General features: G+C 69.0%; 54 protein-coding genes and 6 pseudogenes (1 of these 60 only partly in view). 27 read left to right on the top strand and 33 right to left on the bottom strand.

The window, feature by feature from the left end; translation table 11 throughout:
* Positions 1-349: 349 nt before the first annotated feature.
* The 10 genes and pseudogenes from LRS04_RS14000 to LRS04_RS13960 all read right to left on the bottom strand — a co-directional run bounded on the left by LRS04_RS14000 (position 350) and on the right by LRS04_RS13960 (position 11,272).
* A complete protein-coding gene (locus LRS04_RS14000) occupies positions 350-1,375 on the bottom strand; it encodes an IS110 family transposase (RefSeq protein WP_257814818.1) in 1,026 nt (341 codons plus the stop codon).
* A gap of 241 nt (positions 1,376-1,616) precedes the next feature.
* Positions 1,617-2,354 (bottom strand): sugar phosphate isomerase/epimerase, encoded by a 738-nt coding sequence (locus tag LRS04_RS13995; RefSeq protein WP_257816893.1) that lies wholly within the window; start codon positions 2,352-2,354, stop codon positions 1,617-1,619.
* 17 nt (positions 2,355-2,371) lie between these two features.
* Positions 2,372-3,124 (bottom strand): PQQ-binding-like beta-propeller repeat protein, encoded by a 753-nt coding sequence (locus LRS04_RS13990; RefSeq protein ID WP_257816892.1) that lies wholly within the window; start codon positions 3,122-3,124, stop codon positions 2,372-2,374.
* 58 nt (positions 3,125-3,182) lie between these two features.
* Complete coding sequence (locus LRS04_RS13985; protein ID WP_257816891.1) at positions 3,183-4,055, bottom strand: PQQ-binding-like beta-propeller repeat protein; 873 nt, start codon at positions 4,053-4,055, stop codon at positions 3,183-3,185.
* The gene (locus LRS04_RS13980; RefSeq protein ID WP_257816890.1) at positions 3,985-4,635 is read right to left on the bottom strand and encodes a cytochrome c; all 651 of its coding nucleotides are present in this window, start codon (positions 4,633-4,635) and stop codon (positions 3,985-3,987) included. The genes LRS04_RS13985 and LRS04_RS13980 overlap by 71 nt, the downstream gene beginning before the upstream one ends.
* Positions 4,636-4,799: 164 nt before the next feature.
* A pseudogene (locus LRS04_RS27960) lies at positions 4,800-5,084 on the bottom strand (hypothetical protein); the annotation flags it as partial.
* Positions 5,009-5,983, bottom strand: coding sequence for an MFS transporter (locus LRS04_RS13975; RefSeq protein ID WP_257816889.1), 975 nt, complete (start codon positions 5,981-5,983; stop codon positions 5,009-5,011). The gene LRS04_RS13975 and the pseudogene LRS04_RS27960, both read right to left, overlap by 76 nt.
* Positions 5,984-6,022: 39 nt before the next feature.
* Positions 6,023-7,309, bottom strand: coding sequence for a DUF1080 domain-containing protein (locus LRS04_RS13970; protein WP_257816888.1), 1,287 nt, complete (start codon positions 7,307-7,309; stop codon positions 6,023-6,025).
* A 73-nt stretch (positions 7,310-7,382) separates the two neighbouring features.
* A complete protein-coding gene (locus LRS04_RS13965; protein ID WP_257816887.1) occupies positions 7,383-10,310 on the bottom strand; it encodes a TonB-dependent receptor domain-containing protein in 2,928 nt (975 codons plus the stop codon).
* Positions 10,311-10,381: 71 nt separating this feature from the next.
* On the bottom strand, positions 10,382-11,272 hold the full coding sequence (locus tag LRS04_RS13960) for a sugar phosphate isomerase/epimerase (protein ID WP_257816886.1): 891 nt from the start codon (positions 11,270-11,272) through the stop codon (positions 10,382-10,384).
* Between the two features lie 289 nt (positions 11,273-11,561).
* Between LRS04_RS13960 and LRS04_RS13955 the strand changes: the two genes are divergently transcribed.
* Positions 11,562-12,203, top strand: a complete 642-nt coding sequence (locus tag LRS04_RS13955) for a TetR family transcriptional regulator (RefSeq protein WP_257816885.1) — start codon at positions 11,562-11,564, stop codon at positions 12,201-12,203.
* Positions 12,204-12,350: 147 nt separating this feature from the next.
* Here the strand turns inward: LRS04_RS13955 and prs are convergent, their stop codons facing one another.
* The 4 genes from prs to LRS04_RS13935 all read right to left on the bottom strand — a co-directional run bounded on the left by prs (position 12,351) and on the right by LRS04_RS13935 (position 15,816).
* Entirely contained in the window at positions 12,351-13,085 is a 735-nt protein-coding gene (gene prs / locus LRS04_RS13950; RefSeq protein WP_257816884.1) for a ribose-phosphate diphosphokinase, read from the bottom strand.
* Between the two features lie 144 nt (positions 13,086-13,229).
* Positions 13,230-14,795, bottom strand: a complete 1,566-nt coding sequence (locus LRS04_RS13945) for a thymidine phosphorylase family protein (RefSeq protein ID WP_257816883.1) — start codon at positions 14,793-14,795, stop codon at positions 13,230-13,232.
* Positions 14,792-15,055, bottom strand: a complete 264-nt coding sequence (locus LRS04_RS13940) for a hypothetical protein (protein WP_257816882.1) — start codon at positions 15,053-15,055, stop codon at positions 14,792-14,794. Before LRS04_RS13940 ends, LRS04_RS13945 begins: the two co-directional genes overlap by 4 nt.
* A gap of 467 nt (positions 15,056-15,522) precedes the next feature.
* Positions 15,523-15,816, bottom strand: a complete 294-nt coding sequence (locus LRS04_RS13935; protein ID WP_257816881.1) for a hypothetical protein — start codon at positions 15,814-15,816, stop codon at positions 15,523-15,525.
* A gap of 155 nt (positions 15,817-15,971) precedes the next feature.
* On the opposite strand from LRS04_RS13935, the gene LRS04_RS13930 reads away from it, so the two are divergent.
* Entirely contained in the window at positions 15,972-16,160 is a 189-nt protein-coding gene (locus LRS04_RS13930; protein ID WP_257816880.1) for a hypothetical protein, read from the top strand.
* A 196-nt stretch (positions 16,161-16,356) separates the two neighbouring features.
* Here LRS04_RS13930 and LRS04_RS13925 read toward each other — a convergent pair whose 3' ends face one another.
* Complete coding sequence (locus tag LRS04_RS13925) at positions 16,357-17,193, bottom strand: hypothetical protein (RefSeq protein ID WP_257816879.1); 837 nt, start codon at positions 17,191-17,193, stop codon at positions 16,357-16,359.
* Here LRS04_RS13925 and LRS04_RS13920 point away from each other — a divergent pair.
* The 7 genes from LRS04_RS13920 (at position 17,186) to LRS04_RS13890 (ending at position 23,300) form a co-directional block, all read left to right on the top strand.
* Entirely contained in the window at positions 17,186-17,905 is a 720-nt protein-coding gene (locus LRS04_RS13920) for a BON domain-containing protein (RefSeq protein WP_257816878.1), read from the top strand. The two genes, LRS04_RS13925 and LRS04_RS13920, sit on opposite strands and share 8 nt — an antisense overlap.
* 51 nt (positions 17,906-17,956) lie before the next feature.
* Positions 17,957-18,724: an SDR family NAD(P)-dependent oxidoreductase gene (locus tag LRS04_RS13915; protein ID WP_257816877.1), complete on the top strand. Its 768-nt coding sequence runs from the start codon at positions 17,957-17,959 to the stop codon at positions 18,722-18,724.
* Positions 18,725-19,021: 297 nt separating this feature from the next.
* Positions 19,022-19,756 (top strand): universal stress protein, encoded by a 735-nt coding sequence (locus LRS04_RS13910; protein ID WP_257816876.1) that lies wholly within the window; start codon positions 19,022-19,024, stop codon positions 19,754-19,756.
* A complete protein-coding gene (locus tag LRS04_RS13905) occupies positions 19,753-20,829 on the top strand; it encodes an AI-2E family transporter (RefSeq protein ID WP_257816875.1) in 1,077 nt (358 codons plus the stop codon). The genes LRS04_RS13910 and LRS04_RS13905 overlap by 4 nt, the downstream gene beginning before the upstream one ends.
* A complete protein-coding gene (locus tag LRS04_RS13900) occupies positions 20,826-21,650 on the top strand; it encodes a hypothetical protein (RefSeq protein WP_257816874.1) in 825 nt (274 codons plus the stop codon). The genes LRS04_RS13905 and LRS04_RS13900 overlap by 4 nt, the downstream gene beginning before the upstream one ends.
* 70 nt (positions 21,651-21,720) lie before the next feature.
* Entirely contained in the window at positions 21,721-22,371 is a 651-nt protein-coding gene (locus LRS04_RS13895; RefSeq protein ID WP_257816873.1) for a helix-turn-helix domain-containing protein, read from the top strand.
* On the top strand, positions 22,368-23,300 hold the full coding sequence (locus LRS04_RS13890; protein ID WP_257816872.1) for a universal stress protein: 933 nt from the start codon (positions 22,368-22,370) through the stop codon (positions 23,298-23,300). Before LRS04_RS13895 ends, LRS04_RS13890 begins: the two co-directional genes overlap by 4 nt.
* Here the strand turns inward: LRS04_RS13890 and LRS04_RS13885 are convergent.
* From LRS04_RS13885 to LRS04_RS13855, 7 genes are all read right to left on the bottom strand, one after another.
* Positions 23,290-23,523, bottom strand: coding sequence for a hypothetical protein (locus LRS04_RS13885; protein ID WP_257816871.1), 234 nt, complete (start codon positions 23,521-23,523; stop codon positions 23,290-23,292). The genes LRS04_RS13890 and LRS04_RS13885 overlap by 11 nt on opposite strands.
* A 17-nt stretch (positions 23,524-23,540) precedes the next feature.
* Entirely contained in the window at positions 23,541-24,287 is a 747-nt protein-coding gene (locus LRS04_RS13880) for an alcohol dehydrogenase catalytic domain-containing protein (RefSeq protein WP_257819118.1), read from the bottom strand.
* A gap of 569 nt (positions 24,288-24,856) precedes the next feature.
* The gene (locus LRS04_RS13875) at positions 24,857-25,480 is read right to left on the bottom strand and encodes a 2-dehydro-3-deoxy-6-phosphogalactonate aldolase (RefSeq protein WP_257816870.1); all 624 of its coding nucleotides are present in this window, start codon (positions 25,478-25,480) and stop codon (positions 24,857-24,859) included.
* Positions 25,477-26,385, bottom strand: a complete 909-nt coding sequence (locus tag LRS04_RS13870) for a 2-dehydro-3-deoxygalactonokinase (protein WP_257816869.1) — start codon at positions 26,383-26,385, stop codon at positions 25,477-25,479. The genes LRS04_RS13875 and LRS04_RS13870 overlap by 4 nt, the downstream gene beginning before the upstream one ends.
* Positions 26,385-27,140 (bottom strand): SDR family NAD(P)-dependent oxidoreductase, encoded by a 756-nt coding sequence (locus tag LRS04_RS13865; RefSeq protein ID WP_257816868.1) that lies wholly within the window; start codon positions 27,138-27,140, stop codon positions 26,385-26,387. Before LRS04_RS13865 ends, LRS04_RS13870 begins: the two co-directional genes overlap by 1 nt.
* Positions 27,140-28,864, bottom strand: a complete 1,725-nt coding sequence (locus LRS04_RS13860; RefSeq protein WP_257816867.1) for an IlvD/Edd family dehydratase — start codon at positions 28,862-28,864, stop codon at positions 27,140-27,142. Before LRS04_RS13860 ends, LRS04_RS13865 begins: the two co-directional genes overlap by 1 nt.
* A gap of 337 nt (positions 28,865-29,201) precedes the next feature.
* Positions 29,202-31,451: a TonB-dependent receptor gene (locus LRS04_RS13855; protein WP_257816866.1), complete on the bottom strand. Its 2,250-nt coding sequence runs from the start codon at positions 31,449-31,451 to the stop codon at positions 29,202-29,204.
* Between the two features lie 274 nt (positions 31,452-31,725).
* Here LRS04_RS13855 and LRS04_RS13850 point away from each other — a divergent pair, with 274 nt between their 5' ends.
* Genes LRS04_RS13850 through LRS04_RS13840 form a run of 3 tightly spaced genes read left to right on the top strand, consistent with a single transcriptional unit; the run spans position 31,726 to position 33,246 of the window.
* Positions 31,726-32,181 (top strand): AMP-binding protein, encoded by a 456-nt coding sequence (locus LRS04_RS13850; protein ID WP_257816865.1) that lies wholly within the window; start codon positions 31,726-31,728, stop codon positions 32,179-32,181.
* Positions 32,181-33,116, top strand: coding sequence for an AMP-binding protein (locus tag LRS04_RS13845; RefSeq protein WP_257816864.1), 936 nt, complete (start codon positions 32,181-32,183; stop codon positions 33,114-33,116). The genes LRS04_RS13850 and LRS04_RS13845 overlap by 1 nt, the downstream gene beginning before the upstream one ends.
* Positions 33,109-33,246, top strand: a complete 138-nt coding sequence (locus tag LRS04_RS13840; RefSeq protein WP_257816863.1) for a hypothetical protein — start codon at positions 33,109-33,111, stop codon at positions 33,244-33,246. Before LRS04_RS13845 ends, LRS04_RS13840 begins: the two co-directional genes overlap by 8 nt.
* Positions 33,247-33,264: 18 nt before the next feature.
* On the opposite strand, the gene LRS04_RS13835 is transcribed toward LRS04_RS13840, so the two are convergent.
* The 7 genes and pseudogenes from LRS04_RS13835 to LRS04_RS13805 form a co-directional block, all read right to left on the bottom strand.
* Positions 33,265-33,540, bottom strand: a complete 276-nt coding sequence (locus tag LRS04_RS13835) for a hypothetical protein (protein WP_257816862.1) — start codon at positions 33,538-33,540, stop codon at positions 33,265-33,267.
* Positions 33,541-33,551: 11 nt separating this feature from the next.
* Positions 33,552-33,881, bottom strand: a complete 330-nt coding sequence (locus LRS04_RS13830) for a TetR/AcrR family transcriptional regulator (protein ID WP_257819116.1) — start codon at positions 33,879-33,881, stop codon at positions 33,552-33,554.
* A gap of 362 nt (positions 33,882-34,243) precedes the next feature.
* On the bottom strand, positions 34,244-34,789 hold the full coding sequence (locus LRS04_RS13825) for a beta-galactosidase trimerization domain-containing protein (RefSeq protein WP_257816861.1): 546 nt from the start codon (positions 34,787-34,789) through the stop codon (positions 34,244-34,246).
* An 88-nt stretch (positions 34,790-34,877) separates the two neighbouring features.
* Positions 34,878-35,759, bottom strand: a pseudogene (locus tag LRS04_RS13820) (beta-galactosidase); the annotation flags it as partial.
* A gap of 65 nt (positions 35,760-35,824) precedes the next feature.
* On the bottom strand, positions 35,825-37,924 hold the full coding sequence (locus LRS04_RS13815; RefSeq protein ID WP_257816860.1) for an alpha-galactosidase: 2,100 nt from the start codon (positions 37,922-37,924) through the stop codon (positions 35,825-35,827).
* 149 nt (positions 37,925-38,073) lie between these two features.
* Positions 38,074-38,229, bottom strand: coding sequence for a hypothetical protein (locus LRS04_RS13810; RefSeq protein WP_257816859.1), 156 nt, complete (start codon positions 38,227-38,229; stop codon positions 38,074-38,076).
* A gap of 4 nt (positions 38,230-38,233) precedes the next feature.
* On the bottom strand, positions 38,234-38,914 hold the full coding sequence (locus LRS04_RS13805; protein ID WP_257816858.1) for a hypothetical protein: 681 nt from the start codon (positions 38,912-38,914) through the stop codon (positions 38,234-38,236).
* A gap of 72 nt (positions 38,915-38,986) precedes the next feature.
* Between LRS04_RS13805 and LRS04_RS13800 the strand changes: the two are divergent.
* From LRS04_RS13800 to LRS04_RS13770, 7 genes and pseudogenes are all read left to right on the top strand, one after another.
* Positions 38,987-39,841 (top strand): annotated as a pseudogene (locus LRS04_RS13800) (acyl-CoA dehydrogenase family protein); the annotation flags it as partial.
* 106 nt (positions 39,842-39,947) lie between these two features.
* On the top strand, positions 39,948-40,148 hold the full coding sequence (locus tag LRS04_RS13795) for an acyl-CoA dehydrogenase family protein (RefSeq protein WP_374576410.1): 201 nt from the start codon (positions 39,948-39,950) through the stop codon (positions 40,146-40,148).
* Positions 40,145-41,637 (top strand): annotated as a pseudogene (locus LRS04_RS13790) (MFS transporter). Before LRS04_RS13795 ends, LRS04_RS13790 begins: the two are co-directional and overlap by 4 nt.
* A gap of 37 nt (positions 41,638-41,674) precedes the next feature.
* Complete coding sequence (locus tag LRS04_RS13785; RefSeq protein ID WP_257816857.1) at positions 41,675-42,703, top strand: phytanoyl-CoA dioxygenase family protein; 1,029 nt, start codon at positions 41,675-41,677, stop codon at positions 42,701-42,703.
* On the top strand, positions 42,700-43,200 hold the full coding sequence (locus LRS04_RS13780; protein WP_257816856.1) for an aldo/keto reductase: 501 nt from the start codon (positions 42,700-42,702) through the stop codon (positions 43,198-43,200). Before LRS04_RS13785 ends, LRS04_RS13780 begins: the two co-directional genes overlap by 4 nt.
* Positions 43,119-43,604: an aldo/keto reductase gene (locus LRS04_RS13775; protein WP_257816855.1), complete on the top strand. Its 486-nt coding sequence runs from the start codon at positions 43,119-43,121 to the stop codon at positions 43,602-43,604. Before LRS04_RS13780 ends, LRS04_RS13775 begins: the two co-directional genes overlap by 82 nt.
* Positions 43,598-44,536 carry an alpha/beta fold hydrolase gene (locus LRS04_RS13770; RefSeq protein WP_257816854.1) on the top strand — a complete coding sequence of 313 codons (939 nt, stop codon included), beginning with the start codon at positions 43,598-43,600 and terminating at the stop codon, positions 44,534-44,536. Before LRS04_RS13775 ends, LRS04_RS13770 begins: the two co-directional genes overlap by 7 nt.
* Before the next feature lie 196 nt (positions 44,537-44,732).
* Here the strand turns inward: LRS04_RS13770 and LRS04_RS13765 are convergent, their stop codons facing one another.
* Complete coding sequence (locus LRS04_RS13765) at positions 44,733-45,926, bottom strand: acyl-CoA dehydrogenase family protein (protein WP_257816853.1); 1,194 nt, start codon at positions 45,924-45,926, stop codon at positions 44,733-44,735.
* A 141-nt stretch (positions 45,927-46,067) separates the two neighbouring features.
* Here LRS04_RS13765 and LRS04_RS13760 point away from each other — a divergent pair, with 141 nt between their 5' ends.
* Positions 46,068-46,955 carry a TetR/AcrR family transcriptional regulator gene (locus tag LRS04_RS13760; RefSeq protein WP_257816852.1) on the top strand — a complete coding sequence of 296 codons (888 nt, stop codon included), beginning with the start codon at positions 46,068-46,070 and terminating at the stop codon, positions 46,953-46,955.
* On the opposite strand, the gene LRS04_RS13755 is transcribed toward LRS04_RS13760, so the two are convergent.
* Genes LRS04_RS13755 through LRS04_RS13745 form a run of 3 tightly spaced genes read right to left on the bottom strand, consistent with a single transcriptional unit; the run spans position 46,845 to position 49,025 of the window.
* Positions 46,845-47,591 carry a TetR/AcrR family transcriptional regulator gene (locus LRS04_RS13755; RefSeq protein ID WP_257816851.1) on the bottom strand — a complete coding sequence of 249 codons (747 nt, stop codon included), beginning with the start codon at positions 47,589-47,591 and terminating at the stop codon, positions 46,845-46,847. The genes LRS04_RS13760 and LRS04_RS13755 overlap by 111 nt on opposite strands.
* Positions 47,566-48,786: an MFS transporter gene (locus tag LRS04_RS13750; protein WP_257816850.1), complete on the bottom strand. Its 1,221-nt coding sequence runs from the start codon at positions 48,784-48,786 to the stop codon at positions 47,566-47,568. The genes LRS04_RS13755 and LRS04_RS13750 overlap by 26 nt, the downstream gene beginning before the upstream one ends.
* Positions 48,756-49,025 (bottom strand): MFS transporter, encoded by a 270-nt coding sequence (locus LRS04_RS13745; protein ID WP_257816849.1) that lies wholly within the window; start codon positions 49,023-49,025, stop codon positions 48,756-48,758. Before LRS04_RS13745 ends, LRS04_RS13750 begins: the two co-directional genes overlap by 31 nt.
* A 277-nt stretch (positions 49,026-49,302) precedes the next feature.
* On the opposite strand from LRS04_RS13745, the gene LRS04_RS13740 reads away from it, so the two are divergent.
* The 7 genes and pseudogenes from LRS04_RS13740 to LRS04_RS26905 form a co-directional block, all read left to right on the top strand.
* The gene (locus LRS04_RS13740) at positions 49,303-52,281 is read left to right on the top strand and encodes a TonB-dependent receptor domain-containing protein (protein ID WP_257816848.1); all 2,979 of its coding nucleotides are present in this window, start codon (positions 49,303-49,305) and stop codon (positions 52,279-52,281) included.
* 124 nt (positions 52,282-52,405) lie between these two features.
* On the top strand, positions 52,406-52,567 hold the full coding sequence (locus LRS04_RS13735) for a hypothetical protein (RefSeq protein WP_257816847.1): 162 nt from the start codon (positions 52,406-52,408) through the stop codon (positions 52,565-52,567).
* The gene (locus LRS04_RS13730) at positions 52,564-53,538 is read left to right on the top strand and encodes an amidohydrolase family protein (protein ID WP_257816846.1); all 975 of its coding nucleotides are present in this window, start codon (positions 52,564-52,566) and stop codon (positions 53,536-53,538) included. Before LRS04_RS13735 ends, LRS04_RS13730 begins: the two co-directional genes overlap by 4 nt.
* A complete protein-coding gene (locus LRS04_RS13725) occupies positions 53,538-53,987 on the top strand; it encodes a hypothetical protein (RefSeq protein ID WP_257816845.1) in 450 nt (149 codons plus the stop codon). Before LRS04_RS13730 ends, LRS04_RS13725 begins: the two co-directional genes overlap by 1 nt.
* Positions 53,984-54,379: a hypothetical protein gene (locus LRS04_RS13720; protein ID WP_257816844.1), complete on the top strand. Its 396-nt coding sequence runs from the start codon at positions 53,984-53,986 to the stop codon at positions 54,377-54,379. The genes LRS04_RS13725 and LRS04_RS13720 overlap by 4 nt, the downstream gene beginning before the upstream one ends.
* A 22-nt stretch (positions 54,380-54,401) precedes the next feature.
* A pseudogene (locus LRS04_RS13715) lies at positions 54,402-55,460 on the top strand (AMP-binding protein); the annotation flags it as partial.
* A 241-nt stretch (positions 55,461-55,701) separates the two neighbouring features.
* Positions 55,702-55,795, top strand: a pseudogene (locus LRS04_RS26905) (hypothetical protein); its annotated part runs 41 nt beyond the window's last position; the annotation flags it as partial.

The following is a 55,795-nucleotide window of genomic DNA, read 5'->3' as shown; positions in this document are numbered from 1 at the left end:
CGCGTGTCTCCAAGCCGATGCCTTCATTCCCAGCGCGCCGAACGCTGGACCACGCCGCCCGAAAGTGGAGCTGCCGAACGTCAGCGATGCGCCATGTGTGGACGGCTCCCCATTGGCAAGGGTGTTCTGGACTTCCGCTGAGCTGGTCGGTGCGGCCATGTGTTCGACCTGTTGGTGCGGCTCACGTGGCCGCTGGCCATAATGCCTTCCGCGAGGACCGGTCCCGACCAAAAGCACGCGCTCGAGGCGCCCTGGCGCAACTGGGTTTTCCTGTCCTTCGGTATCGACCGGCTGGATGCGTTAGTCTGTCACCGCCCTTCCCAAGCTTGGTGCGCCGAGGCGCTGGTTTCTAGGCCGCTCGGAGTTCCGGCTCGCGGTAGCCCTGGCCGCTGGTCATGATCGCCCAGGCCATGCGGGCCATCTTGTTGGCGAGCGCCACGGTGGCCACCTTCGTCGGCCGCCTGGCGAGCAACTGAACCAGCCACGGCCGCCGTGTCCCATGCCGCTCGGCATAGCGGACGACGGCCAGCGCGCCGACCACCATCAGTTGGCGCAGGTACCGATCTCCCTGCTTGGTGATCCCGCCCAGCCGCTCCTTGCCGCCGCTGGAGTTCTGCTTCGGAACGAGTCCGATCCAGGCGGCCAGGTTGCGGCCAGACTTGAACGCCGAGGGTTCAGCAACCGTGGCGACGAGGGCGCTGGCGAGCAATGGCCCGACGCCCGGAATGCCCATCAGCCTGCGCCCGACCTCGCTCGCTCGGACGCTTGCCCGGATCTGGCGGTCAGTCTCAAGGAGTTGCTGGTTCACCAGGCTTAGCTGCGCGGCCAGCATCTCCAGACAAGCCCTCGCCTCCTCAGGGATCGACGGGTCACCCGCTTCGACCAACCTGATCAGGCTCTGCAGGCCCTCCCGCCCGATCGGCGCCACCAAGCCGAACTCGGCCATGTGGCCACGAATGGCGTTCGACAGCTGGATCCGCTGGCGCATCAGCATCGTGCGCACCCGGTGCAGGACCATGACGCTCTGCTGCTCTGGGCTCTTCACCTCGACGAAGCGCATCGTCGGCCGGGTGACGGCCTCGCAGATCGCTTCGGCGTCGGCCGCGTCGTTCTTCTGCCGCTTCACGTAGGGCTTCACGTAGCTGGGCGGCATGAGCCGCACGGTGTGGCCCAGCCGGCTCAGTTCTCGCGCCCAGTAATGGGCTGTTGCGCACGCCTCGATCCCCACCAGGCAGGCCGGTTGATCCACGAAGAACCGCAACAACTGCGCTCGCCTGATCTGCCGCCGGAAAACGACCTCGCCGCCTGCATCAACCCCGTGCACTTGGAAGACGGACTTGGCGATATCCAGACCGACCGTGACGACCGGGCCCATGGCTTGCTCCTCCTGCTCTGCAGAAGCTCACGCTCCCGCGGTGGCGGGGAGCCGTCCACAGCATCAGGAGCGGACCTTCGCCATGCGTCCGAAAGCAGACCTCCAAAGGCAGGAGGCGTCCGGTCTCTGACGCATTGGCTTAGATGTTGGCTCAAGGGCTCCTGTCAGCTAGCTGAACAGTTGGTTGAGCGATTCCCGGGCGAGCCGGGCGAGCTTCATCGGCTCCATCTGCCGATACTCGTCATTGAACACTTCGACATTGTAGAAGCCGTCGTAGCCGCGGGCCTGCAGTCGCTGCACCAGCTCCCCGTACGGGCCAGTCGCCCTCGCCGGGGAACAGGCGATGATGGCGCGCCATCTCGATGGGCGGGAGGTCCATTTTCCGTCCATCGCACAGTTGGACCAGGAAGCATTTATCGAGATCTAGGCTATCCACGAACCCAGGACCGTCGCCCGGCTGGAAGAGGTGGAAGCAGTCGAGCGTCAGGCCCAGCGCCGGGTGGTCCACGGCCTGCACGCAGGCCCAGGCATCGGCGTAGCGGTTCAACCATCGGCTCCATGCCAACGGCTCAAAGGCGATGCGCAAGCCCCGCGCCTTTGCCATGTCGCCGAGTTCACGCAAGTCGCGCACGACTGTCGTGCGATCGCTCAGGCTGTCGGGCTGGACGTTGGCGCAGGCCAGCAGGGTGTCGGCGCCGACCCTCGCCACCCGCTCCATCATTGCCTCTGCAGCCAGGCGGCGCTCGGCCCGCTTGGGCTCCGGCGCGCCTTCGAAGTCCCGCAGCACCTGGAGGGCGGACACGCCGAGCGCGGCGCTCTGGAGCAGCCGCCCGGCGGCTTCGGCGCCCCCTGGGTACGCATCCAGGTCGCGCTCCCAGATCTCGATGCCGTCGAAGCCGGCGGCCTTCACGGCCGCCACCACGGGCTCAAGCGGGCCTGAGAAAGTGGCCGTGTTCGCGGTGAGGCGCGGCGTGTGCATGGGCGTGTCGGAACGGGTCACGGCTGGGGCAACGCGAAGGCCTGGAGAGTGTCGGCGACGTGCCGTCCACCCACTGCTGCGCCCCCGGGCGAGACGATCGCCACATACTGGCGGCCGTTGCGACCTAGGTAGGTGATCGGCGCGCCGAGGCCATTGGACTCCAGGACACCTGCCCAGAGTTCCCGCCCGGTGCTGGCGTCGAAGGCCCTAAGGCGACGGTCGTTCGTGGCGCCAATGAACACCAAGCCGCCAGCGGTCTGGATATTGCCACCGAGGTTCCTCGCACCCGTCCGCAAGCCCTTCTCACCCAGCGCTTCGGTCATCCCGAGCGTGGAGCGCCAGGCGATCTCACCGCGGTTGACGTCCACGGCTACCAGCTCGCCCCAGGGCGTGGGAGTGCAGGGCAGCACGGTGTCCGCATCGACCCGGTACTGGAAGCCCGCCTGCTGGATCGGGCCCTCGGCGGCTGGCCGCGCGGCGCGGGGCGGCGAACGCCCAGGCGCCGGCAGCGGCCTGAACCCATCGCCCGCCGGGCCGGCCGCGCGGAAGGTCGCGGTGTTCTGCAGGTTGACGACGAACAGCCCGGAAGCCGGGTTGTAGGACGGGCCGCCCCAGTTCGGGCCGCCGGTGTCCGACGGGAAATTGAGCGTGCCGCGTTTCAGCAGTGGCCGGGCGTAGAGGCCGACGCTGACGATATCGTGTTCGTCCCAGAACGCTGTGCAGTAGGCGTACTGCTCGGGCGTGAGGTTCGGGATCTCATCACGGGTCATGCTCACCCGGCCGAGCGGCCCGGGCTTCACGGGAAAGGGTTGGGTCGGCCAGGCGAGGTCAGCGGGATCGTCGCTTCGGGGCGTCGGCCGCTCCTCCAGCCCCCCAGACCGGCGCGCCGGTCTTCCGATCGAAGAGGAACAGGAGGCCCTGCTTTCCGGTCTGCGCCACCGCCTTGATCGTCCGGCCGTCCCGCTTCACCTCCACCAGCACCGGCGGCGTCGGCAGGTCCCAGTCCCACAGGTCCTTGTGGGTGATCTGCTGGTGCCACCGGCGCTTGCCCGTCCGGGCGTCGAGGGCGACCAGGGAACTCGAGAAGAGCTCCGGTCCCTGGGCGCGGCCGTTGAGGTCGCCCACGGGCGCAAAGACGATGCCGAGTTCGTCGTCCACGGTCATGGTCGACCAGACGTTGGCTCCGCTCCGGTCCTTCCATTCGTCGCCCACATAGGTGTCGTGGAAGGCTTCGCCGGGCTGCGGCACCGTATGGAATGTCCAGACGAGCCGGCCCGTCCGGGCGTCCCACGCGCGGATGTCGCCCCGCGGCTGCGGGGGCCCGGCCTCGCCGGGACGGGCGCCCGTGATGATCAGGTTGCGCCAGATGGAAACCGGGTTCGGGATCGACCAGCTGTCGCGCCGGCTCTCGCCCACGGTTTCGGAGACGACGCCCACATAGGCGTCGACCAGGCCACCCTCGCCGAACCCCTTTGCCGGCAGGCCCGTGCCGACATCGAGCGCCGCCAGGTAGCCGTTCTCGGTTCCATAGATCAGCCGTGGGCCGGTCTTGCCGTCGCCGGGCCAGTAGGCGGGGCCCCGACCGTTGATGTTCAGCGGAGAGTGGTACTTCCAGATGACCTTGCCGGTTTCAGGCTCCAGGGCGGTGATCGTGGCCTTCAGGTCCGGGACGCGCGGCGACGCCGGCGTCGAGATGTACATCACGCCCCCCGACGATCAGTGGCTGCACCTGGAAGCGGTAGTCGATCCCCGCGTCGCCAAGGTCGGAGACGCCTGCGCCGTAGTGATACGTCCAGGCCGGCTGCAGCCGCGCGACGTTCTGGGGTGTGAGCTGGACCAGGGGCGAGAAGTTCTGGCTCGCATTGTTCTGGCCGTATACCGGCCACTGGTCGGCCATCGCACCGCGGACTGGGGCTGGCTTCGGCGCCCCCGCCGGTCGCTCCAGACGTCCTGGCGCGGGTCGCGGCGGCGGCGGCCGCCGCGCGTCGGCGGCGGCCTTACCGTAATTGGCGACCAGGTAGGCGTGCACGGCGCGGAGATCCTGGGCCGAGGCCTGCATGCCCTTCACCTGCATCCGGGCGATGACCTCGGTCCACTCCGAGGGCGTATGGCGCTGGGCGATCGCCATGCCGGCCGCGTGGCAGGCGGTGCAGGCGCGGATGAATTCCGCCTTGCCTGGCCCATTCGGCGGCTGGGGCGCCTGCGCCATGCCGCGGGCTGCCGGGATAGCCGCAGCGGCCAGGATCAGGCCGAGGAGGAGTACGGGAACGCGGGAAATCATGAGCACGCTTCCAGAAAGGGGTCAGGTGTGGGCGTTGCGCGGCAGCCGCACGAGAGCCGCGCAAAGGCCGCCCAACACCGCGGGGATGGCAAAGACGAGGAAGACGATCGCCAGCGGGATCTCGCGCTCGAGGAGCATGCCCCCAGCAGGGGACCCAGGACGGCGCCGATCCTGCCAACGCCGGTCGTCCAGCCAATGCCGGTGCTGCGTGCCTCCGCCGGGTAGAGCCGCGCCGCCAGGGGATAGATCCCGTTGAACCCGCCCTGCAGGAGGACCCCGATCAGGAAGGCCACGAGCAGCACCTGCGCCACCGGCATGCGCACTGCACCGAAGACGAGCATCGCGACGGCGGCCCCCACCAGGAAGACCGGGATCACCGCCTGCAAGGTGAAGCGCCGGGCCAACCATCCCAGCAGGATGGTGCCGCCGAAGGCCCCAAGGTTGAACACCGTACCGGCGTAGATCCCCCTCCTTCGGCGCAAGGCCCGACAGCATGGCGAGCTTCGGGATCCAGCTGATGACGAACCAGAGCGACATGAAGCCAAAGATCATCGCCGACCAGAGAAGCAGCGTCCCGGTCGTCCGGCCCTCGCCGAACAGGCCCCGCACCCCCCACCTGGCGAGCCGCCGCTTCCGGCACGTCCGGCAGCGCGGTCAGCGGTGGGCGACCCATCCGGCGCAGCACACGGTTCAGCCGCGCGAGCGCGTCGCGCGGCCGGCGCTTGGCGAGGAACTCGAGCGACTCCGGCAGGGTGATCAGCAGGACGGGGAACATGGCCAGGGAAACAACGCCCGCCCCGGTCAGGACCGCCCGCCAGCCGAAGGCCGGAATGGCCCAGGCCGATACGAAGCCGGTGATGATCGCGCCCAGGGGATAGCCGGCATAAAGCAGCCCCACGGCGAAGTTCCGGTCCCGGTCAGGTGCATACTCGGCGATGATCGCCGCCATGCTGGCCAGGACCGCCCCGATGCCGATGCCGACGAAGACCCTCAACACCATCAGTTGCCCGATGTCGCCGACCAGGCCGCTGGCGAGCATGGCCGCCGTCGAGGTCGCGAGCGAGGCGAGGATCAGCAGCCGTCGGCCGAAGACGTCGGCAAGCGGCGCGACGACGATGCCCCCGATCGCCATGCCGACGATGCCGGCGCTGAACACCACGCCCATGCGCTCGGGCCCGATGGCCCATTCCGTCTGCAGCGTCGGCGCGATGTACGAGAGGATCAGCACGTCCATCCCGTCCAGCATGTTGACGACGAAGCAGAGCCCGACGACCAGCAGCTGGACGGCCGTCCAGCGCTCGGGCGGCGCGAGTGCGGTTGCGCTAGAGGCGGATATCGGAGCGGTCATCGAGCGGGTCCGGTAAAGCTGGGATGCGGCAGGCCGGCGTCAGCCGACGTCCTGCCCCTTGATTTCGATGGTGCGGAACTCGACCTGCCCGGGCCCCATCTGCAGGCCGACGTAGCCGCCTTCGGGGTTGGCCACGTTGCCGCCCTCCCCGATAAGCTCTCCGTTCAGGCGCACCGTGACATTCCGGCCCTCGACGGTGACGACCGCCTCCTGCCATTCGCCGAGGCCGCGGTAGGCAGAGAGGACGGCCGAGTTGTCGATCACCGCCGGGCCATCGGTACCACCGCGCCGCAGGATGGCCCCGATCCAGCGCCGATCGCCCGCCGCCAGGGTCGGGGGCGGGTTTGCCTGGTGACGGATCTGCGCCTCGGCGGTGCCCAGCGGCCAGCCGTCGGCGTCGTTGGCGCCGCCTGGCGCGCGAAGGTAGACCCCGGTGTCGGCGTCCGGCGTGAGCGTCCGGAATTCCAGTCGCATCACATAGTTCGTGTACTTCCTTTCCGTGCGCAGCCAGCCGCCGGAGCCGGAGAACTTCAGCACGCCGTCCGCGATCTTGGCGTTGCCCGCACGCCCAGGATCGTCGGCGGCCAGGCCCGCGAGCCGCCGGCCGTCGAAGAGCTTCACCCAGGTGTCGGGCGTCACCGTCTTCGGACCGTGCTCGAGGATTTCCAGCTTGCGGTATTCGGCCTCGCCGTCCTCGGCCTGGAAGCCCAGGTGACCGTCCGGGTGGGCGACGTTGTAGGCGACCGCGAGCCACTGACCGTTCAGGCGTGTCCACATGCGGTTGCCGTGGGCGATGATCTCGACCTGGTTCCACTCCCCGGTGGGGCGGTAGGCGCGCTGCGCAGCCTCGGAATCGAAACTGAAGCGGCCGGTCGGAGCCCCCGGCTGCAGCGCCAGGATGTTGCCCTCGGGCGGCAGCATGGAGCGCGGATTGTTCATGTCCCGGTGCTCCATCTCGAAGCCCCGCCCCGGCCAGTTGCGGCCCGAGATCGAGATCTCGGGGCTGCGCAGGATCAGGCCGGTGTTACCGGTATGGTCGGGCGAGACGTACCGGACCTCGTAGCGGAGGGTGAAGTCGCCGTACTTGCGGTCCGTGCGCAGCCACCCGCCCTTGGGCGAGCCCGTAACGTGGACGACGCCGTCGCGGACCGAGAATTGCCCCTTCTGAGCCGCGGGTTCGACGACCCAACCTTTCAGGGTCTTGCCGTCGAACAGGCTCACCCACTGCGGGTCGGCGGCGGCGGGAGCCGGGGGCGGCGTGGGCTGGGCCAGGGCGACAGCCGGAAAACCGATGACGAGGGCGGCAAGGCAGGTGCGCAACAGCATGGGATTCTCGCGGTCGGAGCGAAAAAGCCGGAGGCGCGCCTTAGGGGGCGGCGCACCTCCGGCAAGGGAAGCTCTAGAACTTGGCCTGGAGGCTGAGGAGGTAGGTGCGACCCAGGACGTCGTAGAGCCCGCGCTGGGTGTTGCCTGGAGATTCGGCGACAACCGGCGGCTTCTCGTTGGTGATGTTGGACAGCGTGACGTTCAGCTTGATGTCGTCGGTGATCCGCCAGCCGCCCAGAAGATCGAACATGTCGTAAGACGGCACGCCACGCGCCGGCGACGCGGGACGGGTCACCGCGGTCACGTCATCCATGGCTGCGATGTGACGCCACCGGACCCCGGCTTCGAACGGCCCGTTGGTGTAGCGGACACTGGAGAGGGCCCGCCACTCCGGCACAGTCGGAATGGCCGCCAGCGGCAACGAGACCGTGCCCGAGTAGTCCAGGAAGGGGTCGCCCGGCAGCTGCTGGATCGCGAACTCCGACACATAGGTAATGGCGGTGCTCAACTGCAGCTGACCGGCCCGGTCGCCGAGGCCCATCTCCGGCAGGTCGAAGGTCCAGTCCACCTGGGTGTCGACGCCCGAGGTCTTGTAGCCGCCGAGGTTGAGGAAGGGCTGGATGATCCGCAGGCTGCCTGGTCCGTTGAAGGTTCGATCGATCAGCTGGCAGTAGATGTTGTTCGCGTCGTAGCCGGGATTACTGCCATCGAGATTGTAGCACTTGCTGATCGCGGTCTGGGCGCCGGTGGTCGAAATCGCGTCGGCCAGTTTGATGCTGTAGTAGTCCACCGACATCATCAGGCGGCCCAGCCACGGATTGTCGAACTGCGGGGTGAACACCACGCCCAATGTCCAGGTGTCGGCCTTTTCCGGATCGAGCTCCGTCGAACCGCTGACCTGGGTGCCCACCGAACCTGCCGTGTAGACGTAGCTGTCGACGAGATCGAGCGGGATGCCCTGGGCGATACACAGCGCCCGCACCTGGGCGGCGTTCGCGCCACGCCGAACGTTCCCGCGCGTGTCGCAGGGGTCGCCGGCGCTCGGCACCGAGCCGATTAGGGTCGTGACCTGGGTCGGCGCGCTGTAGAGCTCGGTGATGTTCGGCGCGCGGACCGCGCGATCGTAGCCGCCGCGGATCAGGATCGACGGCGTCACCCGCCAGTCGCCCTCGGCCTTGTAGGTCCAGACCCCGCCGCTGACGTCGTAGTCGGAGTAGCGCAGGCCGAAGGTCGCGTTGACGGACTGCGCGAACGGCAGGTCCTTGAGGAGCGGTACGAGCAGCTCGCCGCCGATCTCCCAGACGTCGATCGAGCCGCGACTCGGCCGCGTGTTTCCGACACCGCCGAGATCGCCCAGCACGAGCACCGTGTCTGGCGAGTAGTTGAAGGTGTTGCGTCGGGAGTTGGCCACCGCCGAGAAGCGCACCTCGCCGGCCGGCAGGTCGAACAGACCGCCCTGCACCGAACCCTCGACGATGTCGGACGTGACCTTGGTCGTTGAGTGGAGGTCCATCGACACATAGTCGATGCAGGCCTGGGAGAATTCCCCTTCGAGCCCCTGGAACGGGTTGAAGCCGCCCGCGCAGAGCGCATTGCCGCCGTCTGGCGCGTCCAGCAGCTGCTGGATTCGCGTCCGTGAGATGTAGTCCTCCTGGGTTTCTACCAGGCTGGTGGCGTCGTGCAGGCCGTAGAGGTCCCAGGTCCAGTCCTTGACCGGCAGAGCGCCCCCGGCCCCAAGGACGATCTGGTAGGTGTTGAAGTCCTCCTCCCAACGCCGCGGCGAGAACATGTAGCGCTTGTTGAACGTGAAGCGCGCGTTCGGGTCCGGCCGGCTGGCCAGCAACGACCGGAGGTCGGCCGGGATGAAGGGGTTGGTAACCGGGACGGTGTTGATGTTCGCGCCCACCGGCGTGAAGCCGATCTGGGTGTCCACGATCGAGTTGGTGTAGATCCCCTGGGCATAGACCTTCAGGTTCTCGGACACCTCGTAGTCGAACTTGGAGAAGAACGAATACCGCTGCTGCGGCACCGTCAGCAAGGCGTCGCGCGTGGTGTTGTAGATGATCTGGCCGGTATCGGTTGTGAAGCCGCCGTCGACGCCGGGACCCCGGTAGTTGGTGATCGGGGCCACCTGCGAGAACAAGGTGCCGTCGTCGTTGAAGCCCAGGGCAAAGGTGTTGCGCACCACGCCTGCGGCCGCGCCATAACGGGCGAAGTAAGCGTTCACCGCCGCTTGGCTGGGAAGGTTGCCGGAGGTCGGCGCGAAAGCGCCCTGAGGCAGGGTCCCTGAAGGCCCGCCGAACCGGAAGAACTCGCGGTTGCTGCTCTTCACCTCTCCACGGTCGGTGTAGCCCACCGAGACGAGCGCATTGCCGCGCCCGTCAGCGAAGTCCGAACCGCCGGTGACCGCGATGTCCTTGCGGACCCCGTCGCCCTTGAAGGCGGCGCCGTAGTTGGCGTTCACCTGGATGCCGTCGAAGTGGCGCTTGGTCTTGACGTTGACCACCCCGGCGATCGCGTCGGAACCGTAGACCGCCGAGGCGCCGCCGGTGATCACCTCCACCGAGTCGATGATCGCCATCGGCACCGTGTTGAGGTCCACGACCATCTGGCCGTTGGACGGCGGCAGCCGTCGGCCGTCCATCAGGACGAGCGTGCGGGTCTCGCCTAGGCCGCGGAGGCTGACCGTGGCCCGTCCGCCGCCGCCGTTGGCTTCGGCGTTGTTGTTCTCGTCCTGCGCAGGCGTGAACTGCGGCAGCTGCTGGAGCGCCGTTTCCACGTTCACTCGCCCGGTGTCGCGCAAGGCGGCGTCAGTGGCGGTGATGATCGGCGTCGTGGCCACGAAGTCCCGACGCACGATGCGGGTCCCGGTGACCACGACCTCCTCGACGTCCGCCTCATCGGCGCCGGCCGGCGCAGGCGAGGTCTGAGCCTGTGCGGCCTGGGCGGCCAGAAGCAGTACGAACACCGAGGCGGTGGAGCAGAGATGGCTGAGGCGCAACGCTTCCTCCCTATTGTCTTGCGCGGGCGGCTTGTCTGCCGGGCGCTGGTTGTTTCTGGTTTTGAAGGCTGTCAGACGATGTCGAACCCAGCCTCGCGAAGGCTGCGCTTGTAAAAATCGACGTCTCGCTTGAGGTAGGCGAGGAACTGGGAGCGCGGGATTTCGAGCTTCCACTTCCCGTAGTCGGTCCCCAGCATGTCCATCTGGGCGCCGTTAGGCAGGGGAACTTTGTATTCGTAGTAGGTCTCGATCGGCCCCCTGAAGTCGATCGAGCGGAAGTAGCGGAACACGTCGGGGAAGTTCACCATCCCCTCCCCGGGGGGCACGAACTCCGTCCGCCAGGGCCATTGGCCCTCTTGGGCGTCCGGCGTCCGGCGCCACAGGAAGTCCTTCACGGACAAGGCGTGGATATGCCGGTTCGCGGCGCGCGCGCTCTCCATCCAGCCGGCGCCGCCCTTCGCCATCACGTGGCCGATGTCGTAGTTGAGGCCGATGTGGCGCGGATCGAGGTCGCGCAGCAGCATCCAGAGGTCCCACGCGCTGCCGCCGATGGTGTTGGCGTAGGAGTGGGTGTGGATCATGGCCGTGGCGCCGTAACGGGCGCTGAGGGCCGTCAGGCCTTCCAACTTGGCGCGATAGGCGTCGAACTGCGGGCCGAGCTCCCTCGTGTAATCGTACCGGACGGACCCGGCCCGGTACCGCCTCAGACCGAGGCCCTGCATGGTGGCGAGGATCGCTTCGGCGCGCGGCGATGCCGCATCGCTGATCCCGGTGATGACCATGGGCGTCTCGAGCCCCGCCTTGCGGCTCAGCTCAACGACCCTCGGCAGCTCCTTCTCGACGTTGGCCGGCTCGATGTGCGCCCCGGGGCGCACCGTCCAGGCGATGCCGGGAAATCCAGCCGCGCGGGCGACCTCGATCCCTGTTTCGACATCCGTCCACTGAAGGTGACGTGAAACCAAGCTGAGGACCGGCCCCGGGCCCGCACCCGCCGCTTCGGCGGGGCCGCCGGAGCCTGCGGCGACAGCCGTGGCCCCTATAAGGGCGAGCGTCTCCCGGCGAGAGCGCATGTCCGACTTCCCCCTTGGTCCGCGCTCTGTGGCGCGTCGATGAGGACAATGTGATACTAACCAGTCCGTGTCAACTTTGTACGGACCGGTACGTGTCACTATTTGGTTGACCCGAACCGTGACGGGCGCCACGCCTCAACTTCAGGACGAGGCTCGCCGCAGGGCCGCAGGGTGAATGCAGATGACCGCTCGAACGAAGACCGCCGAGGCCCAGGTTGAGGCCCTTGGCACGCGGGAGCGGATCATGGAGGTCGCGCTAAAGGAATTCGCCGACAAGGGTCTCAGCGGCGCGCGCGTCGACGACATCGCCGACCAGGTGAAGACCAGCAAGCGGATGATCTACTACCACTTCGGGAGCAAGGAGGGCCTCTACCAAGCCGTGCTGGCGCGCGCTTATGAGGGAATCCGCCAATCCGAGGCGACGGTCCGCACAGAACTGCTGTCGCCGCGGGAGGCATTGCGCACAATCGTCGGCGTCAGTTTCGACTACCACAACAGCCATCCGATGTTCGTCCGTCTCGTGATGAACGAGAACATCCACTACGCCGAACACCTGGACGTCGCGACGCGGGAGGCAAACCGCGGGATCATCGAGCGCCTACGGGAGATCCTCGAACGCGGCGAGCAGTCCGGCGACTTTCGGGCGGGCCTAGACGCCCGACAACTCCACCTCACGATCAGCGCCCTTGGCTTCCACTTCGTGTCCAACCAGCACACCTTCTCGAAGGTGTTCGACTGGGACATGACCTCGCATGAAGCCGTCGCCGCCCGCCGCGAGATCGCTATCGACACCGTGCTCCGCTGGGTCAGCGCCGCCGATTGAGCGGTGGGTCTGCTCTGCGCCATAAGCAGACGTTCGCGCGCGGCCCCTGAAGTCGACCTTCGGCGCAAAACCAACCCAGAGCTGACGTTCCGCAGGTCAACTAAGGGTCAGGAGCGGAGTTTAGACCACGCCTGAAACCGGTCAGACTTATAGCGGGTTTGCCCGGTCGAGCGCCGCCGCCAGGGTCGCGGCGAGTGGCGCGGGCCTGCACACGCCGGCGCAGGAGTCGGTCGCCACCACTTGCGCCGCGCCGGCCTTCGTCAGCCGCGCGAGCGCGCCTCTCACGAAAAGCCCGTGAGTCACGGCCACCTCCACGGTCTTCGCGCCAGCGGCGTAGAGGCTGACCGTGGCGGCCGCCAAGGTGCCTCCCGTCGAGCACATATCGTCCACCAGCACGGCGCGGGCGTGTCGGAAGAGCGTCGCCGGCGGCGGTGCGATCTCCACCGCCTCGTCACCCTGCCGTTGCTTACGGAGCGTCAGATGCGGGGCGCGCAGCGCGGCGCCCAGCGCCGCTGCGACGCGTCCGGCTTCCTCGTCCGGGCCGACCACCACCGTATCGCTGCTCGGACCAAGACGGGCCGCGAGGACGCCGCCCGCGGACGCCGTCATGACCGGCCGCCCGAAGACTTCGCCGAGCGTTCCGGTGCGATGCAGATGCGGGTCGACGGTCAGGATCTCATCGAAGGCGTCGGCCAGGAGACGGGCGACCACGTCCCGGCTGAGCGCCTCGCCGGGCCGGAAGACGGTGTCCTGGCGCAGGTAGCAGAGGTAGGGGGCGACCAGAACCAACCGGGAGGCCCCGGCGCGGCGTAGGGCGTCCGCCGTCAGCAGGAGCGGCACAAGCTTGGCGTTCGGTCGGTCCAGTGAGCGGTAGACCAGCACCTCCCCCTGTCGCCGGCGGGACACGAGGCAAGGTCTCGCCATCCGGGAAGGCGTGAAGATCCACGAACCTCAGGGTCGCGCCCAAGGCGCGCGCCAGCCTTCGCGCCGGCGCCGCCTCGTCCCTGAAGGCGACCAGATGCCCTGTCACGCCACCTTCACTCCGCAATCCTCGTCGGAGGCCTCCACCGCGAAGCCGAACTCCGCCGGCTCGGAGCCGTAGATCCGGTAGATCGGCTCGCCACGCCGGACGGGGTCGTTCTCGTCGCGAAGCAGCTCGACGCCGGCCCCGGGGTCCATGGGGGCGCCCGCGAGGCGCGCCACCCGGGCCAGCCGCAGACAGTCGAGGGCCGCGATCCGGCCGTCGCGGCAGGCGGTCACCTCGTGCACCAGCCCGCCGGGCGCGTTGCTCACCGGCGACGCTCCCTGGGCCTCGCAGATCCTGCGCATGTGGGCTTCCGCCTCGCCGCTGTCGAGCAGCTCGCGTGCGCGGCGCGCGCCGGAGCCGCCCGGCAGGTCGGGATCGGCCTCCAGCACGCGGCCAGCCAGGGCTATCGCTTTCTCCCGCAGATCGCGCGGCGCGTCCGGCCGGCGCGCGAGCACAGCGGAGACGTCGCGCGCCTCCAGCACCGGACCCACGCCGCGTCCAACCGGCGCCCGCCCGTCGGTCAGCACGACCTCGATCGAGAGGCCGACACCCGCGGCCACATACTCGAACAGCTTCTTCAGGCGCAGTGCGGCCGCCCGGCTACGCACCTTGGCGGTTGGGCCGACGGGCACATCCAGAACGAGGTGCTGCGATCCCGCGGCCACCTTCTTGGATAGGATCGAGGCCACCATCTGCTCGGGCGTGTCGATCGCCAGCGGGCGCTCGACGGAGACGAGCACGTCGTCGGCCGGCGACAGCCGCAGTCGCCCGCCCCAGGCGATGCACGCGCCGCAGGACTCCACGGTCGCGCGAAGCTCATCCTCGGTGAGATCGACCCGCGCGAACACCTCCATGGTGTCCGCGGTGCCGGCGGGAGAGGTAATGGCGCGGGACGAGGTCTTGGGCATCAGCAGCCCGTGGGCGGCGACGATCGGCGTGACGATCAGGGAGGTCCGGTTGCCCGGGATTCCGCCGATGCAGTGCTTGTCCACCACCGGGCCGCGCGGCCAGGATAGCTGGTTCCCCGCCGCGATCATCCCTCGTGTGAGCGACAGCACCTCCTCGGGCGTCATGAAGGCCGCGCAGGCCATGAGAAAGGCCGCGACCTCCATGTCCGACCATCGGTGCTCGGACAGGTCCACGGCGATCTGGCGATAGGCGGCAGCTGGAAGGGTTTCGCCGGCGACCTTCGCCCGCACGAAATCCATGCTGTGAGGAGGCCGCGCCGGCGAAACCGACACGGCGTCGCCGGACGCCGCGCGAAGGCGCCGCAACACCGGCTGCGGCAGCCCCACCTCCGCAGGACCGACCATAGCGTCATCGTCACAGATGATGGGCGTGGCGAGAACCGTCGCAGCCGCCGAACGCACCTCCACCTTCCGCAGTCCCGAGAGGCGCTCGGCCCGGAGGCTCGCACAATGGCGGGAGAGGAGGATGACGTTCTCACGGTAGGTGTCGAGCGCGATGGGCCGGGCGCGAAGGGGCGCGGCCGGGCCGGCGACGGGCGCGGCGTGTTCCACACGCGCCTGCCCGGCCGGCGGCGCACGCTCGGCGACGCCGGTCATGCGTGGATATCGCGAGCGGCGTCCCAACCGGGCTCCGCCTGCGAGCACCTGCCGTGGTTTAGCAGGGTCCGCCGAGCGGACTCCGGCGTCTGGGCAAATTCGAACAGGTCAAGCTCATGGCGATCCGCCACGCACTCGTCGACCAAGGCGTCGAAGTTCACGATCCGGCGCCAGGCGCCGAGGGCAGCGAGGCGATAGGCGGCGGGCAGGAGCTGCGTCGCGTCGGCGGACGTGTCGGCGGGGCTCAGGGGACGATTCAAACAGGGACCTCCTCAACCGGTCGGCAGCGACGCCGCGACCGGAACGGCCATGCTCCAGCGCGATCGAGGGGCGCACCCCGCTGCCCCGGCGCGTCCCTCAACCGGCCTGGCGGCCACGGATCACCAGCGGCCTGTCGCCTGTGCAACCTCCCGCGATCCGGATCTCGCTCGCACGTGCGAGACCCGGATCTGATTGCTCACTCCGCAGTCGCGTCCGTGCGTCGCGGCATTGGATGCGGTGGCGCAGCCGGTCCAGCTACGTCCGGGCCGTGCAGCCCATTCGCCGCGCGGCGCCCGAACATAGGTCTTTGAAGTTGCGGCGCGTTTGACCTCGATCAATCGCCGCAGCGACCGTCACCGAGCCGACCTCATGCGGCCAGCGGCCGCAAGCCTGCCCTCCGTGGGCATCCTCAAGGTTGGCGATGGACGGCGGCGGAGGCGGCGAGCGCTGCGATCGCGCCGGCGAGCTACAGATACGGGGCGGCGGCCGCCGGATCGCTGGAGCCGAACGCCTTCAGGAGCCGGATCTTCTCACGCTCGGTCTCCACCAGCCGCGAGACGACCAGGTCCAAAGCGCCGCCGCGATCGTCTGGAACACCGGCGGCAGGATCGACGCCGAGGTGGGGAGCGCGTGCACTTCGCCGCCGCCGGTCTGGTAGACCTTGGCCAGCCCGCGCGCCTGAAGCGCGATCTTTGCAGGTATCGACGACATCGACTGCAGTAGCGACCACCCGGCCGCCCTTGACCGCGATGCCGATCAAATCTTCGCCTGCCCCGGCAACGCTCGCCGGCCCGCAAGTCAGACCGTGGCTTAACGACAAGAGGGCGGAGCACGATACAGCGCCTACGAGACTCCAGACCGCGATGGCGTTATCATTTGATTACCCATCCTTCTCCAACGGTCCTGGAGACGGCGATGAAGACCTTCGTCATCCGCGAGAACATCCGGCACTATCAACATGTGCTGCAGGGGCAGCTCGATCCCGAGCAGAGACGAACGGCGGAGGCTCTGCTCGCCGAGGAGGAGGCCGCGCTCCTTGCCGCAATGCGGTCCGAAGCGCCCCTGCCGCCGCGCGATACCCCGCCGACACGCTCCGCGTCGTGAGGCCTATCCCGGCTGGAGCGCGCCTTGAGCGCCGATGTACGGGGGGACGGACATCCCACCGCGTCTGGCAGGCGAACAACAATCCGAGCAGGCCCAGCGCCAGGGCGGCGACGACTATGAGACGGCGCGGCTTCATGAGTTCCTCCAGACACGCCCCGACTTCACAGCCTCGGCCGGCGGATCGCCTTGACGTGGGTCAACGCCCCGGCGGCGCCTCGGGCGGATTGTCACTGAGCAAGCTGACCCTGGCTTCCGCCAGGCGGCGGTAGAGGCGTCGTCGTTCCGCAAGCGGCCACCAATCGTACAGCAGAATTTCGATCGGCCGCCAGTTGGCCACCCAGCCCACGATGATCAGCCCTTCCTGGAAGTAGCGGCCGACATAGCCGGCGGCGGGCCAGCGCCCGGCGATCTGGCCCGCCACGATGCAGACCGCGAGCACGGCGAGGCCGATCGCCAGGGCGGTCCGGCCCTGGCGCAGCAGCGCCCGCAGTTCCCACCCCGCCACCTGCGACCGGTAGGCGAAGTAGTTGCGGAACGCCGCCGAGACGTGCCCCGCCGCCTCGCGCGCCCGCTCCCGGGCGGGCAGGCGGATCAGGATGTCGATGGGCGCGCGTTGCGGCAGCTCGCCTGCCCAGGCCGTGACGTAATCTTCGACGTCGCGGTCCAGGTCGCGCTCCCGGTACGGCAGAGGATCCAGCGTATGGAACAACTGGCCGATCTCACGGACCCGCAACTCGATCGGCCGAGTCCCCGGTCTTCTCTCGTCAGCGGACACCATGCTCAAGTGTCGGCAGGCAGGCCGCCGGGCGCGTTGACGACCGTCAAGATTCCGTCTGCCGACCGTCCGAAACGACCTGGGCGGGCACCAACGGCCACGCCTTTTCTCACCGCTGATCGTGAGCACGTCGTCTTCCGGACTGAACTTCACCTGCTCGCAGGATGGCCCCGCTCCAGGTCCCGCTTCGCGTTCGATCAAACCGGCCTTCGCCCAGGCGAACCACAACGCCGTGAAGCTGGGATGTTTGATGCGCATCAACACCGAGGTGCATGTGGAGGAGCAGCCTTTCCTTCGCCGCGAGATCGGCAAGGAGGCGAACATGGACGACAAGACGGTGAAGAAGCTCGTCGAGCAGGAGCTGGGCTGGGAGCCGAGCATCGACGCATCGAACGTCGCCGTGACCGTGGAGCACGGGATCGTGCACCTGCTCGGCCACGTCCCCACCTACCTGCAAAAGGTGTCGGCGGAGAACGTGGTCAAGCGCTTGAAGGGCGTACGGGGCTACGTGGAGGACCTGCAGATCCGCCCGCAACAGCAGGCCTTCACGGACCGGGCGATTGCCGAGCGGGTGGCCAACCTCATCGACTGGGACGTGACCATTCCGAAGGGCGCCATCAAGGTAAAGGTGGAAGGCGGCTTTGTCTCGCTCACGGGCGAGGTGGACTGGCATCATCAGCGGATGGCGGCTGAGCACAACATCCGCCGTCTCGCCGGTGTCCTTGGCCTTAGCAATGCGGTCACCGTGAAGTCGCGTCCCGCCGCCGGCGATATCAAGAAGCGCATCGAAGACGCCCTGCAGCGTCAGGCGGAGGTCGAGGCCGGAGAGATCCGCGTGTCGGTGGACGGCGACCGTGTGCGCCTCGATGGAAAGGTGCGTGCCTGGTTCGAGCGCGAGGTGATCGAACGCGCCGCCTGGGCCGCGCCCGGCGTGAAGGTGGTCGAGGACCACGTCAGCGTCGGCAGCTGACCGGCGCGCGGACGTCTCGCCGACGCCGCGCGCCGAAGGCAGGAGGCCCCGATGAGCAGGCTTCGAGGCAAGGTGGCCGTGGTCACGGGCGGCGCGCTCGGCATCGGACGGGCGATCGCAAGCCGGATGGCCGAGACCGGCGCCGCCGTCGCCATCTTGGACTCCTCGGACCGTCCGGCAGCCGTGGTGGCGGACGCTCTGGTCGACCGCGGCCTGGTCAGCTGTTTTTGGACCTGCGACGTGGCCCGGGAGGACGACGTCGCTCGCGTGATGGCCGGCGTGACAGCGCGGTTCGGCCGGCTGGACGTCTTGGTCAACAACGCCGGCGTCGAAGGCGCGAACGAGCCGACGCACAAGCTCACCGAGGCCGAGTGGGATCAGGTCCAGGCGGTCAATGTGAAGGGCGTTTTCCTCTGCACCAAGCACGCGGTCCCGCACCTGAAGGCGGCCGGCGGGGGATCGATCATCAACCTGTCGTCGGTCCGTGGCATGGTGGGCGCGGGCGTCGTCCCATCCTACCATGCGTCGAAGGGCGCGGTGCGCCTGATGAGCAAGAACGACGCCGTGAGCTATGCGCCGGACCGCATCCGCGTGAACGTCATCCATCCCGGCTTCATCCGGACGCCCATGACCGAAGGCCGCTTGCAGGAATCGGGCGCCCCCGGGGCCGGACGCGCCGCCCTCGCCGCTCTCACGCCCCTCGGCCGCATGGGCGAACCCGACGATGTCGCCTGGGGCTGCGTCTACCTGGCCTCCGAAGAGGCCCGGCTCGTCACCGGGGCCGAGCTGGTGATCGACGGCGGCTACACGGCCCGCTGACCGCAGCGAGCGCCGCCGCGCTCCTTACCGAACAAAGCTGCCCCCTGCGAACCACGCCCCCGCGGGCGCCGCCGTACGCGCACCGGGCTTTGATCGCTTGACCGCGATCAAGGCCGTCCTTCCCGAAAGGGCGCCTGCTGCGCACGAAGCGAACGCCGCGGCGCCCCCGCAGGAGGTTACGACATGGCTTTCCGGGACATCATAACCCCGCTGCTCACCTACCCGGACGTGACGCCCGATCTGGCGATCGCAAGCGCCGCCGCGCTGGCCCGACGCTTCGGAGGCGCGCTGACCGCGGTGGCGCTGGAGGCCGACATCAAGGTCCCGCGCAACCGCCTTGCGAACGCGCTGATTGGCCTCGACGCCATGGCCCGGGAGGCGGAGGAACGGAGCGCTCAGGACGCCGGCCACGCCGTCCAGGCCTTCGTCTCGGCTTCGGCCCGCGCCGGCCTCCTGGCCAATGCGATCTTCGAAAAAGTCCCGACATACCTGCAGGCCGACGACCTCGTCGCTCATGCGCGCACGCGTGACCTGTCGCTCATTCCGATCGGGCCACAGATGCTTGCCGATGTGGGCGTCGCCGAGGCCCTGCTGTTCGGTTCGGGCCGACCGGTCTGCATCTTCCCGGAGGGCCGGGCGTTCGAGCCGGCGGCGCAGTTCGACAAGGCGGCGATCGCCTGGGACGGCAGCCGCGTCGCCGCCCGCGCCGTCGCCGACGCCCTGCCCGTGCTGCAGGCCGCGCGTGCGGTGCGCATCCTTGTGGTGCGCGGCGAGAAAGCCCTGCCGGCCGCGCTCGGGACTGGCGAGCTCCAGAGGCACTTGAGGCTGCACGATATCGAGACCTGGGTGAACGAGATCGACGCCGGGGGCGAGCCCATCGGACGGGCCATCGCATCCTATGTGCAAGACCGCGACGTCGACCTGCTCGTGATGGGCGGTTTCGGTCATTCAAGGGCGCGCGAGTTCGTGCTCGGCGGCGCGACCGCGGCCATGTTCGAGGCGCCGCCGTGCCCCGCCTTCCTGTCGCATTGAGCGCCGCCACAACAAATGCCGGAGGCCTCCCCCGGCCCCGACTCGACGACTTCGCGTTCGTCCACCGCGCGGCGATCTTCGTCGCCATGCTTTTCCTCGTCGCGCTCGTCATCCGGCTGTCGGACGTGCTGCTGCTCGGGTTCGGCGCGATCCTCGCAGCCGTCGTGCTGCACGCCCTGGCTGAGCCAATCGCCCGGTTCGGGCGGCTGAACCAGGCGATCGCGCTCACCTTGGCGATGCTGCTGACGACCGGTCTTATCGTCCTCTCCGCCTGGTTGTTCGGATGGGAGGCCATGCGTCAGCTCCAGACGCTCTCGGATCTCGTCCCTGCGGCGTGGCGAGGCCTGCAGGCCGACCTCGGTCGCTCGCCGCTGGGAGCGCTGCTGCTGGCCGACCTCCACCGGCTCGAGGACGGCGGAGGCCTGATCGCCTGGCTCGGACCCCTCGCCCGAAGCGCGGTGTCGGGCGTCGCCGGTGCGATCATCGCGCTCTTCGCAGGGCTCTACCTGGCGTTCCATCCCGCCACCTATCAGCAGGGCTTCCTGAGCCTGCTACCGCGGCCGGCCCGGGCGGAGGCCGCGCGGGTCCTTGACGCCTGCGGCCTGGCGCTGCGCAGATGGCTGGCCGGACAGGTGATCTCCATGGTGCTCGTGGGGCTGACGACCGGCCTCGGGCTCTGGATCATTGGAGCGCCGGCGCCCCTGGGTCTCGGACTGCTGGCCGGCGCCGGACAGTTTGTTCCGGTCGTCGGACCCGCGGCGGCCATGGCCGTCGGTCTGCTGGTCTCCCTCTCGGAGGGGCCGACAACCTTCGCCTGGGCGGCGGTGATCTATGTCTGCGCCATGCAGGTCGAAGCCAATGTGATCACGCCCTTGGTGCTGAGACAGATGGTCGAGCTGCCGATGGCGGTCACGCTCTTCGCGGTGCTGGCGATGGGCGTGCTCCTGGGTCCGATGGGCGTGCTGTTCGCCACCCCGCTGGCAGTGATCGCGCATGTGCTCGTGCGCATTCTCTACGTGGAACGGCTGCTCGGGGATGCCCTGGCGTCGCCGGCGACCGAGGTCAGGCCGTGACGCCCGCCCGCGCCCTGCCCCCGCCCCTGTTCGCCGCCACACCAAGCCGGGCTCCGACGCTGCTCCTGGCCGGCCTGGCGATGGTCGGCGTCGGCCTGGCGGCCGCAGCCCACCCGGCGCCGGTCGTGATCCTCGGCTTCGCCGCCGGATGGACGCTCTGGCTGGCGGGCGCGGTGATGCTGCCCGTCGCCCTGCTGGTCTCGCCGCCGGCTTTGCGTCTGGCCGCCCTGCTGAGCGCTCTGCTGGTGACCGCAAGCGGGGTGCTGCTGACGCTGCGGCCGACTGTCGGCGCGCTCACGGTGGTCATCGTGCTGGTCGCCGCTCTGGTGACGGACGGCGGCGTCCAGTTGGCCATGGCGCTGCGCCTCAGACCGTTGTGGGCCTGGCGCTGGGTGCTCGGCTCGGCGCTCGCGAGCCTCCGTGGCGGCGGCCCTGATTGGCCTGCAGGTCGCAGGCGGAAACGCCGGAGAAGCGGGCCTCCTGCTCGGACTGGCGTTCGTGACCACCGGGATGGGCCTGGTCGCCCTGGCCACAACGGCGCGTCGCGCGTAACGGGCGCTGCGTCACAGACTGCGGAGGCTTCGCTATCCGCCCGCCCGTCAAGGCGCCTCCAGCCGTCGGTCATCGCGGTCCCGCGGGCCGCCGCCGACCCCGCCGAGCAGGATCCGCGGCCGAATGCGCCGTCCGCTGATCCAGAAGATTCCACGGTCAAGCGCCCTCACTCCGTAGGCTCCGAAGATCCAGCGGAGAACCGGCGCCGCCACGCCCGTGGTTACGACCAGAAGCACGGCCAAGCCGGCGCCTTCCGGGGAACTACGTAAGTAGCCGCCACGAATGTCGAACGGCGCCCGTTGGGCCCACAGTGAAGCCGATCGAGCAAGGATCTGCCACATGTCCCAGGCGTACGCTTCCCGCACACCAGCGTCCGAAGAGGCCATGGGCATCGTCGAGGTGATGGACCGGCTGGGCACGCCGATGCGCTTCGCCCGCAATGCCGAGGTCTATGCCCAGGACGACGAGGCGGAGTTCCTCTATCGCGTGGTGTCGGGGACCGTCCGGACCGTACGCTTCGCAAGCGACGGGCGCCGGCTCCTCGGCGACTTCTACTACGCTGGCGATCTCTTCGGCCTCGAGGCCGGCCCCAGGCACCGCTTCTCCGCGGAAGTCCTGACAGACGGCGTCGTCCAGGTCCTGAAGCGGACCGCGGTGCGCGCCTTCGCGGGCGAGGCTGCGATGCAGGCCGCGATCCTCGCCGAGACGCACAAGGAGCTCGGACGCACCCAGAGCCATCTGATGCTGCTGAGCTGCAGGTCCGCCCGCGAGCGGGTGGCCGCCTTTCTCTTGAACCAGGCGGACAGGTGCCCTCATCCAGCTGTCGAGCTCCCCATGGGACGTCAGGACATGGCCGACTATCTCGGTCTCACCATCGAAACCGTCTCGAGAACCCTGACGCAGCTGCAAGACGCCGCGATCGTCGAATTCGCCGCGGCCCGCCGGTTCTCCGTGAAGCAGAGGGACGCCCTCGAGCGGCTCGCCGAATGATCCAGGCCCGTGCGGCCGCGGGCCTTGCGCCGGCCGCATTCGAAGGGAGGCTCGCCATGACGCAAGCCCGAGACCAGACCACCCTTAACCGCCCGGCCCGTACCGGTTGCTACGATTGCGTGCTCGTCCACGTGGAACCTGGCCTCGCCTCTTCCCGGCGCACGGAGGTCGCAGCCGGCCTTGCGAAGCGCTTTGGCGCGAGGCTCATCGGCCTGGAAGCGGAAACGGTGGAGCCGATTCCCGTCGCGGATCCCTACGGCGCAGAGATGACCGCGCAGGTGTTCGACCAATTGGCCCATGAGGTCGACGCCAACCTCGAGCGCGCGGAAGAGTCGTTCCGCCGTGACGGCGCCGAAGCAGACGGCGAATGGCGCGCCGCCCGGATGGCGCCGGCCGACGCTCTGGTCCTTCTCTCGCGTGCGGCCGACCTGATCGTCATGGGTGCGGGCTCGCCGCCCATCAACGCCTTTCGCGTCGCCGATCCGGCGGAGGTCGTCCTGCGGGCGGGCAAGCCTGTTCTGGTGGCGCCGGCCGATCCGCCGGCGCCGCACCCCCGCGCCGTGGTGATCGCCTGGAAAGATACGCGGGAATCCCGCCGCGCCGTGGCCGACGCGCTTCCCCTGCTGGCCGACGCGGACGACGTCGTGGTGATGAGCGTGTGCACGGAAGCTCAGGTCGACGACAGCCGCACCTCCACCCAGGATGTGGTGGACGCCCTTCGGCGGCGCGGCGTTCCGGCCCGCGCCCACGTGGTCACCGCGCCCGATGGCAGCGTCGCCGACGAGCTGAACGCCGAGGCCGCCGCGATCGGCGCGAACCTGATCGTCGCTGGCGCCTATGGTCACAGTCGGCTGGCGGAATGGGTGTTCGGCGGGGTAACGCGCGCCCTGCTCTCCCACCCGACGCGCTACCTTCTCCTCAGCCACTGAGCCGGGGCACGAGGACGGCGGCGCCGGCGAACGCGCCGGCGCGCAGGTCCGTCAGCGCCTGGTTGGCGGACCTCAGGTCGTAGGCCGTGACGTGCGGCCGGACGCCGGCGCGCGCCGCCAGGGGCAGGTAGGCCTGGGCGTCCCGACGCGTGAGGTTGGCGACCGAGACGAGCCGTCGCTCCTCCCAGAGAAGGCTGTAGGGAAAGCTCGGCAGATCACTCATGTGAATGCCGCCACACACTACCGCGCCGCCCTTGCGTACCGCCCGCAGGGCCAAAGGGCACCAGTTCGCCCACCGGTGCGAAGATGATCGCCGCATCGAGCGGCTCCGGCGGAGCGTCGCCCGAGGCCCCCGCCCAGGCGCATCCCACCTCCCGCGCCAGGTCCTGAGCGGCGGCGTCGCCCTCGCGAGTGAAGGCATAGACGCTCTGGCCGACGTGAGCCGCGAGCTGCGCGAGCAGGTGGGCCGCCGCGCCGAACCCGTAGAGACCGAGGGCGCCGAACCGGGCGCGCCGCCTCCGCCTTGCGCCAGCACCGGTAGCCGATAAGGCCCGCGCACATGAGCGGCGCCGCCTCAAGATCAGACAGGTCCTCCGGCACAGGAAACACGAATTCCGCGCGAGCGATCGCGGTGTCGGCATAGCCGCCATCGCGGGTCCAGCCGGTGAAGCTTGGCCGGTCACAGAGGTTCTCCTCGCCGGTCGCGCAATAGCTGCACCGGCCGCAGGTCTCGCCCAGCCAAGGCACGCCGACCCGGCGCCCGAGGAGGCCGCCCTCCACCCCGTCGCCGAGGGCGTCCACCACGCCAACGATCTCATGCCCCGGGACAACGCTCGACCGGCGCGGCGCGAGATCACCGTCCACGACGTGCAGATCCGTGCGGCACACGCCGCAGGCGCGGACCCGGATTCGCACCTCGCCGGAAGACGGTTCAGGGTCGGGGCGGACTTCCAGCCGCAGCGGCGTTCGCGGCTCGTGCAGCACCATCGCAAGCATGACGGCCTCCGGAGGACGGACGCCGTAGTCTGCGCCGCCGCCGATCGAGGGCCATGACCGTCATCAAGTCCGCCTCTCCCGGACAGCGCGGCCGGAGACGGTCAGGAGCGAGAAACTTTCCCCTGTGTTGACCGACCTCAGGGTCGCGCCTCGCGCGAGAGCGCCTGCTTGCACCAGACAAGGCAGCGGAACCAACGGCGGCGTAGAGCCGGCCGTGGACGAGTGTCATTGCTACTTCGAGGATTCAGCGGAGCTCGTGGAGGTCGATGGCTCCCGTGGAAGTGCGGCAGTCTCGGCCGAAGGCATTGCCCCAGAAAGCGCACCGCTCAAAGCCGACCTTTCGAAGGTCCGAGAAGGGTAGCACCCAGGAGCGGAGGGTGATCGAGGTGTGCAGCGCCGCGGGTAACGTTGCTGTATTTCCGGCGGATTGACCCTGCTTCCCGCGGCCAAGAGGCGATTGGGCGACACGGCAACGCGCGTGCCGCCCCTAGAAGCGCCTGTCGCGTCTGAGCCTCGATCCTGAAGGGAATTCGATCGTTGCAAGGCTGCCGGTCAGATTCTCAGGCTAATCCGCTTATGGCCGCCATGACCCGAAGGGCCTTCTCGCGGGTTTCAGCAACCGACTGCCCGGCGCGGTAGAGTTCGCCGCCAAGACCGAAGGCGCGGCAGCCGGCGGCCCACCAGTCGGCCATGCTATCGGGGCCGACCCCGCCAACCGCCCAGACCACCGCCTGGGCCGGCAGCACAGCCTTCAGCTGCTTCACGTGGGCCGGGCCATAGGTGACGGCGGGGAACAGCTTCAGATGCCGCGCGCCCGCCTCGATGGCGGTGAAGGCCTCGCCGGCGGTGGCGAAGCCAGGCGCGGGATCCAGGCCCCGCGCCACCGCGCGGGCAATCACCTCAGGGCGGATGTTCGGTGCGACGATGATCCGACCGCCGGCCTCCGCTACAGCGTCCACCTGCCCGGGCGCGAGCACGGTTCCGGCGCCGACCACCATCCGGTCGCCGAACTCGGCGGCGAGGCTGCGGATGCTGTCGAACGGGTCGGGGGAATTGAGTGGAACCTCCATGCCGACCACGCCGGCCTCCAGCAGGGCGGCGGCGTGGTCCAACACCTCGTCCGGCCGGACGCCGCGGACGATCGCCACCACGGGGCATCGCTTCAGGGCTTCGTCGAGGGTCATGACGCCCTTCCCAATTGATGCAGGGCGTAGAGGCCGGCCACCGCCGCCGCCTCCCCATCGAAGGTCTCATGGGGGATCCCGCGCCGGGTGAGCGCGGTCTCGTACAGCGCACAGAGCGCCGCGTCGCCGAGCAGGGTCACCGGCTCGTCGCCGACCAGCCCGAGCAACCGGGGCGTGGCGGCGACCTCGGCCCCGATCAGCAGGCCGGAGAGGTAGCTCGGCGTGCTCTCCGCCGGCTTGCGGCCGCCGACCACCCGCGAGCGGGCGGTGAACAGCCGGGCCGCCAGGGCGTCGCCGTCGCCGGCGGCCGCGAGCCCCTCGGCGAAGGCGGCCTCGTCGCCAGCGGGCGCGTCGCTCTTCAGCACGCTGTGGCGGCCGAGCACGGCGAATAGCTCGCCGGTCATGGCCGTGACGAAACGGACCAGCCGGCCGTTCTCCAGTAGCATCCACTTGGCGTGGGTGCCCGGATGGCAGATTACCCGCCGGCCCCGACGGCGGGCGGGGTCGGCGGCCAGCCACCCCATCAGCTGGGTCTCCTCGCCGCGCATGACGTCCGGCGCGCCGGCCAGGCCCACGCTGCGCATGCCCGGGATGATCCGGACGCCGGGCTCCACGGCCATCAGGCAGCGGGCCAGGTCGTCGAGGCCGGCGGGGCAGTCGGCGTAGGGCGCGACCGTCCAGCCGAGGTTCGAGCCGATCATGCCGCAGAGGATAGCCGGCAGGGTCTCTGCGCCGAACGCCGGGCGCACGGTGTCGCGGAATCGCTCGGCGGCCTCGCCGGGCGCGAGACGGGAGACGCCGACGTCGAACTCGCGGTGGTCGATCACGCCGCCGTCGGCGTCCAGCGTCCAGGCGCGAAGGGTGGTGGTGCCCCAGTCGCAGGCGAGCAGCGCGGCCTCCGCCATCAGAGCCGTCCCGCGTCCACGATCATATTCTGACCGGTCATCATGGCGCTGTCGTCGGACGCCAGGAACAGGGCGGCGCGGGCGATGTCCGCGGGCATCAGCCGGTCCTTCAGGGCCACCAGCGTCGACCAGTCGGCCTCCGCCTCCGGCGTCAGCCAGAGTTCGAGCTGCCGCTCGGTGATCACCCAGCCCGGCGACAGCGCGTTCACCCGGATCCTGTCGGGGCCCCACTCGCGGGCCAAGCCCTTGGACAGGGAATTGATAGCGCCCTTGGCCGCCACATAGGTCGACATGTCCGCCGGGCCCCAGATGGCGTTGATCGAGCTGACGTTGACGATCGAGCCGCCGCCGGCGGCCTTCATCATCGGATAGACTGTCGTCGCCGCCACGAAGGTCGGATCAAGGTTCACCGCGAGACCCCGATGCCAGGCGGCGATGTCCGTCTCGACGGCCTTGTGGCGGGTGTCGTTCGCGACGTTGTTGATCAGGACGGTGACCGCGCCCAGGGCCTCGGTCGCATCGCGGATCGCCGCCTGCAGGGCGGCCGCGTCGGTGACGTCGCAGCGCCGGAACCAGACACCGTCCAGGAGCCGGTTGGCGCGCGTCCGGCCGTCGTCCTCCTGCAGGTCGATGAAGGCGACCTTCGACCCTTGCGCATGGAACTGGGCGACGAACTCGGCGCCGATGCCCGACGCGCCGCCCGTGATGAACACCGTGCGGCCGCGCAGGCTGGGATAGCTGGCGTAGGGGGCCATCAGTGGCTTTCCCGAGTGACTTCGCTCGACGAGTTGCCCACCAGGAAGCTGAGGTCGGCACCCTGGTCGGCCTGCATGACCGTGTCGATGTAGAGCTTGTACCAGCCTCGGGTAAACGGCGAGGGCTGGCGGACGGCCTCCCAGGCGCGCCGGCGGTTGGTGAGCTCCGCCTCGCTGACCAGCAAGTTGAGGGTGCGGTTGGGCCCGTCGAATTCGATCTCGTCGCCGTTGCGCACCAGGGCGAGCGGTCCGCCGGCCTCGGCCTCTGGCGAGACGTGCAGGATCACCGTGCCGTAGGCCGTGCCGCTCATCCGCGCGTCGGAGATGCGGACCATGTCGCGGACGCCCTTCTGTAGCAGCTTGGGCGGCAGGGCCATGTTGCCGACCTCCGGCATGCCCGGATAGCCCTTGGGCCCGCAGCCCTTGAGCACCAGGATCGAGGTCTCGTCGACCTCAAGATTCGGGTCGTCAATGCGGGCGTGGTAGTCCTCGATGTCCTCGAAGACCACGGCGCGACCGCGGTGGGTGAGCAGTTCGCGCGTGGCGGCGCTGGGCTTCAGGATGGCCCCGTCCGGACAGAGGTTGCCGCTCAGCACCCAGACGCCGGAGGACGGTCCGATCGGCTGGTCGACCGAGCCGATCACGTCGCGGTTCCAGACCTCGGCGGCGTCGGCGATCTCGCCCTGGGTCATGCCACTGACCGTCAAGGCGTCGCGGCGGAAGCGGTCTCCCAGCTCCTTCATCACTGCCGGACAGCCGCCGGCGTAGCAGAAGTCCTCCATGAGGAAGCGGCCGGACGGCATCAGGTTAACCAGGAGCGGGCTCTCGCGGCCGATGCGGTCGAAGTCCTCGAGGGTGAGCTCCACGCCAACCCGGCCGGCGAGTGCCAGGAGGTGGACCACGGCGTTGGTCGAGCCGCCGATAGCGGCGTGCATGACGATGGCGTTCTCGAAGGCCTGGCGGGTGAGGATCTGCGACACCCGCACGTCCTGCTTCACCAGCTCGACGATCCGGTTGCCGGTCAGGTGGGACATCGTCTTGCGCCGTGCGTCGACGCCCGGCAGGGCGGCGTTCATCGGCAGGCTCATGCCCAGCGCCTCGATGAGGCTGGCCATGGTCGAGGCCGTGCCCATGGTGTTGCAGGTCCCGTGGCTGCGGCTCATGGCGCTCTCGGCCGAAAGGAAGTCCTTCAGGCTCATCTCGCCGGCGCGGACCATCTCGGAGAAGCGCCAGACGTCGGTGCCGGAGCCGATATCCTGGCCCTGCCACTTGCCGTTCAGCATCGGGCCGGAAGAGACCACCATGGTCGGCAGGTCCACGCTCGCCGCCCCCATCAGCTGGCCGGGCGTGGTCTTGTCGCAGCCGCCCAGTAGGACCACCCCGTCGATCGGGTTGGCGCGGATGCTCTCCTCCACCTCCATGGCCAGGAGGTTGCGGAACAGCATGGCCGTCGGCCGCATCTGGGTCTCGGGCAAGCTCATGGCCGGGAATTCGATCGGCACGCCGCCGGCTTCCCAGACGCCGCGCTTCACATGCTCGGCGAGGTCGCGCAGGTGGAACTGGCAGGTGACCAGCTCGGACCAGGTGTTGCAGATGCCGATGATCGGCCGCCCGTCGAGGACGTGGTCGGGCAGGCCTGTGCCCTTGATCCAGCTGCGGTGGATGAAGCCGTCACGGTCGAGCTTCCCATAGCTCCTCTGGCTGCGCAGCGGCTTTTTCGCCATCACATCACTCCACTCTGAAAACCGGGGCTCGCATCGCGCAGGCGCGATGCAGGCCGAGCCGGCGGGCGTCCGCCACACGGGATCCGCCAGGGTTTTCCTGACCCAAGGCGGCGGTTGCGCAGCGCCCGGCGCAGCCACGCGGGGGCCGCGCGCAAGGAATCCAGGCGGCTGCCCGTAAGCTTCCACTCGACGGGGCCCGGCCACGCCTGCGGTCAAGGCAAACGAAGCACTACCTCTCGTAAACCATCCCGGACCTAGCGGGACGGGCGACGAAACTACCTGCGATCGCCGCGGCCAGGGCGGAGGCCGCGGCGATCGCTCGACGTCCGCGGTACGGCTAGTAGCGGACCAGGATGGAGGCTCCGAAGGTGCGTGGCTCAAGCAGCCGCACGTTGCGGTAGCTGCCGATCAGGGCGTCTTCGATGATCGACGAAACGATGTTGTCCTCAGCGGTCACGTTCTTCACAAAGGCCTGCAGTTCGAGCCGCCCATCGTCGCGGACGAGGCGCGCCTGCAGATCGGCCAGCGCCCAGCCGTCGATCCGGTCGTTCGGCGTGTTGAACTCACGCGCGTAGAACTCATCCTGCCAGGTCAGGTCCGCCCGAAGCGTCCCCGTCCAGTCGCCGACCCCAAAGCTGTACTGGCCGCCAATCTTGACCTTGAACGCTGGCGCGTACGGCAGCTCGTTGCCTGCGAGGTTCACCGGAACGGCCGGAGTCCGGGTGGTCAGGCTCTGCGCCGGATTGGCCGCGTCGATCGTCAGGAACTCGCCGATCTCGGTGTTGAGGTAGGAGAGGTTGCTGTCGAACAGCCAGTTCTCGGTCGGACGCCAGAGGAACTCACCCTCCAGGCCCCAGATCTTCGCGTCGGCGTTGGCCGTCACCGCGTTGGCGCCGATCCGCTGCCCGAGCTGCAGGTCGGTGTAGTCATAGTAGAAGGCGGCAAGGTTCGCCTGCAGCGCCCGGCCGAGCAGTTGGTTCTTCGCGCCCACCTCGTAGGCCATGACCGTCTCCGGCTCGAAGTCCGGATCCACCGCGTTGCCCGGGTTCAGCCCGCCGCCCTTGTAGCCGCGAGCCACCGATGCATAGAGCAGCGTCTCGTCGGTGAAGCTCAGATCGAGTCGATGATCGAGGGAGACCTTCCCCGTCCACTCCTGCCAGTCGCGTTCCGCGACGACGTAGGGCGTCGGCGCCGCCAGCACGATACTGCGCGTGCGGATCGCCTTCTCCTCGTCCGTATAGCGCAGCCCCACCGTCAACTTGGTGGCGTCGGTGACCTGGAAGTAGCTCTCGCCGAACAAGGCCCAAGCCTTCGTTCGCGAATAGGGCGTGTCGTTGTCCACATGCTGGCTCGCCGCCGGCAGGCCAATGGCTCGGGTAAAGAACTCGATGGCAGGATGCCAGATCTCGAAGCGCGAGCGGCCCTTGCTGTCGAAGAAGAAGGCGCCGGCCGTGTAGTTGAAGAGGCCATCGTTGTCCGACACCAGGCGAAGCTCCTGCGACCAGGTGCGGCTGCGCGAGGTGAACTGGTCGATGGTTAGCAGCCGATCGGTGGTCACCTGCCGGTCCGGACCGAGCTGATAGGTGATGGGCCGCAGGAAGCGGAACGGCAGGTCGGCGTTGTCCCAGTCGGTGCTCGCCTTCGACTTTCCTTCCGAATAGCTTGTCAGCGACGTGAACGTCAGGCTTCCGAGGGTCTTCGAGAGGTCCAGGACGCCGATGAAGTTCTCGCCCTCGGTCTTCGGGTCGTAGTCCGCCGCGATCTTCCGGAGGTCCTGCGGGTTCGGTGCGCCGGCGTAGATATCGCCACCAGGCGGGAATATGCCGGTGAAGATCGGGCTCCGCAGCAGGGTCTGCATAATCACGGCCGAGGTGTTCGGGGAGTCGAATCCCAACTCGTTCGGCGAGCAGCCCAGCACCGCGATCGCCTTGCAGAGCCGCTTGGTCTCCCGCGCACGGCTGGAATCTTCTTCGAAATACTGCAGCGTCAGGCGGCCGGTGACCGCCCAAGGCAGGTCGACTTCGGTCGTCGAGCGCACGCCGAACTGTTCACGGCCGTCGATGCCGTTCCCCGTCGCGAGGTTCTCCGTGTAGCCGTCGCGCTTCAGCCAATAGCCAGCGAAGCGCTGGCGCACCCGCTCGCCCATCGGCAGGTTGATCGCGCCCTGCAGCTTCACCGAATCGAAGTTGCCGGCCTGGCCGAAGGCGAACCCCTCCAACTGGCTCGTGGGCCGCTTGGTGATGACGTTGACGGCGCCGCCGGTCGTGTTCCGGCCATAGAGCGTGCCCTGCGGCCCGCGCAGCACTTCGACCCGCTCGAGGTCGTAGAACTCGTCCTGCGGTGACAGGGCCACTGTAGCGCCGTTGAAGAAGGTCTGCGTCCCGTTGTCAGCTGTGGACGAGATGGCGTTGTTGCCGATGCCGCGCAGGGTGAAGCGGTCGTTGCCGACCAGCACCGCGTTAGGGATCGAGAACTGGATGTCCTGCGGGTTTTCGATCTGTGCTCGCTCGAGCGCCGCGCCGGAGAACGCGCTCACCGCGATCGGCACGTCCTGCAGGCTCTCCTCTCGCTTCTGTGCGGTGATCACTAGCTCATCGAGCTCCCGCGCTTCCTGAGCCGAGGCGGCGGTGCCAACGGCGATAGCAAGGACGGAGGCGGCGGCGAATGCGCCAAGGCGGCTCTTCATCAGCATTTCCCCTGACCAGCCTCGAGGGCGGACAACGCCCTTTCCCTGCGGGCCTGTTTTATTATACTAACCGTCAATAGCTAAGGCGGCGACGCCGACTGCGTCAAGTGCAATTGAACATCCCGTCAATAGGGGAGCTCCGATGGATCAGGCCGCGTCTCTCGCTGAAATGGGGATGGCCAGCGCCGCCTGGGCCGCAGCCAAACCGCACGACGCGGCCATCGTGGCGGCGGGCGGCACGCGCAGCTTCGCTGAGCTTCACGAACGCGCGAACCGGCTGGCCGACATTCTGCGCCGCGCTGGCCTAGAGCCCGGCGATGGGCTGGCCATCATCTGCGGCAACGGCCCGACCTTCGTCGAAGCCTATCTCGCCGCCATGCGGATCGGCCTGCGCCTGACGCCGGTGAACTGGCGCCTCGCCCCTGCAGAGGCTGCCTACATCGTCGAGAACTGCGACGCTCGGGCGCTGATCGCCGAAGCCAGTTCCGCCGAAGCCGGCCTCGCCTGTGCGCCCGGGCCTCTACGCGTGCGGCTGATGGCCGGCGGCGCCGCGGAGGGCTTCGCCGACTACGATCCGTCCTTGCGAGCGCCTCGCCGAACGATCCGCCGGCCCCGCAGCACGGAACCTTGATGCTCTACACCTCGGGCACAACGGGGCGGCCCAAAGGGGTTTACAAGCGCTCACCCGAGCCCGTGCTGCCTCAGGGCCCGGGCACCTACGCCGCCTACGACCCCGGCGTCGACGTGGCGCTATGCTGCGGTCCGGCTTACCACGCCGCGCCCCTCCTGATGGACGTGCGCTGGCCGCTCGCCTCGGGCGTGCCCATCGTGATGATGGAGAAGTTCGATCCGGAAGAGGCGCTGCGGCTCATCGAGCGACACCGGGTCACGCACACCCATATGGTGCCGACCATGTTCCAGCGGCTGCTGCAGCTCCCGGCGGATATCCGGGATCGCTACGATGTGTCGTCGCTCAAGATGGTGATCCACGGCGCGGCGCCCTGCCCGGTGGCGACCAAGCGCGCCATGATCGCTTGGCTCGGACCTGTGCTGACCGAATACTACGCCGCCACTGAAGGCGGCGGCGGGTTCGTCATCACCTCGCAGGAGTGGCTGAACAAGCCCGGAAGCGTCGGGCGCCTGGACCCGAACCAAGGCGCCCGTGTCCTGAACGAGGACGGCCATCCCTGCCCGCCCGGCCAGGTCGGCAAGGTATACCTGCGCGCGGATCCCGGTTCGCGCTTCAGCTACTACAAAGACGCCGCCAAGACCGACGCCCTGTTCGAGGGCGATCACTTCACACTTGGCGACATGGGCTACCTGGATGGGGACGGCTATCTCTTCCTGACCGGCCGGACGGCCGAGCTGATCATCTCCGGCGGTGTCAACATCTACCCGCAGGAGATCGACAATGTGGTCAGCCTGCACCCGGCGGTCGCGGACGTCTGCACCATCGGCGCGCCCAATGAGGAGTGGGGCGAGGAGGTCCGCTCGGTGGTCGAACTGCGGGCGGGGTACAGCCCCTCCCCCGGAGCTCGCCGAGGACATCCTCACGTTCGTGCGTGAGCGCCTCTCCGGCTACAAGCGGCCGCGGGCCATCGATTTCGCCGATACGCTGCCACGCCTGGCGAGCGGCAAGATCCAGCGGGGAGCCGTGCGCGCGCCTTATTGGGCCGGCCGCGCGGTCAGCATCTGACGCGCAAGGTGCAGATGCTCAGGGGAAGAGGTCGCTGCGGCGCGCCAGCCGCGCCAGGCCGCCGGTGATCAGTTCGACGCACATCTCGGTGGCGGCTTCGACGTCCAGTTGCCCCTGCCCCACGAGCTTTCCGGCCTGGTCGGTGACAGCCATGAGCATGTCCACGGCGGCGATCGCCAGGGGCAGCGGCAGGTCGAACTCGCGACGGGTCGCCCGCACGAAATAGCGGACCGTGCGGTCGCGGTCGGCGCGGTTCTCCTCTTCCATCAGCCGCGCCACGGAGGGATCGGCCAACAGCGCGCCGATCAGGGCGCCCGGTCCCGGGTCTGCTGGAGGTAGAGCCGCGTGGTCTGACGGATCAGCTCAGCGTAGCTGCGCGCCTGCAGCGCCGAGAGCATGCCCCGGTCGCGGAGCTCGGTCTGCTCGCGGTGCAGGAGCGCCGCCAGCAATCCGTCGCGGTCGGCGAAGTAGTTGTAGACCAGGCCCTTACTGATCCCCACGGCTCGCGCCAGCCGCTCCATGCTGACGGCGGTCAGCCCTTCCTCCAGGATCAGCCGCGCGGCTTCGTCGAGGATCTGCTCCCGGCGGGCTTCCGGCGAAAGGCGCGTCCGCCGCTTCCCGCTGTGCTCCGTCATCAGGCCTGCTCCGTCCACGCGGCGACGCCGCCGGGCTCCAGGTCCGCCTCGCCGAGCAGGAAGCGTGCGCCGGGCGGCCTGGCGCCCGCCGAGCGTCCGCCGCATAGTTGACCGCGAAATGCACTCCGTCGCGCGTTCTGACCCGCACGGCCTCCTCCAGCGCGATCGCCTCGATCCCCGCTTCACGAGCCACCGTAGTGACCACGCGCTCCAGGAGTTCTTCGTCAGGCCACGTCGCCAGATAGTGCCAGCCCTGCTCCGCGATCCAGGCCGGTCCGCCCTCCGCGAATCTCGCCAGCGCCGGCAGTGCGGTTTCGATCTCTTCCCGCCACAGCCGACCGGAGAGGCGCGCCCCGCCCAGTTCAATAAGGGGCGGCGCTCGTGGCGCCCAGACTTTCCACGCGCGTCACCTTGAATGGCAGGCGCCGCGCGAGGGGACCCGGCGGCAGAGTGGACGGAATGTGGCCTTCCGGCGTGCGGGAGCCGGTTCTTGGCCCGAACATAACGACGGCGCCGGATCTTTCCAGGGCCGAGACCAGCTCGTCGGACAGGATCGGCAGAGAGGGTGCGACCACGAGGCTGTAGCCCGTGAAGTCGGCGTCGGGCGGCACGATGTCGATGTCCACACCTAGCCGGCGCAGCGCCGAGTAGACCTCGAACGCCAGCCTGAGCCAGCGGAAGTCCGCAGCATGCGGCTGGATCCCGAACTGCCAGTCCGCCTCGTAACTGAACACCAGCGCCACGGCGCCACGCCGGCAGGGCGCGAGCGGGCCCAGCACGCGCAGTTCCTCGCCCACCTGCCGCGCCTCCCGACCGCCCTGGTCCATTACCCGGTCGGGGCGGTTCAGCCCGGCGTGCATCTGCTCCTGCGCGAACGGCGCCTGCCGCCAGCGGAAGTACGAGACCACCTCGGCTCCATGCGCGAAGGCCTCCCAGGGTCCAGGCCCGCACCATGCCCGGCAGTGGCGCGGGGTTGTACCTCGCCCAATTCACGGGACCCGGCTGCTGCTCCATCACCCACCAGCGCCCGCGGCCGACACCCCTGTAGAGATCGTGGTGGAAGGCGGCGATGTCCGGATGCCCCTGACGGAGATAGCAACGCTTCTCGTCGTCCGAGAACCAGAACTGCTCGAGGAAGCCCAGCGGATAGGAATCCCAGCTGGCGAAGTCGAGGCCCTCGCCGACTTGGAAGTGATCGAACTCGGTGTAGAACCCCATGAAGTTGTGGGTCACGTCTCGCCCGGGAGAGCGCCGACGAATGATCTCGACCTGCAGGCGGTTGAAGCTCGCCACCTCGTCGGACGCGAAGCGGTTGTAGTCTAGCCGATGGCTCGGGTTCGCCTCGGTCACGGTCAGGTTCGGCGGCTCCACCTCGTCGAAGCTGCGGTACTCCTGGGACCAGAAGACAGCGCCCCAGGCTCGATTGAGCGCATCCACCGACTGGTAGCGCTGGGCCAGCCATCCCCGGAACCGTTCCGCGGCGTTGGCGGAATAGCTGATCGTCGTGTCATGGCAACCGAACTCATTGTCCGTTTGCCAGGCGCCCACCGAGGGGTGCCGCCCGTACCGCTCCGCAACCGCGTCGGTGATCCGCGCGCACTCGGAGCGGTAGGCTTCACTGGAGAAGCAGTAGTGCCTGCGGGACCCGAAACCGCGCGGGCGCCCGTCTGCGTCCACGGCGAGCATCTCGGGGTGCGCGTCCACCAACCACTTGGGCGGGGTCGCGGTCGGCGTGCACATGACGATCTTCAGGCCCGCCGCGCCGAGCGTCTCGACGGCGCGGTCCAGCCAGCCCCAGTCGTACCGACCGGGTTCCGGCTCGATCCGGCTCCAGGCGAACTCGGCGATCCGCACCCAGCTGATGCCCAGCGCCGCCATCTCTGCCGCATCCTGGACCCAGAGCTCCTCAGGCCAATGTTCCGGGTAATAGCAAACGCCCAGCTTCATCCCCGCTTCGCCTCCAGATGATAGACCGCGATTTCACCCGCTCGCAGGATCGGCGCCGGCAGGCCGAGTTCGGCGATCAACCGACCGGCGGCGCGGATCGCTTCGCCGCGCACCAGCGCCGGGGCGTGCTTCATCGCCGCCTCAGGCCGGCCCGGCGGGTTGAGCAGGCGCACCGTGTAGATCATTTCATGGTCCAGCCCCTTGAGCCTGAGCGGCGCTGCGGCCGCCGTCTCCGGCGTCGCCAGCTGCGCCAAGCTGGCGAGCGCCTCGCCTTCGCCGAGCACCGCGAACGAAACCGCCCCCGGATCCGGCGGCGTCTGACGCACCAGGCGCCCGCCATGAAGCAGCGGGCGGAAACGCTTGTGCAGCGCGATGGCCGTCCGCAGCACCTCGAGCTCCGCGGGCGCGAAACGCCGCACATCGGCCTCGATCCCCATGTGACCGAACAGCGCGGTGAGCGTGCGCAGCTCGATGCTGGCGCGCCGCGCCGTCGTGTGGCTATCCGCCGGGCCGACGTGGGCTCCCATCACCTCCGGAGGAAAGAAGATCGAGAACGCCTGCTGGATGGACTGCCGCTCCAGGGGGTCGTTGCAGTCGGACGTCCAGATCCGGTCTGTGCGCTTCAGTACCTCGTAGTCCGCTCGCCCGCCACCGGAGGCGCAGGATTCGATCTCTACGCCCGGATGCGCGGCCCGGACCCGATCCATCAGCGCATAGACCGCGAGCACCTGGTTTCGGCTGGCCGCAAAGCCGCCGCTCACCGGGTGGGTGAGGTCTCGGTTCATGTCCCACTTCAGATAGGCGATGGGGTGCTCACGCAGGAGCCGGTCAAGCGCGGAGAATATCGCCGCCGACACCTCCGGTCGGGTCAGGTCGAGGACGTACTGGCCGCGCCCGAGCGGCTGGTCGCGCCCGGGCTCGCCGAGGATCCAGTCGGGATGGTTGTGCAACAGGTCCGAGCAGGCGTTGGCCATTTCCGGTTCGACCCATAGTCCGAACTCCAGGCCGAGGCCGCGCACATGGGCCACGAGCGGACCCAAGCCTTGCGGGTACTTGCCGGGATCCGGCGTCCAGTCGCCGAGAGAGGTGGTGTCGTCGTCTCGGCCCTTGAACCAACCGTCGTCGAGGACGAACCGCTCTGCGCCGACTGAAGCCGCCGCCTCCGCGAGCCGCTTCAGCTCATCCTCGTCGTGGCGGAAGTAGACGGCCTCCCAGGTGTTGAAGTGGACGGGCCGCGGCCGCCCGGTAAGCCGCCCGCCGAGCACCGTTCCGCGCACGAAGGCATGCAGGCGCGCGCTCAGGCCATTCAGCCCGACGTCCGACTTGGCGGCATAGACGATGGGCGAGCGGTACGCCTCCCCAGGCGCGAGCACCACCTCTCCCGGCCAGAAGAGCTCGCCCGCCTGAACCTGGATACGCCCGTCCCGCAGGCGTTCGGCGAAGAGCCGGTGGTCTCCACTCCAGGCGAGATGCACCGCAAGCACCTGCCCGTGATGCTCCCCAAACCCGGGCTCGCCGATTACCAAGAACGGTGGCGAATGATGCGAGGTCCGGCCGGTGCGTGCTTCGCTCGCCCACAGGCCGGACGGCAGCCGAAGGCGCCGTCCGGCGAACTCCCGGGCCCATCGGCCACCGAAGGCGAGGATTTCGTCGCCCAGCGACGGGAACGCCACGGGGCTCGCCCAGTCGACCCGCAGCGCGTCCAGGCCGGCGTTGCGCAACTCCAGTTGGAAACTCGCGACCCCCGTGGCCGGATCGAGCCGGATCTCACACAGCACCTCGACACCGGCGGCGGCGTCGGCGAGGCGGATCTGGCAGGCGTCGTCCGCCACATGCGCGGCCTGAACGGCCATCTGAGTGACAAAGCCGCCGTGCGCCCGCGACACCTTCAGCGCGGGTGTCGCCATAAAGCCGTGGCCGCTCTCCGGCAGAAGATCCAGTCGCTCGCCACCGTCCAGCATGCCATGCGGGATGGCGCGCTCCAGCAGCCGCGCGTCGAGCGTCTCTCGCGCGCCTGCCGGCAAGGCGGCGCCCCAATAGTCGAAGTGAGGCCGTCCGTTCCTGAGACCGACCAGGAGGGTCTGGCCGCCCCCCATCAAGTCTTAGCATGCGATCCATCTAGACCGCCGAGCGCTCGGGCGGCGCGGCCGCGGGCCCTGAGGGGCCGGCCTGCAGGCTGTACCGAGTCATCGCCGCTCCCCTCGACGCATCCTAGTGCCGGCGCTGGCGCACGCCACTGCGCGGCTCATGCCCAGAGCGGCGACGACGCCTTGAGCAGCCGGCTCATCATCAGGAGCCGCGCCACGGCGCGTCCGTCGGCCGCGTCGCGCAGGTTGCTCTCGTACCAGGCGACCTCGGTCTTCGGGCTCTCGGACAGCGCGACCACGCGGCCGTCGGCCAAGTAGTCATGATCCAGCAAGACCGGACCATCGAGAAACTGGAGTTCGATGGCTCCGAACATGCCCACGAACTCGCCTCCGGAGCGGAAGAGCGGCCCCTCGACGGCGCGTAGCGCGTCGATCGCCACCGCCGGCGCCCGCCACGCTGCGCGTCCGGTAGAGGTCCAGCGGCTCGGTGACGCGTTCGAGCCGGCGCAGCGCCTCCGCCCCATCGATCCGGCTGGTGACCCCGGTCACGACATCGCCCACCTGCGAGCCTTTCAGCAGCCGGAGGTCCGTGGCCGGCCGGCTCCGAGCCAGTCTTTCCCGAAGCGCCGAGTTGGGGTCTTCGCCGCCGATCCAGCCGTTGCCCTCGCAGACTCGAACCCCTTCGGCGGTTTCCATCCAGGCTGCGGCGCGGAGCGGGGGTCCGGCGTCCAACGGCCCCGCGAACGCCCGCACGGGTTCACCGTCGGTGGTCGCGTGGAGGAAGTGCAGCGAAAGCCCTCCGGTCCGCCACCACGGATCGCCGAAGCGCTGCAGCATCAGCGGCGGGAACTGCTCGAAATGGATGTTCGCCGCCACCGTGCCACCGCGGAAGCCAAGGGCCTGCGCGGTGTCGTCGTCGTGGATGGAGCCCTGCGCGTCGCGCGAGACGTTTACCGGGCGTCGCACGGGTCCGACCAGCACCTCATCGTCTGGCGTCATGCTCAGCCTCCCTTGACCGCAGCGCCCAACCGCTCATATTGACGGTTTATACAATAACAAGAACCGCTGTCCATGGACCTCACTCTATCCGCCGACGATCTCGCGTTTCGAGACGAGGTACGACGGCTGATCGCCGATACGCTCGGTGGCGACGGGAGCCGTGACGAGAGCCGCTGGCACGCCGCCCTGCTCGCCAAGGGCTGGGCCGCCAACAAGTGGCCGGTCGAGTTCGGCGGTCCCGGCTGGACCGCGACCCAGCATTTCATCTGGGAGCGGGAGACAACCGCCGCTGGCCTGCCGGCGCAAGTGGGCGGCATGGGCATGGGGATGCTCGCGCCAATCCTGTTCGCGTACGGCACGAAGGCGCAGCAGGACCGCTTCCTGCCCGACATCCTCCACAACCGCGTGCGTTGGTGCCAGGGCTACTCCGAGCCCGGCGCCGGCTCAGATCTGGCGTCGCTCCGCACCCGCGCTGTCCTTGACGGTGACCACTACGTTGTTTCCGGTGAAAAAATCTGGACGAGCAACGCCCACGAGGCGGACTGGATGTTCTGCCTGACGCGGACGTCGGACGAACCGAAGCGTCAGGCTGGCATCACCTTCCTGTTGCTCCATATGCATGCCCCCGGTGTCGCCGTGCACCCGCTCATCTCCATCGACGGCCGCCACATGTTCAACCGTGTGACCCTCGACGAGGTGCGCACGCCGGTCGAAAACCGCATCGGACGCGAGGGTGAAGGCTGGACAGTCGCCAAGGGCCTTCTGACCCACGAGCGCACGGGCCAGGCTTTCGTCTCGCTCTCGCTCGACCTGCTGCGCCGGATCAAGGACGCCGCCGCCGCCATGCCCGGCTCGGAGGGCGGCTCTCTGCTTCAGGACCCTGGCTTCGCGCGCCGTCTCGCCCTCGCCGAGGTCGAGTTGGAGGCGCTGGCCATGACCGAGCTGCGCACGCTTTCCGAGGTCGCCGCGGGCGGGCGCGCGGGGGGCCCAGTCCTCGCTGCTGAAGCTGAAGGGAACCGACATCGTCCAGCGGATGACGGAGTTTTTCGTGGAATGCGCGGGCCCCTACGCCGCCCCTTGGTTTCCGGAGATCGTAGGCGTGCACGACACCGTCGGACCCGACTGGGCCCAGCCGGAGGTCGTCCGCTACCTTGAAGGCCGCGCCGCCAGCATCGCCGGCGGCACCGACGAGGTTCAGCGCAACATCATCGCCAAGCACGTGCTGCGGCTGTGACGCCCGCGGACGGATCGAAGCTCGCCACGGAGGCGCAGGGCGCGGCAACGCCGGCCGGCGGGTCGACGCTCCGTCCACGGGTCACGCACAAGATCTTCTACAGCCTGGGGCAGGCGGCGCAGACCGGCGGGTTCGACACTGCGGTGGGCTTCCTGTTCTTCTACTATTCGGTCGCGCTGGGCCTGCCGGGATCGCTCGTGGGGGTGGCGCTTTCGCTGGGCCTGGCCTTCGACGCCCTCGTCGATCCGGCGATTGGGTCCTGGTCGGACAACATCAGGTCGCGCTGGGGCCGGCGTCTGCCGTTGATGATCGCGGCCATCCCGTTCACCACAGCCTGCCTTGGGTTGCTGTTCTCGCCCCCCGCTGGCCTTACTCAGCCGCTGCTGTTCGCTTGGCTGGCGGTGTTCGCGGTGGCGGCCCGGGTCGCGATCTCGCTGTTTCACGTTCCCTACACCGCCCTCGGCGCGGAACTTGCGGACGACTACGCCGGCCGCACCAGCGTCGTCGTCTACCGGTCCGCGGCGGGCATCCTGGCCGGCGTGGCGATCACCGCGCTGGGCTACTCGATGTTCTTCAAGGATGGGGGCTTCAGCGGGCGGCGAGCTATCCAGGCTTCGGCTGGTCGGCGGCCGCGCTGGTCGGAGCCTGTATGACCGCCTGCTGCCTGGGGCTTCGGCGCTACGCGCCCTCCCTCCCCCAGCCCCAGAAGGTGGCGCGGCCGATGCTGCGGCGGTTCCCCGGCGAAGTGGCGGAGATCTTCGCCAACCGCTCGTTCCGCCTGCTGTTCATGGCAGCCGTCGTCACCTACGTGGCTCAAGGCCTGAACGCGACGCTCAACGCCCACGCCTTCGTCTTCGTCTGGATGCTGAAGAGCGAGAGCATCCAGTTCATCACCTACGTCTTCGTGGTCGGCTTGCTGATCGGGGTGGCGCTGGCGCCACGCCTGCAGATGCGGCTCGAGAAGAAGGCCGTCCTCGTCATCGGCCTGTCGCTGCTGATCGCCAATTGGCTCGTGATTCAGGGATCATGGCTGCTCGGCGCATATACCCCGACCGGCGTCGCGGCGCTTGCGCCCATGCAGTTCAACTCGTTCGTCGCGGGCATCGGCCTTGGGCTGACGGGTGTCGCCTACCCGTCGATGATGGCGGACGCCGCCGACGAGCACGAGCATCTGTTCGGCCACCGCCGGGAAGGGCTCTACTTCGCCGGTCTGGCCTTCGCCAACAAGGCGGCCGTGGGCGTGGGCGTGCTCCTGGCCGGTGTCGCCCTCGACCTCATCCGTTTCCCGAAGGACGCGGGACAGGCGGCGGTCGTGGTCCTGCCACAAGACGTGAAGGTGGGGCTGGTCTGGGTCTGGGGGCCGCTCCCGGCCATCGTGGCGGTGATCGCTATGCTGATGCTCTGGTCATACGGCATCAGCCGCGCCCGCCACGCCGAAATCGCCGCGGCCCTTCGCGGGACGCGCGCCGCACCGGTGGAGCCGTCGTGACGGGGCGCACAACATCAGAACAAGGCACGGTGAGATGATGGATCGAGCACAAAATAGCCCTGCGAGCGCGACGGCTCCGGCGGACGACTCCGATATCCAGGCGCTGCGAGCCTATCTTGAGGCCAACAACGGGATTCGTGGGCTGGAGGTCCTCAAGCCTGGCGACGCGCACCATGCGGTGGAGCTCTTTCGGCGCGACGGCTTCGTTGTCATCGCCGACGTCCTCGACAGCTCCGGGGTCGAGATCCTGGCCAAGGGCTGCGCCGAAGTCGCGGGCGAGATCCTGGAGCTCGACCAAGGACGCCGCGGAAATCGCGGCTCGCACCGCTATTCGTTCGGTGGCTCAAGTCTCACCCGTAGCCAGTTGCACCGACCCGAGTGGCAGATGCTGCTCGAGATCCCGCTCGTTACCGAGGTGGTGGGCGCGATCTTCGGCTCGCCGGACTTTGTCCTGCGGGCCGCGAGTGGTGATTTCTGCCTGCCGGGCGCCGTTGAGTACCAGCCCCTGCACTCGGACGTGCGCGACTGGGCCGATGCGCCGACGACCCCGTTCAGCAGCTTCCATGATCCGCGCGGCCAGCTGACTATCCGCGACCTCCCTTGCCCGTACGTCTGCGTGAATTTCTTGCCGCAGGACGTGACGCCTCTGAACGGCCCGACTCGGCAGATCCCCGGGACCCAGCACTCCCGGACTCGCATCCCGACCCTGGCCGAGGAGCCCGAGTGGATGCGGCTCAGCACCGTCTGTCCGGCGCCCGCCGGCGCGATCATGGTGCGTGACGTACGGGCCTGGCACGGCGGCACTCCGAACGTCTCGGACGCCATCCGCTCAATCCCGAATCTCGAATTCTACGCCCCCTGGTTCCGCGAGCCGATCGTTCCGGGGATCACCTACGCGGACTACCAGAAGCTCTCCGAGCGCGCCCAGCGCATGGTGCGCGACTGCGTCGCCGATTCCAGCGAGACGCTGGCCACCGGCCCGACCCTGCGGGCGCCCCTGACATGCGCTACCGCCGGCTTGGCCGTTCCGCCCTGCAGGTCAGCGAGCTCTGCCTCGGGACCATGAACTTCGGCCCGCAGACCTCGCAGCAGGACAGTTTCGCGATCCTGGACGCCGCCGTGGACGCTGGCGTCAACTTCGTGGACACCGCCAACCAGTACGGCGGCCGCCTCGGCGTCGGCGCGACCGAGACGCTGCTTGGGGCATGGCTGGCGCAGGACCGCGCCCGCCGCGACCGCATCGTTCTGGCCAGCAAGGTCTACGAGCCGATGTCGGACGACGTGAACGACCGTGGGCTCTCTGCGCGGCACATCCAGATGGCCTGTGACGCCAGCCTGCGCCGCCTGCGCGTTGACCACATCGACCTCTACCAGATGCACCACATCGACCGCGCCGCGCCGATCGAGGAAATCTGGCAGGCGATGGATCGGCTGATCTCGCAGGGCAAGATCACCTATGTGGGCGGCAGCAACTTCCCCGGATGGTCTATAGCTCGCGCCAGCGAGAAGGCCATTTCGGCGCAGCGGCTGGGGCTAGTCTCGAGCAGCACCTCTACAACCTGATCGAACGGCGTGCGGAACTGGAGGTGATCCCCGCCTGCCGCGCCTACGGCGTCGGCGTCATCACCTGGAGCCCGCTCGCCGGCGGCCTGCTGGCCGGCGGCGCGGCCGAGCCGGGCGGGCGACGCGGCTCCGAAGAAGCGAAACAAGCGGCGTCCGCCCGCGCCGAACAGCTCGCGCGGTTCGGCACGCTCTGCGAGGCGCTCGGCCACTCGCCCAGCGCCGTCGCCCTGGCCTGGCTGCTGCACCAGCCGGGGATCACCTCGACCATCATCGGTCCCCGCAACCTGCACCAGCTCAGCTCGGTTCTGCACGTCCCGGACCTCCGGCTCGACGCGGATACTCTGGCGCGCATCGACGACATCTTTCCGTCGTGCGGCGAGGCCCCCGAGGCTTACTCTTGGTAGTTCTGCCGAACCCGGCCGGCTGGCGCAGTTGGACCGTTCCGGTCTCCGGCGGCGTCCTGGCCTATCACCGCACAGGCGGCGGCAGGCCCGCCTTGGTGCTGTCCCATGGGCTGACCGACAACGGCCTCTGCTGGAGCCGCCTCGCGTTGGCCCTGGCCGCGGAGTTCGACGTCGTGATGCTGGACGCCCGCGGACACGGGGCGAGTAGCAGGATCGACCCGGTGCAGCCCTTCGATGCCGCGGAGGACATCGCCAAGGCGATTGGCGCGCTCGGCCTGTGCGCGCCGGTCGTCATGGGCCACTCCGTTGGGGCGCGGGCCACCGCCGCCTATGCCAGCGCCCATCCGGGCGGCGCGTCGAAAGTCGTGCTGGAGGACCCACCCTTCCTGCCGCTGGCCAGCCCGGCAGTGGCCGACGCGCGCAGGCGCAGGTTCCGAGAACAGGTGGCCCGCTTTCAGCGCATGAGCGAAGCGGAGATCATCGCGGAGGGTCGGGCGACCTCCCCCACCTGGCACGACGACGACTTTCCCCCTGGGCGGCTGCCAAGCGGCAGGTCGATCCCGCTGCCCTGCCTACCTACAGTGCGCCCTGGCAGGCGCAGGTTACGGGCATTCGCGTCCCGACGCTGCTCGTCCGCGGCGACCCTGCGCTCGGCTCCCTCGTCGCGCCAGACATCGCCGCCGAGGCGGCATCCATCAACGGGAATATCTGCGATGTCCGGATCGACGGCGCAGGACACAACGTCCGCCGCGAGAACTTTGAAGCCTATCTCGCCGCGGTGCGCGCATTCCTGGCCGACTGAGCTCAGAAGTTCTGCTGACGGGCTGGCTGCGGCGCCGCCGTCTGGCTGGTCGAAGACCGATTCAGAAGCGCAGGCGCGGCCAAGCCGCTCAAGCTGGGCCCCAGATCGCGGCCAATCATCGACCGCATGATCGCGGGCCCCCGCATACCATAGTGCGGACATTCCCAAGGTCAGCCAAGAGTCAGGAAGAGACCTCGCGAGAGATTGTCTCCAAACCCCGGGATAGTCCCGGAGCACGAATACGGCGGCGGCGAATTCCCTGTTTAGTTCAAAACGATGGCCGTCTCCTCAACGGCACGAACGCCCGCATGACCGCTTGAGGATCTTCAGGACGCCGCCGGCAACCCCAGTATCCGCTTGGCGATGATGTTGTTCTGGATCTCGTAGGAGCCGGCGAAGATGGTGTTCGCCTTTCCGGACAGCCATTCGCGCACGCAGGCCAGTTCCTCGGCGGTGAAGCCCTCGCCGTCCCAACCCAGCCCCCGAAGGCCGATCGCCTCGACGATGAGCTCGGCCCGTTCCTGAACCAGCAGCGAGGAGACGTTCTTCAGGATCGAGGTCGCCGCCGTGGGCCCGCCGCCGGAGGCCTCCGCCGTGGTTCGCTGCATGGTGAGGTTGAAGGCCTGGCGCTCCATGGCGTGCCGCGTGAGCCGCATGCGCAGATCTGCGTCGGCCAGCCGGCCCTCGGCGTCCCGCCCGACATACTCGGCGACCACCGCCTCGATCGGCCGCTGCTCGGTCGCCCGACGCGGGGCGTCCTCGTTGCGCTGGCGCTCGTACTGCAGCAGTCGCTTGCCGATGGTCCAGCCGCCGTTCAGCTCGCCGACCAGGTTCTCCTTGGGCACCTTCACATCGGTGAAGAAGGTCTCGCAGAACGGCGAGCGGCCGGCGATCAGCCGTATCGGCCGGACCTCCACGCCTGGCGAGCGCATGTCGATCAGCAGGAAGGAGATGCCGTCGTGCTTCCGCGTCGGGTCGGTCCGCACCAGGCAGAAGCACCAGTCGGCGTACTGGGCGCCCGAGGTCCAGGTCTTCTGGCCGCTGACCAGGAAGTGGTCGCCCCGGTCCTCCGCGCGGGTCTGCAGGCTGGCCAGATCGGAACCCGCGTTGGGCTCGGAATAGCCCTGGCACCAGCGCGTCTCGCCCCGGGCGATCGGCGGGATGTGCCGCTGCTTCTGGGCCTCGGTCCCGTACTCCAGCAAGGTCGGGCCGAGCATGCGCACGCCCATGCTCCAGCCGATCGGATTCCAGGCGCCGACCTTGCGCATCTCCTCGCGCAAGGCCCGCGCCTCCTGGGGCGAAAGCCCGCCGCCGCCGTACGCCTTGGGCCAGGTCGGCGTCCCCCAACCCTGGGCGCACAGGCGTGCGCGCCACAGGCCGAACTCCGGCTCGTCCGGCTCGGCCTCGCCCGACTGCGGCCCGCGCCCGGCCAGGGCGCTGGGGAAATTCTCATCCAGCCATGCCCTTGCCTCGAGCCGGAAGGCCTCGAGCGCGTCGCGGGTCGATAGGGGCGCCTGCATCTCATGCATCCTGTTCCGCCAGGGCAGCCTTCCGTATAGTAATTAGTGCGAATGTCATCAAGTCGCTGGGGCTAATGTCGCCGAAGGCATCCGTTGAGCCTTGCCGCGACACGGCTATGCTGGCCGGGAAAGGAGGGCTCCATGCGCGCCTCGCCGTCGACGGCACTCACCCGCGCCGAGCTCTTCGAGCGTGTCTGGCGTGAACCTCTGTCCAAGGTCGCGGGCGAGCTCGGCGTCAGCGCGAGCGGCCTGGCAAAGATCTGCGATCGGACCGACATCCCCTACCCCACGCGCGGTCACTGGGCGAAGGTGAAAGCCGGGCGGGCCCCGCCCGCGCCGGTCCTGCCGCCGGCGCCCGCGGGCGTGGACGAGACGGTTCCGATTCTCCCGGGGCGCTCGGTCACCCGCCGCCCCCGCGCCCGCCTCGCCTTCGAGGACCGGCGCGCCCACCTGCTGGACGTCGCCGCGGACATCATCGTGCGCGAGGGCCTGCACGCGCTCAGCATCAAGCGCCTGGCCCGGGAAGCCGGGCTGACGGCGCCGCGCGCCTACCACTTCTTCCCGACAGTGGACGACCTGCTCGTGGAATTGGCCCGGCGCGAGCTGCAGGCTGTGCGCGCGGCGCAGGTCGCCGAGGTCGAGACCGCCACCCGGCCCGCCGACCGGTTGCGCCTGTCTACCGTCACCTACCTGCGCCAGGTGGCCGACCGCGGCGTGCTGCTGCAGACCCTGCAGGGCGCGCCCGCCGTCCGGCGTGGCCTGCGACGGGAACAGCGGGCCCTGCGGGCCGCCAACACCGAGATCGTCGCCGAACGCTTCACCCGCAGCCAGCGCGTGCCCGACGATGTCGCCCGCGCGGCGACCACGGTGCTGACCAGCCTGGTGTTGCGCGCCGGCCGGCTGCTGGCGCGCGGGCGGCTAGACCTGCCGGCCGCCGAAGCGCTTACCGCCGACATCGTCGAGACCGGCAACCGGCGCCTCGCGGCGCGCTTCCGCCCCGCGCCGCCGGGCGACGTCGATGACGCCTAGCACGAGTTCGCGGCAGACCTCGGCCCCGCGCTCCTCGTCCAGCTCGCCCTGGTAGACCAGCCGTCCGCACTCCTCCGGCAGCGTCATGCCCAGGCTCACGCAGGCGACGCACTCGCGCAGCGGAAGCCCGAGTTCGCGTCGCAGTCCCTTTGCGAAGCGGCGGGCCACACGGCCCTGCACCGCCGCGGCCCGCGGCGAGAGCCGCCGGGCCATGAACCGGTCGCGCAGGATGATGTGGATCACCGGTCCCGTCTGCACGACGCGCCGGAAGTAGAGCTCGGCCGCCGCCGCGGCCGCGTCCGCAAGGCCGGCCCGCCGGGCCGCCGCCTCGAGGCCGGCGGCGGTCAGCTCGTCGAAGCCGCGCTCGACCAGGGCGTTGTAGAGGTCCTGCGGCCCCGGGAAGTAGCGGTAGACCAGGGCCTTGCTGACCTTGGCCGCGTCCGCCAGGTCCTGAACGCCGATCGGCAGGAAGCCCTGCCCCAGCACGAGCTCGGCCGCCACCTCCAGGAGGGTCTCCCGCCGGGTCTCCGGCGCGAGGCGGCGGCCCCGGCGCAGCCGCTTGCGGACCGCGCTCACAGGCGCGCCGGCCTCTGGGCGGTCCGGCTGATGCTCATCGGCGTCCCGGGTGTCCGTCATGGTTCGAACCACAACCTAGACCGCGCCCGGACCTGAGGCGAGCTTGCGGAGGTTCTCCTCGTGGGCGCTCTTGTCGAGCCGGAAGGCGAACAACGTCCCGATGGCCGCCAGGTAGAGGCCGACGACGATCGGCAGGTAGACCGCCGCCATGTTGCGGATCACCTCCGGGTCCACCTGGCCCGGCTTGGCGCCCCTGGGGGAATCCCACCGACGTCAGCAGAAGGCCGGAGGTGAAGACGCCGAGCCCGGAGACCATCTTCTTCAGCAGGCTGTCGGCCGAGAACAGCAGCCCCTCCGAGCGACGGCCGGTGCGCACTTCGCTGTCCTCCACGACGTCGGCGAGCATCGAGGAGAGCAGGATGCCGGTGGTCAGCGCCGCCGTCCCCTGGAACACGCTTTCGCCGATCATGATGTAGAGCAGCGCGTCCGAACCGTTCGGGGGCATGAGCCCGGCCAGCCGCAGGGCGATCGGAGCGGAGGCCAGCGTCAGCGAGATCGTCCAGACGATCAGCGCGCCGCGCTTCTTACCCAGCGTCCGCGAGACGATGGGCGCCAGGGTGACCCCCAGCGCCGAGGCGACGATCCCCCCGCCGGTGATCAGCGCCAACTGGTCGGGGGTGAACTCCCAGAAGTAGGCCTCGAAGTAGAGCTCCAGCGCTCCCTTCAGGCCGGTGGCGATGGCGAGCAGGGTCCCCGAGGCCAGCAGGATGGCGAACGAGCGGTTCTGGAGGGTGTGCGCCACCTCCCGCGCCATCTCGCCCAGCTTGGCGGTGCGCTTGGCCGGCCGGTGCAGGTGCGGGATGAAGCGGTGGGTCCCGGCGCTCGACACCAGGATGGTGAACATCACCAGCAGCGCGGCGCACAGTCCGTAGAGGGCGTAGCCGTCGCGGTTCAGGATGCCGACCGGGTACTCGGCCGTCGGCTGCAGGAAGAACTTGTAGGTGATCAGGGTCATCAGGTGGCCCCCCGCGATCCGGAAGAAGGCGCGGAAGGCGACGAGCGTCGTGCGCTGGTCATAGTCGCGGGTGAGCTCGGCCAGCAGCGCGGTGTGGGGCAGCTCGAAGAAGGTGTCGAGGAAGCGCACCGCCAGGGCGACGACGAGCATGTAGGCGAACACCGCCTCCTTCGACCACATGTCCGGCGGCGTCCAGAGCAGGAACAGCGTCAGCGCCAGCGGAATCGCCGAGGCGTACATGAACGGATGGCGCCGCCCCCCCACGGCGTGCGCAGGTTGTCCGAGATCTGGCCGACGAGCGGGTCGACGATCGCGTCGAACACCAGGGCGACCATGATCGCCGCCCCGACCCAGGCGGCCGGCAGGCCGATCACCTGGTTGTAGAACAGCATCATGAACGCGCTCAGCCCCCGCGCCTTCACGCCGCTGGCCGTGGCGCCCAGGCCGTAGAGCAGCTTGTCCGAAGTCCTCAGCCGCAATCCGGCCGCCCCGCCCCCCGCGGCCGCCCTCCGCTGTCGCTTCCGCCATCGTCTTCCCTCCCACTGCGCCGAACCGGCCGCAGCTCACAACTAGAGCGTTTGTCAGCAACCGCTGCATCGCACGACGCTTCGGCTTTGCGTTTCGGCATAAACAGCGTACTAGTCGTTTTATCAATTACAACGCCAGCGTCGTTTGAGACGCGGCGAACCGGCGGTCCGCTCAAGGCCGCCGGCTTGGGAGAATCCGCGCCGAGAGGCGCTCGGGAGGGTGAAACAGATGGGATGCTCACACCTTGCTGCCGGCGCTTCCGCGCTGGCGCTGACCGCCGCACTGTCCGCCGGGCCCGCCTGGGCGCAGGACGGCGAAGTCGAAGAGATCGTGGTCACCGGGACTCTCATCGGCGGCGCGCCCACCGGGGCCATTCCCGTGCAGGTCTTCTCCAGCGCCGAGTTGCAGAAGCGGGGCGATCCGACGCCGCTCGAGTTCGTGAAGAACCTGCCGGCGGTCTCCAACACGGTGGGCGAGTCCAACCGCATCAACGGCCAGAACTCCGGCGCGGTGACGGTCAACCTGCGCGGCCTGGGCGCGTCGCGCACCCTGGTGCTGCTCAACGGCCACCGGCTGCCGATCGTCCAGTCCGCCGGCAGCGGCGTCGACGTGGCGATGATCCCCACTGCGGCCATCGGACGGGTGGAGGTGCTGACCGACGGGGCGGCGGCGACCTACGGCTCCGACGCCATCGCCGGCGTCGTGAACTACATCACCAAGTCCAACTTCGAGGGCCTTGAGGTCGACGCCACCTACAACGCCATCCGGAAGTCGGCCGGCGACTGGAGCGCCAACGTCGCCTGGGGCACGGTGGGCGACTGGGGCAATGTGCTGCTGACGGCCGGATACAAGCACCGCTCGGTGCTGCAGCAGGACGAGCGCGACTGGGGCCTCTACCCCCAGACCGTCAATCCGCAGTCCGGCTGGTCCGCCAACGGCAGCCCGGGCGCCTACCTGACGGGGGCGACACGGAGCGTTTCGGGCTTCAACCAGGGCTTCGTCGATCCCGGCTGCCTGGCCCTCGGCGGCGTGCTGACGGGAACGGGCAACGCCGCCCGCTGCCAGTTCTACCAGGGGCCGTTCAACAATCTCGTCGACGAGATCGACGGCTACCAGGTCTATGGCGAGGTCAACTTCCAGGTCGCCGACGAGCATCGCCTGCACCTGGAGGCGCTGGCCTCGGGCCACGTGGTCCCGCGGGAGGTCCAGAACCCGAGTTACGCCCCCAGCAACTACCCCCTGGCCACCACGGCCGGCGGCAACAACCCCTTCCCCGCCCCGGCCGGCACGGAAGGCGCGCGCGGCTACTACATCCCCGGCAACCACCCCGGCCTGCAGACGCTCATCGCCCTCAACCCCGGCGCCTTCTCGGCGGCGCAGCTGACCAACATCGCCACCAACGGGGTGCTCACCTCCAACGCCGGCTGGCGGCCCTACGGCTACAGCGGCAATCCCCTGACCGGAGAGGGTTTCCACTCCCGGCGCGAGATGCACCTGAAGCGCTTTTCCGGCGGCCTGTCGGGACCTCTCGGGCGTGGCGTGAACTATCAGGTCAACGCCACCTGGGCCGAGCAGACCAACGAGCGGATCACGTCGGAGATCACGGTCCCCAACCTGCAGTACGCCCTGCTGGGTCTGGGCGGCTTCGGCTGCACGCCGGGCGGTTCGAACCCGGCCACCAGCACGCCCGGCCAGGGCCCCTGCCTGTGGTTCAACCCCTTCTCCACCGGCATGCCGGGCAACGCCCATACGCTTGTGCAGAACCCGCAGTACGCCCAGGCCCTGGCGCTGAACCCGCAGGTCGCCAACAGCGAGGAGGTCATCCGCTACCTCGAAGCCAACCCCTACGCCTTCTACGAGTGGTCGCGGATCTTCGAGGCGAACGTGGTGCTGGACGGCGAGCTGCCGTGGCGGCTGTGGTCGGACGAGCCGATCTCCTGGGCGGCGGGCGCGCAGTACCGCTGGCAGCAGGACAAGAAGGACCTGCCGGACGCCACCAACATCCTGGAGAACCCCTGCCCCATGTTCGGGGTGACCAGCTGCACCACACCCACCGGCGTGCTCACCTTCTTCGGCGCGCAGAAGCCGTGGGACCTGGAGGGCGAGGTCTTCGCCTTCTTCGGTGAGCTCAAGATCCCTGTCACCGACCGGCTGGAGGCGCAGGTGGCGATCCGCCACGAAGACTTGGGCGACATCGGCACGACCACCAATCCCAAGCTGGCGGTCCGCTGGGACGCCACCGACGCCCTAACCCTGCGCGGCTCGATCGGCACCACCTTCAAGTCGCCCGACCTGACCAACCTGGGCGACGACTTCCTGACCAGCGGCGGGGTGGTGACCCAGCTGGGCGCGTTCCGTCCGATCGACATCTACAACAACCCCGACCTGAAGCCGGAGACGGCGACGACCTACAACGTGGGCGCGATCGTCGACATCGGCGCGTTCCGCGCGACGCTCGACTACTACGCCATCGACTTCGAGGGCGCGATCGAGCGCGACACGGCGGCCTCGATGATCACCGCCTTCTTCGGCCCGTCGCTGTCGAGCCCGAACCGCTGCACGTCCAACCCGCAGGACCCCTGGTGGAACCTGCAGCAGCGGTTCACCTTCACCGGCGGCGTCGGCGACCCGGCGACCTGCGGCCTGGCCAACCTGCTCAGGACCAAGAACCTCTTCACCAACGCCCGCGACTACAAGGTCCGCGGGGTCGATGCGACCTGGAACCTCGACCTGCCGGAGATCCTGGACGGCCAGGTGCAGGTCGGCGGCGACCTCAACTACATCATTAAGTACGAGGCTTCGGCCTTCTTCTCGGAGGGCATCGAGCTGGAGCCGGCGGAAGACGTGGCGGGCACGATGAACGCCGGCCCCGCCATCCCCCGCTGGAAGGCCAACGCCTACGTCCAGTACACGCGCGGTGCGCACAACCTGCGGCTCACCGTGCGCTATCTCGACGGCATGATCGACAACCGCCCGGCGATCTTCCCGCCGACCTCCACGAACCGCTTCGCCGAGAAGATCGACGCCTATGTGCCGGTCGACCTGATCTATCGGGTCGAGCTGCCCTGGGAGACGACCGCGACGCTCGGCGTGATCAACCTGTTCGACCGCGACCCGCCGGCCGCCCGGCTCGACTTCGCCTACAATACCTACACCGCCGACCCTCTGGGCCGCGTCTACCGGCTCACCCTGCGCAAGCGGTTCTGAGCCGGCCGAGGGCTGGGGGCGCACGCTCGCCCCCGCCCTTCTGTGCGCGTCGCCGCGCGAGTTTCCGTTGAGTCGCCGTCCAGGCGCTGTAATAGTGTTAACGTCAATAAAAGGAGGAGCCGAGATGCCGTACGCTGCAGGGCGCGTGTTCCACGATGCGGACAGCCACGTGATGGAGCCGGCCGACTGGCTCGTGCCGTTCGCCGACGACGCCTGGAAGGACCGGCTGCTGCGGAAGGATCCGCCCTCCACCCGTCCGCCGGCGGAGCCCCCAAGGAAAAGGTGATCGAGGGCCTGATCGGCGGGCCCAAGGGCAGGCTGGCTTACGGCGCGTATGACCCGGCCGAGCGCGTCCACGCCCTCGACGAGCTGGGGTTCGCGAGCCAGCTGGTCTTCCCGACCTCGGCGCTTCGGCCGTTCCGCACCAGCAAGGACCAGGACGTCCTCTACGCCGGGGCCCGGGCGGCCAACCGCGCCATGGCCGCCTTCTGCGGCGACCCGCGGCTGCTGGGCGTGGCCTACGTTCCGCTCGACGATCCGGCTCGCGCGGTCGAGGAAGCCCAGGAAGCCATCCGTCTTGGCTGCAAGGCGATCTGGGTCCCATCGGCGCCGGCCGGAGACAAGTCGCCGGGCCACCCGGACCTGGATCCGTTCTGGGCCTTGCTGGCGGCAAAGCGCATCCCCTTCGTCCTGCACATCGGCGCCGGCTCGCGGACCCTGCCGCAGGAGTACGTCAACAACGGCAAGCCCAAGTCGCCCGACCTGCACGGCGGCGGCGAGAACCTGCGGTTCAAGGACTATGTCGCGCTGCCCCATTCGGCCGAGATGTTCCTCAGCGCCCTGATCTACGACGGGCTGCTCGACCGCCAGCCGGAGCTGCGCGGCGGGATCATCGAATACGGCGCCTACTGGGTGCCGGGCTTCCTTCGCCAGATGGACATGGGCGCGCGCTCGTTCGGCCGCACCGATCCCTATCTGCAGCAGCTCTCGGCCAAGCCGTCCGAGATCATCCGACGGCAGGTGAAGTTCACTCCGTTCCCCGGCGAGGACGCGGGCTACCTGATCCGCGACAGCGGCGCGGACCTCTACATGTTCTCCAGCGATTACCCGCACCCGGAGGGCACGAACGATCCCATCGCGCGGTTCGAGCGCACCTTCGAGGGCCTCACCGACGACGACCGGGACCGCTTCTACCGCGCCAACTTCGAGGAGATGATGGGCGGCGCCCTGGAGGCCCGCGCCCGGGAAGACGCCTGATGACCGAAGCCCTCGCCCCGCAACGCCTCACGGGCCCGTTCCGCGCCCCGCACAACGGGTTCCAACAGGCTCCCGGCTCGATCCACAACGACGAGGTCGCCGCCAAGCTCGGCTTCAAGGGGGGAACCGTCCCGGGCTCGGTGCACATGGACCAGTTCGTGCCCATGCTGCTCCAGCTCTACGGCCCGACCTGGTTCGAGACCGGAGACATCTCGCTGCACTTCACCCAGGCGACCGTCGACAGGGAGGAGGTGCGGGCCGTCGTCGAGCCCGGCGAGCCGCGGGCCCGCCTGCAGATGTTCAACCAGGCCGGCCAGCAGGTGTGCGTCGGCACCGCATCGCCGCGCGCGCGGGACGAGGGGTCGGAGGTGGCCAGGCGCATGGCCGAGCAGGCCGAGGCCGACCCTGGGGCCTGCGGATCTACGCTGACATCAAGGCCGGCGACGTGACCTCCGACATCCCGATGAAGGTCAGCCGCGAGAGCTACGACGCGTCCCTCGGACGCATCACCGAGCGCCTGCCGCTCTACGACGAGACGGGCGCCCTCTCGCCCGCCCACGTGGTTCGCCTGGCGCACATGAGCCGGCCGTTCGTGCTGGCGAAGTCGAAGCAGCCCTACGTCGGCCTGTTCGGCGCTCTGGAGGTGCGGCACCTGGCCGGGCCGCTCTTCGCCGACCGCGACTACGTGGGTCGCACCACCATGCGCAAGCTCACCGAGAGCCCGAAGACCGAGAACGCCTGGTACGACGTCGACATCGCCGACGCCGCGACCGGGAAGGACGTGGCCAGCGTCACCTTCATGATCCGCGCCATGAAGCCCTCATCGCCGCTCTGGAACTGACGGGCGGCGCGCCACCGGGAGGATGCGAATGATCGATGCGGCCACGCTGGACCACACCGACATCAAGGCGCGGGTCGACGCCGCCGTGGACTCCGGCATGTGCACCGCAGTCTGGGCGGAGATTTGGCCACAGAAGACGGCGGTGCTGGAAGCCGCCACCGGCCGCACCCGCACCTTCGGCGAGCTGAACGCCAACGCCAACCGGCTGGTCCGGCTGATGCGCGATCACGGCCTCACGGCCGGCGACGCGGTGGCCATCGTCTGCTCCAACCGAGTGGAGTTCCCGGACGTGCTGTTCGCCTGCCTGCGCGGCGGCTTCCGCCTGACACCGGTGAACTGGCACCTCAAGCCCGACGAGATCGCCTACGTCGTCGACAACTGCGAGGCCCGGGCGGTGTTCGCCGACACCCGGGTCGAGGGCGTCGCCGAGGCCGCCGGACAGTGCCCGCAACTCGTCCTGAAGGTGTCCATCGGCGGCGATCTGCCCGGCTTCGTTCCCTTCGAGACGATCGACGACTATCCCGCGGACGACATCGAAGACCCCGTGCGCGGCACGACGATGCTCTACAGCTCCGGGACCACCGGCCGCCCCAAGGGGGTCTACAAGCCCAACGCCCAGGCCGTCGGCGGCTTCGATCCCATCTACGACCGGGCGGTCGACAAGCACATCTGCACCGGCCCGGCCTATCATGCCTCGCCGATGGCCGGCGACATCCGCCGCGCGCTCAACAACGGCGTCCCGACCGTGCTGATGGACCGGTGGGACACCGAGTTCGTGCTCAAGACCATCCAGGACCAGAAGATCACCCGCGGCCACTTCGTGCCGATCATGTTCCAGCGCATGCTCGCGCTGCCTGAGGAGGTGCGGGCGAAGTACGACCTGAGTTCGCTCAAGCGCATCACCCACGGCGCGGCGCCCTGCCCGCCCGAGGTGAAGCGGGCGATCATCGATTGGCTGGGCCCGATCCTCTACGAATATTACGCCGGCTCGGAAGGCGGCGTCGGCTTCACCGTCACCTCCGAACAGTGGCTGGCGCGGCCCGGAACGGTCGGGCGACGGCCGCACAAGGACGCCGCCAAGATCCTCGACGACGAGGGCAACGAATGCCCGCCCGGCGCGCCCGGCCACATCTATCTGAGCCTGAAGGATCAGGGCGGCTTCAACTACTACAAGGACGACACCAAGACCTACGCCAACCGGCGCGGCGACTACTTCACGATGGGCGACATCGGCTATCTGGACGAGGACGACTGGCTGTTTCTCACCGGCCGCAGCGCCGAGACCATCATCGCCGGCGGGGTGAACATTTACCCCCCAGGAGATCGACAACGAGCTGATCAAGCACGCCGCCGTCGAGGACAGCTGCACCGTCGGCATCCCGCACGACGAATGGGGCGAGGAGGTCCGCGCCGTCA

This window comes from Phenylobacterium sp. J367, assembly GCF_024699985.1.
GTDB lineage: Bacteria > Pseudomonadota > Alphaproteobacteria > Caulobacterales > Caulobacteraceae > Phenylobacterium.
The sequence above is the reverse complement of the archived record's forward strand: the minus strand, read 5'-3'. Positions and strand labels throughout refer to the sequence as shown.

Coding starts and splice junctions, on each gene's coding strand:
- LRS04_RS13850 (WP_257816865.1), top strand. CDS start 31,726: ATGGCCAGCGCCGCCTGGGCCGCAGCCAAACCGCACGACGCGGCCATC.
- LRS04_RS13795 (WP_374576410.1), top strand. CDS start 39,948: ATGACGGAGTTTTTCGTGGAATGCGCGGGCCCCTACGCCGCCCCTTGG.
- LRS04_RS13860 (WP_257816867.1), bottom strand. CDS start 28,864: ATGGCGAAAAAGCCGCTGCGCAGCCAGAGGAGCTATGGGAAGCTCGAC.
- LRS04_RS13885 (WP_257816871.1), bottom strand. CDS start 23,523: ATGAGTGATCTGCCGAGCTTTCCCTACAGCCTTCTCTGGGAGGAGCGA.
- LRS04_RS13865 (WP_257816868.1), bottom strand. CDS start 27,140: ATGGCCCCCTACGCCAGCTATCCCAGCCTGCGCGGCCGCACGGTGTTC.
- LRS04_RS13925 (WP_257816879.1), bottom strand. CDS start 17,193: ATGCGCATCAAACATCCCAGCTTCACGGCGTTGTGGTTCGCCTGGGCG.
- LRS04_RS13765 (WP_257816853.1), bottom strand. CDS start 45,926: ATGCAGGCGCCCCTATCGACCCGCGACGCGCTCGAGGCCTTCCGGCTC.
- LRS04_RS13805 (WP_257816858.1), bottom strand. CDS start 38,914: ATGACGCCAGACGATGAGGTGCTGGTCGGACCCGTGCGACGCCCGGTA.
- LRS04_RS13975 (WP_257816889.1), bottom strand. CDS start 5,983: ATGACCGCTCCGATATCCGCCTCTAGCGCAACCGCACTCGCGCCGCCC.
- LRS04_RS13915 (WP_257816877.1), top strand. CDS start 17,957: ATGAGCAGGCTTCGAGGCAAGGTGGCCGTGGTCACGGGCGGCGCGCTC.
- LRS04_RS13785 (WP_257816857.1), top strand. CDS start 41,675: ATGGATCGAGCACAAAATAGCCCTGCGAGCGCGACGGCTCCGGCGGAC.
- LRS04_RS14000 (WP_257814818.1), bottom strand. CDS start 1,375: ATGGGCCCGGTCGTCACGGTCGGTCTGGATATCGCCAAGTCCGTCTTC.
- LRS04_RS13970 (WP_257816888.1), bottom strand. CDS start 7,309: ATGCTGTTGCGCACCTGCCTTGCCGCCCTCGTCATCGGTTTTCCGGCT.
- LRS04_RS13985 (WP_257816891.1), bottom strand. CDS start 4,055: ATGTACATCTCGACGCCGGCGTCGCCGCGCGTCCCGGACCTGAAGGCC.
- LRS04_RS13880 (WP_257819118.1), bottom strand. CDS start 24,287: ATGGTGCTGCACGAGCCGCGAACGCCGCTGCGGCTGGAAGTCCGCCCC.
- LRS04_RS13740 (WP_257816848.1), top strand. CDS start 49,303: ATGGGATGCTCACACCTTGCTGCCGGCGCTTCCGCGCTGGCGCTGACC.
- LRS04_RS13930 (WP_257816880.1), top strand. CDS start 15,972: ATGAAGACCTTCGTCATCCGCGAGAACATCCGGCACTATCAACATGTG.
- LRS04_RS13760 (WP_257816852.1), top strand. CDS start 46,068: ATGCGCGCCTCGCCGTCGACGGCACTCACCCGCGCCGAGCTCTTCGAG.
- LRS04_RS13995 (WP_257816893.1), bottom strand. CDS start 2,354: ATGCACACGCCGCGCCTCACCGCGAACACGGCCACTTTCTCAGGCCCG.
- LRS04_RS13870 (WP_257816869.1), bottom strand. CDS start 26,385: ATGGCGGAGGCCGCGCTGCTCGCCTGCGACTGGGGCACCACCACCCTT.
- LRS04_RS13725 (WP_257816845.1), top strand. CDS start 53,538: ATGACCGAAGCCCTCGCCCCGCAACGCCTCACGGGCCCGTTCCGCGCC.
- LRS04_RS13775 (WP_257816855.1), top strand. CDS start 43,119: ATGGTCTATAGCTCGCGCCAGCGAGAAGGCCATTTCGGCGCAGCGGCT.
- LRS04_RS13980 (WP_257816890.1), bottom strand. CDS start 4,635: ATGATTTCCCGCGTTCCCGTACTCCTCCTCGGCCTGATCCTGGCCGCT.
- LRS04_RS13920 (WP_257816878.1), top strand. CDS start 17,186: ATGCGCATCAACACCGAGGTGCATGTGGAGGAGCAGCCTTTCCTTCGC.
- LRS04_RS13895 (WP_257816873.1), top strand. CDS start 21,721: ATGTCCCAGGCGTACGCTTCCCGCACACCAGCGTCCGAAGAGGCCATG.
- LRS04_RS13845 (WP_257816864.1), top strand. CDS start 32,181: ATGCTCTACACCTCGGGCACAACGGGGCGGCCCAAAGGGGTTTACAAG.
- LRS04_RS13875 (WP_257816870.1), bottom strand. CDS start 25,480: ATGACCCTCGACGAAGCCCTGAAGCGATGCCCCGTGGTGGCGATCGTC.
- LRS04_RS13890 (WP_257816872.1), top strand. CDS start 22,368: ATGATCCAGGCCCGTGCGGCCGCGGGCCTTGCGCCGGCCGCATTCGAA.
- LRS04_RS13755 (WP_257816851.1), bottom strand. CDS start 47,591: ATGACGGACACCCGGGACGCCGATGAGCATCAGCCGGACCGCCCAGAG.
- LRS04_RS13735 (WP_257816847.1), top strand. CDS start 52,406: ATGCCGTACGCTGCAGGGCGCGTGTTCCACGATGCGGACAGCCACGTG.
- LRS04_RS13750 (WP_257816850.1), bottom strand. CDS start 48,786: ATGTACGCCTCGGCGATTCCGCTGGCGCTGACGCTGTTCCTGCTCTGG.
- LRS04_RS13830 (WP_257819116.1), bottom strand. CDS start 33,881: ATGACGGAGCACAGCGGGAAGCGGCGGACGCGCCTTTCGCCGGAAGCC.
- LRS04_RS13955 (WP_257816885.1), top strand. CDS start 11,562: ATGACCGCTCGAACGAAGACCGCCGAGGCCCAGGTTGAGGCCCTTGGC.
- LRS04_RS13945 (WP_257816883.1), bottom strand. CDS start 14,795: ATGACCGGCGTCGCCGAGCGTGCGCCGCCGGCCGGGCAGGCGCGTGTG.
- LRS04_RS13780 (WP_257816856.1), top strand. CDS start 42,700: ATGAACTTCGGCCCGCAGACCTCGCAGCAGGACAGTTTCGCGATCCTG.
- LRS04_RS13990 (WP_257816892.1), bottom strand. CDS start 3,124: ATGACCCGTGATGAGATCCCGAACCTCACGCCCGAGCAGTACGCCTAC.
- LRS04_RS13815 (WP_257816860.1), bottom strand. CDS start 37,924: ATGGGGGGCGGCCAGACCCTCCTGGTCGGTCTCAGGAACGGACGGCCT.